We start from the raw sequence: 57,671 nt of genomic DNA on the forward strand, positions 1-57,671 counted from the left end.
ATTGAAGAATATGCGCTCAAACACTTGAATATTGATGAAACTTTTCTTTTATTCTACATAAACCGTCCGTCCATCATTATCGGGAGGAACCAAAATACGATAGAGGAAATCAATTCGGATTATGTTGAAGAAAACGGGATTACCGTTGTCCGCCGACTTTCAGGGGGAGGGGCTGTTTATCATGATTTGGGGAATCTTAATTTCAGCTTCATCACGAAAGATGATGGGGACAGCTTTCATAATTTCAAAAAATTCACTGAGCCGGTCGTTCAGACGCTCGAAAAATTGGGAATACATGCTGAACTAAGCGGACGTAATGATATCCTCGCCGAAGGAAAGAAAATTTCCGGTAATGCGATGTTTTCAACGAAAGGCAGGATGTTCAGTCACGGTACCTTGCTGTTTAATTCGGAAATGGACCACATCGTTTCGGCCTTGAAGGTGAAGAAAGATAAAATTGAGTCAAAGGGCATTAAATCGATTAGGAGCCGGGTTGGAAATATTGCCGACTTTCTTAAAGAACCGATGTCAGTGGAAGAATTCCGTTCTTTCCTTTTGAAGAATATTTTTGAAGATAGTGAAGTCATTCCGGAGTACGTTCTAACAGAGGACGACTGGAAAAGAATCCACGAGATCTCAAAAGAAAGATATCAAAACTGGGAATGGAACTACGGGAAGTCCCCTAAATTCAATGTGCAGAATTCTCATAGATTCCCCGTTGGATCGGTGGATATCCGTCTAGAAGTGAGCAAGGGAATCATTAGGAACTGCAAAATTTATGGTGACTTTTTCGGAGTGGGGGAAGTTACGGATATCGAGCAAAAACTGATCGGCGTCCGGTATGAAAAGGAATCAATTAATCGTATTTTAGATGAAATTGATGTCCACCATTATTTTGGCAATGTAACAAAAGAAGAAATTTTAGCACTCATCTTTTAAGATTGAAAAAGCTGTCCTCGTAAATGGGGACGGCTTTTGTGTCTATTTATGACAATAATTGCTTGAAAATGGATAAAATTGTTGATGTTGGTTCTTTCTTTTACTATAATAAAAATGTATTTAGTTTGCGTTAAAAATGAATGACTGCTCATTCATGCTATGTACACAGGGGGAGGGAGAACGATGAATTTATCTGAACAGCTTCATCAAACAGCTTTAATAAAGGCTGATAAGCCAGCTTATTACTTTATGGATCAATCCACTTCATATAGAGAACTGGATGCGGCCGTATCAAAGTTTGCAGACGAACTACATAAGCTTGGTGTCTCAAAAGGTGATAATATTGCCTTGCTTCTCGGCAATTCTCCACATTTCATTATTTCGATGTATGGCGCACTACGAACAGGGGCCACTGTCATACCTGTTAATCCAATCTATTCGCCAGATGAAATCGGGTATATATTGAATAACGGTGATGTCAAGGTAGTGGTGGCTTTAGACAAGCTTTCACCATTATTGGAGAAGTTGAATCCGATTCTTTCAAGTGTTGAGAATTACGTCATTTGTGAAACGCAACCAGATAATGGGGAGATGAGTAAACTTAGCATTTACCCTAAAATGAAATCGTTTACACAGATGATAGCATCAGGGGATGTCCAGTTCAAAGGACCCGATTTAGATCCGGAAGACACAGCCATTATTCTATACACGTCGGGGACTACTGGAAAACCAAAAGGCGCCATGCTATCCCATAAGAACATCTACTCGAATGCACACGATACGGGTGAGTACTTAAACATTACGGAAGATGACCGTGTGGTGACAACGTTGCCCATGTTTCATGTATTCAGCCTGACTGTCGTCGTGAATGCCCCATTATTAAGCGGGGGCACACTGTTAATCGTTCCACAATTCAGTCCGAAGGAAATTTTCAGGCTAATCAAAAAATATGAGGCGACGGTCTTTGCTGGTGTTCCTACCATGTATAATTTCCTGCTTCAATATCCTGATGGTACGGCTGAAGAACTTGAATCATTACGTTTTTGCATTTCGGGAGGCTCGGCTTTGCCTGTATCCCTTCTTGAATCCTTCGAGAAAAAATTCAATGTGAATATCTCAGAAGGGTATGGTTTATCCGAAGCTTCTCCCGTAACCTGCTTCAACCCCTTGGATCGCCCAAGGAAAGCAGGCTCGATTGGAACCAATATAGTCAATGTCGAAAATAAAGTCGTGAATGAATTAGGAGAAGAAGTAGGGGTCAATGAAGTTGGCGAGTTAATTGTCAGAGGGCCGAACGTAATGAAGGGGTATTATAAAATGCCTGAAGAATCGGCTGCCGTTTTAAAAGATGGCTGGCTTTATACCGGAGACTTAGCCCGTATGGATGAAGAAGGCTACTTTTTCATTGTGGACCGTAAAAAGGAACTCATTATTGTGGGCGGGTACAATGTTTACCCGCGCGAGGTAGAGGAGGTTCTGTATGCCCATCCCGAAGTCGTGGAAGCGGCAGCGATAGGCGTTCCAGATCCGAATCAGGGCGAAGTCGTCCAATGCTTTGTAGTGAAGAAAAATGACGCGTTGAGTGAGGAAGAATTACTTGCTTATTGTTTAGAGCATTTAGCCAAGTATAAAGTTCCGGCCAAAATCGAGTTTATAGACGAGCTCCCAAAAAATACGACAGGCAAGATCTTGCGTCGTAGCTTAAAAACCCATGTAACCCAAGTGTGAATGATACCTAATTAGATAGGAGACAATGGCCTTATGTGCTATTGTCTTCTTTTTTGTACAGCCGATTTGACTAGTAAATGCATAAATTATATGAACTGAGCCTTTATCTTGCTTATTTTTTTCAAAAGAGATATTATGGTTATTAAAAATTTCCCTAGATGAAAGGAGAAGAGGAAGAATGAGAGATGTAAAACTTTTAGATATATTCACCCACCCCATTGCTCAAAAATACCTGAACCGTTCAGGGATGGCCCATGCAATAGCCGTATCCTATCATGCATTTCATATGGCAAAGGAATACAATGTAGATCCTGATATCGCTGCAAAGGCCGGACTTCTGCATGATATGGGCCACTTCACATGGTACAGCAATGGAAAATGGGACTATGACCTGTATAAACAGAACGACATCCATCCAATCAAAGGGGCTGAGAGAGCCCATAAGTTGTTAATCCGGCTTGGAGAAAACCCGATTAAAGCCAAAACCATTTCCCTCGCGATCCTATTTCACACCGATTCGTTTTTACCTTCAAATGATATAACTCGAACGCCACTTCAGCAGGTCGTCAAATGGGCCGATGAGAAAGATGAAGAAGAAGGCGGAAAACACCATTACCGAAAAATTGATTTCCTGCGTGCAAAAGAAAGCATCATTAAATTAGACACACTCATTGATGAAGAGGAAAGGAAAAAGCTATCATCCTAAGTATCGACGGATGATAGCTTTTTCTATTACAGAATGTAAGTTTATGATGAATTCAAGTGTTCGAAGTCATGGGCATTTTCATCTTCGGTTCTTATTCGACTTCCTTCATAATGGCTTGATATACCTCATCTTTACCAAAATCATATTCCCCCATGCCGAAAACTTCAACAACACGATTATCAGTATCTAGTAAATAAGTGGCCGTACTATGAACGAATTCCCCGGTCCCCGAATCCCGAAATAGAAAATCGAATTGATCCGTGAGTTTTTTCGTATCCTCGGGTGTACCCCGTAAGAACTCCCACCCTTCCGTTTTGTTCATTTCAAACGCTTGGGCATATGATTTCATTTTATCTATGGTATCCATTTCCGGATTAAACGTAACGGTCAAAAACTCCACTTCCTTCCCAAAAATATCCTGCTTCACAAGTTCATCCCGAATTTTTTGCATTTGATAGGTGGTGTTTGGACATAAATCTGGACAATCAAGGTATATGAATTCTAATAGGCGAACTTTGGGCTTTAAATTGGAGAAGCTGTATGTACCCCCGTCATGGGTATTCATCGTAATTTCTTCGGGAAACGCCATTTTTGCCTGGCGGTACTCTGTAAAATAGTAGATGCCCGATCCAATTCCAATGACCAATAATGTAGTGAAAATAATATAAATCTTTTTCATCGTATCTTCCACCTCAAGTCTGATATTCTATCTTCACTATACAGGATGAAATTCCTATAGAAGGAATGAAATTGGGTGTAATCATGAACATTTATGGACAATTATTTATCAAAGGGATTGGAAATACGGTTCTAACCTGTCCATTTTGGATTAAACTATAAAAAAGGCACGATTGTTTTAAAGGAGGGGCTTCATGGTAAGGAAATGGGCTGGAAGAGCAATTCTTATATATATCCTTTTTGTGGCCGTTATGTTTTGGTATATATTCTATGGTGCAGATACGGCAATCCCTCAGGCATTGCGCGGTACGGCGGCCGATCCTGCAGAATTTCTAAGCGCCAGGGAGCTTCAACTTAGTGAGGAGTATTCCGGGCTGCGAAACTTCATCTTTTTTGTTGCGACTCCCTATGAATGGCTAATGTATTTTTTCATACTTTTATTTGGACTTTCAAGGGGTTTTGAAAAATCGGCTACCACGATTTCTAAACGAAAAGGAATTCAAACGACCATATATCTATTTTGGCTCTCATTGGTTTCCTATGTAGCGTTGTTTCCAATCAGCTTCATGGGCTATCAGATGAGTAGACGGTATCATATAAGCACTCAGAGTTTTTCTTCATGGATGAAAGACGATATCATCGATTTTTGGGTAAATTTCGGTACGATGTTCATCATCGTTTCCGTGCTATATTGGCTGATGAAAAAAAGTGCAAAGAAATGGTGGCTTTATGCCTGGTTACTATCCATTCCCTTTACCTTATTTCTCATGTTTGTCCAACCGGTATTAATCGACCCTTTGTATAATGATTTTTATCCACTGAAAAATAAAGAGTTGGAAACTGAAATCTTAGCACTTGCAAAGAGAGCAGATATTCCCGCAGAACATGTATACGAAGTGAATATGGCAGAAAAAACAAATGCTCTCAACGCCTATGTAACGGGAATAGGTTCGAACTCCAGGATCGTTCTTTGGGATACCACATTAAACAGGCTGGACGAAGATGAAATCTTGTTCATTATGGCACATGAAATGGCTCATTATGTGGAGAAGCATATTTATATCGGGATAGCAGGATATATCGGCATGACATTGGTGGGGCTATGGCTGACAGCAAAAATCATGAACTACGTCATAAGGCGATGGGGCCATTTACTTAAGGTACGATCCGTTGATCGAATCGCTTCATTGCCTCTTTTTCTCTTGATTATCTCTGTACTGCTGTTTGTTTCCAGCCCGCTATCGAACTATGTATCCCGTTACCAGGAAACGAGAGCGGACCGGTATGCGATTGAAATGACAGAAGACCATGAGGCTGCCATCACTTCATTCCAGGAACTTACGAGGTCAGGGCTTAGCCAGGTGAACCCTCCGCTCCTGGTAAAATGGCTTCGTTATTCACATCCCACGATGCTTGAAAGAATATCTACGATAGAAAATGAGGAAACAACGGGTGATTGAAAGCTAGCTTAACAGGCTGGCTTTTTTTCTTGCCTAACTTCAGGAAAAAGGAAAATTCTGAGTTTATTTTCAGAAAAAACTATCATTTTATAAATTTACCGTTCTCTACTATAATAAATGAAAATTCCCAGTGCGTTTTTAAGGAGACCAGCTATGTATAATATAATTTTAATCACGTTAGGATCAGTGCTTGTTGCCTTAGCCTATAATTTATTCTTGATTCCCCATTTAATTTTGAGCAGCGGACTCAGTGGAATTGCGATCATGTTAGGAATCATCACCCCAATCAATACAGGGGTATTGAATTTTATATTGAACCTTCCGCTACTCATTGTGGGCTATTTAAAGTTGGGGAGACGTTTTATCACTTATACGATATTATCAGTTGTCGTGATATCGGTGAGTTTGTATGTTATACCGATTCATGGCGTTTCGACGGAGCCGATATTATCTTCTTTGTTCGGGGGAGTCATTTCGGGCGTTGGCATCGGCATTATCTTTCGTGCTTCAGGGTCATCGGGAGGATTTGATATCATTGCCATGCTCCTGGCTAAGAAGAGGGACTTCCCGCTTGGGACATTGCTATCAGGGATGAATGCGGTTGTGGTGATTGCTTCTGGATTCAAGTTTGGATGGGATGCGGCATTATACACATTGATTTCGATTTACGCGGCAGGCAAAGTGATCGATACGATCCATTCCAATCATATTAAATTGACGTTAATGATCGTCACAAAAAAAGGTGATGAGATGAAGGATCGGCTACTTACTAATTTATACCGTGGCATTACGGTCATGGACGGGCAAGGTGCCTATTCGGGTGAGCAGAGCAAAGTGATGATGACGGTCATTACACGCTATCAGTTAACCGATGTGAAGGCGATGATCAAAGAAGTGGATCCGGATGCCTTCGTTAATATCACGGAAACGACTGAAGTCATGGGAATGTTTCATAAAGAATGATAAACGGATAAAAGCCCCCCATATAAGGGAGGCTTTTTTGACTTTATATTTCACATGGCTGCTTAATTTCCAAATTGTTTCAATAGAGTATTCATTTCATTACTCAGTTTTAGGAATAGAGGTTTGTCTTTAGTATCTAGAGCATGATCGATTTCTTTTGCCAGGATATTTTTTTTAGTAGTGAGAATGGATTCCATTATAATCATATCGATTAACATTTCCTGAACGGCAGCATCATTTTTAACTTCACTCATGGATAAAGACTTCACTGACTCTGAATATGATTTATCATTTTTCAAAGTAACCACCCCTGACCCTTTTTATTAGTATATGGATTTGAGGATGTAAAATCAACAGAAAATTTAAAATAATTAGAAAAAAATATAAATGTGTCGTTAAAATGACGAGGTCACATGGCTGGTTAAATAATTCTTAATTTTTTGTGAACTTAAATGTAACCTGTATTATTTATGCTATTATAGTGGAGAATTTAACGCGTTTTCGGATAAATCTTTCATGTGGAAGTCATCATCCTTTTTTGCAAAGTTGATATTCCATAAAAATAAATGAGGTAGAGGTGGATGTAATTTGAATGAAAGCACTCAGGGATTAATCGAGGAATATGAAATCACCCCGTATACACTTATGGTCATGCCCATTAATTATGGAAGTAAAATTTACTCCCGGATCATTGAATTGGAAGATGAGTTCATTTCCCCATTCAAGCCTTTGGATATAATCAAGAAAAGCTGTGAGTACTTTGGCTCCAGCTATGGGGGAAGGAAAGATGGTACAAAACAACTCATAAATATCACCCATAAGGCACCAATAGCAATCGATCCAACCAGTTCCATTTTCTTCTTTCCGACTACATCTCCCTTGCGCCCCCAATGCACCTGGTTAGCACATGAACATGTAGTCTCCTTTGTCCGACTCAATTCCAAGCAGACCACCGTCACATTCAGGAACAGAAAAACATTCGACATAGATGTATCAAGCAGTTCATTTGAAAATCAGCTGCACCGGACCTCCTTTTTGAAATCCAAATTGATTCAAAGGATCGAGGAAACGAAAAGGAAATCCTTTTACTTATTTACCGAAACGGATGGTCTTAAAACTTCGGAAATGACATCGAAATATCCATTGCTAAAATAATCAGTGTGTTCAGGAAAAGGCGTTGTTTCTCTAGTGGAGGCAATGTCTTTATTTAGGTTATTTTCAAAGGGGAGGAGGACCTCCTTCGATTCATGATAAAGAATAGGGGGTGAAAAAATATTTACTAAAGGGGGAATCTTTGGTAATATTTAGCCTTAGAATAAGGATGGAGTGTTACAGCAATGTATAACAGAATGTACGGAAAAGTCGAATCGCTAGAAAGTTTAGTAAATATGGTACCTATAATTAAAGCTGCTGTGCCTTCTGATTTGTCGATTGCCATATGTGATTTAGAGAAATTCATTGCTTATTTTCCAGGTGAAAGTATAAATATGCATATCCAAAAAGGGCAGTCGTTAAATCCAGAAGAACCCCTCGCCGTGGCATTGAGTGAGGATAAACCATTAAGGGCTGATGTACCAGCTGATTTTTATGGGTTCGAGTTTACTGGAACGGCCGTGCCCCTACATGATAAAAATAATCAAGTCATCGGTGGCATAGCTATCCAGTTACGCAGGCAAAGTGAATTAAGAACGATTGCGGATCAAATTTCTGTATCGCTGAGCCAGGCCAATGAGCGGATTACGGATATTGCAAAGGGATCCTATACCTTAGCGGATGTTTCCAACCAACTTCTTACATCTTCCGAAAAAGCCGAAGAGGACGTTAAAAATACGGATGAGATCTTGTCAATGATTAAAAGGGTGGCGACCCAAACCAATTTATTGGGATTAAATGCCGCCATAGAGGCCGCGCGAGCTGGTGAAAAAGGCAAAGGGTTTGAAGTGGTGGCTAAGGAAATCAGGAAGTTTTCTAAAGAAACTGTCGCATCCACGGAATTGATTCGTGAAAAACTTGTGCAAATCGAAGAAGTGACCAAACTGATGGGGACCTCGATTAATCGAATAGCTTCCGTGGGTCAAGAGCAGGCTGCTTCCATTCAGGAAATTTCAACTTTTGTAGAAGAAATCAAAAAGATGTCTGATGAGCTCAATCAATTTACCGATAAGTTATAAGAGGAAGTCAACAGCTTTTGTTGGCTTTTTATTTGTTCACCGAAAAAAGCAGGGGTGTTAAATTTTTTCAGGTTTATGCACCCTTTCAAAAAAGTAATAACACAGAATCTCTTCCGTTTTATTACGAAGGCGGGGATTGAAATAGTTATGATGCTCTTCATACCCTTTATATAAAAAGCAATACATCGTGAATGATTCGTCGCCGTTTAATTTGCTTACCTTGATATTCCCCTTGCGCAAATAGCGACGAACCTCGACGAGATCCTCCTGGACTGACTTTAGAGCACGCTCAATAAGTTTTGAATAGGGCCTTTTTAATTTAAACGGACTTGATTCGATGACCTTGAGATCCCGGTTTAAGATTGTAATCACCATGGGAAGGTAGATGGCTTTTTCAATCATATTTCGGTCAGCCTCTGGAATACGGGTCATCATGACCGCCCCTTTCTAATTAACGTTCTCTTATTTTATGTATGTCGGATAATTTATAGAACGTATGTTCTGTTTAATATCCTAACTTAAGTGGATTTGATATGCAAGCGCTTTTGTCAATCACGTGAAATTTTCGTTAATAAGATTATGATTTCCTGAGTTAGGGAAAGTATGATGATAGATGGGTAATTATTCTTGCAATTTAAGAAGAAAGTGTTATATCTAAATTAGAACGGTTTTATTATGTGATGCTGCTTGAATAGAAAGCAAGCCAAGGGAGATAGTCATGAATTTGGATACTATATTTGAGTGGATTACTCTTGAACATATATCAGGGCTTATTCAGCAATATCGTTCATTCGGCCCGATTCCAGGAATTTTGTTGCCGATGTTAGAAGCGTTTTTGCCTTTTTTACCTTTATTTGTGTTTGTCGTGGCCAATGCTACAGCTTTTGGCCTATGGTGGGGTTTTTTATTTTCTTGGATTGGGGCGGTAGGTGGAGCGTTTCTGGTCTTTTTTGTTTTTAGACGATATGGACAGATGAGATTCTTCCGTTTTCTTCAGAAACATAAACAGGTGCAAAGATTGATGAACTGGGTGGAAAGCCATGGTTTCAGTCCATTGTTTCTCTTGCTTTGTTTCCCCTTTACGCCATCTGCCCTCGTTAATATCGTTGCAGGGCTCTCGAAGGTTAGCACGTTACAATATGCGCTGGCGGTAATCGGCGGAAAGGCAGTGATGATCTTTACGATCAGTTTCGTCGGATACGATATTGTATCATTGATTCAAAAACCATTACGTACCGTGATTGTCGGAATCATCATTTTCATCCTTTGGGTTGTCGGAAAAAGATTGGAAGTAAGGCTAAATAAAAGCATGAAAAAAGAAGAAGGGAAATAGCTTAGAATATACAACTAGTAGGGGTTGGGGAATCTGAGAAAATCAAAAAAGCATTCAGTATCCGACTGGATAAAATCAGGCGTGCTAGCCTTTATCATTTACATCTTGATCCGTACCTTTTTCTTTTCAAGCTATGCCGTAGAAGGGGAGTCCATGCAACCTACACTGGGTGAAGGCGATAAACTCATTGTAAATAAAGTGAAATACCAAATCAGCGATATCAATCGATTTGATATTATAGTTTTCCATGCGCATGTCGGGGAGAATTATGTAAAACGGGTAATAGGTGTTCAAGGAGACGATATTCGTTATGAGGATGATTGGCTATACATAAATGGTAAGAAAGTGACTGAGCCTTACCTTGATCATTTAAAGGTAGGATACCCGGGCCAGGATTTTACGGGTGATTTTACATTGAAAGAATTGACGGGCAAATCCATAGTTCCTGATGGCAAGCTTTTCGTTATGGGTGATAATCGACTCGAAAGTGAGGATAGCCGGCACCTAGGTTATATTTCAATGGATAAGGTAGTAGGCAAAGTCGATGTAAGATATTGGCCATTACAAGATTTCAATGTGGATTTTATAGGTGAATGACTGTGGGAGCCCTCTATAGGAAGGGCTTTTTTTTGAACGGAATACGAACGTATGGTTGGTTTTCGTCGTTAGAAAGCGGTAAACTATAGGGAAAAGAGACATAATTGGAAGAAGAATCGTGTCAAAAAATAGACAGTATTTCTGGTATGATAGGTCTAGAGATATTGAAATAAAAAGGGGGGAAACAGATGTCACTCCGGTTTTTAATTGGAAGGTCGGGCACAGGTAAAACATCGAAGGTATTGGATGAAATCCGCAACGGGCTAATGGAGAATCCTGAAGGGAATCCGATCATCTATCTGGTTCCTGATCAGATGACATTTTTATCAGAATATAAATTAATTAAGACGCCGGGACTCGAAGGAATGATTCGGACGCAAGTATTCAGTTTTAGCCGGCTTGCATGGCGAGTTCTCCAGGAGACAGGTGGCATGAGCCGAATCCATTTGGACAGTGTCGGCGTTAATATGTTGATACGGAAAATCATGGAGGATAAAAAAGATGAATTGAAAATGTTCCGCCGATCAGCGGACAAGCAAGGATTCGTCTCCCAGATGGAGCAGATGCTTGCCGAATTCAAGCAGTACTGCATCCAGCCGGGTGATATTCGGAGGTATTTGGACGAAAAGTCACCGGGTGGTGGTGGAGTACAAGATAAATTATCTGATCTTGAGCTCATTTATCAGTCATTTGAGGATGAAATGATCGGAAAATATTTAGATTCAGAGGATTATTTCACTTTACTGATAGAAAAAATGGCAGAGTCTTCGTATATAAAAAATGCAGATATCTATATAGATGGTTTTTACAGTCTGACGCCACAGGAATTAATGATCGTGGAAGAAATGATGAAGCTATGTAAGAGTGTGACCATCGCATTGACGCTCGACCAGCCTTATAGGCAATTTGCGCCGGATGATCTGCATTTGTTCAGGCAAACGGGAAATCTCTATAACCAGCTTTATCAAGCGGGACAAAGAACGGGGGTCTTTATCGAACAGGACCACATTCTGAACAGCACGGCGAAGTTCAATCGAAATCCTGGGCTGAAACACCTTGAAACATATTTTGCGCTTCGTCCCGCACAAAAGTACGATCAGCCATCTGGTGTAACGATTGCTCAGGCCGTTAACCGAAGAGCGGAGATTGAAGGGGTGGCTCGGAACATCCTGACGCTTGTCAGACAAGGTCAGTGCCGTTTTCGCGATATTGCGATTCTAATGCGAAATGGGGATGCGTACGAAGATATCCTCCAGACGGTCTTCCGTGACTATCAAATTCCGCTTTTCGTCGATTCCAAACGGACGATGCTCAATCACCCATTGATTGAGCTGATCCGGTCAACACTTGAGATCATCAATGGGTTCTGGCGTTATGAACCGGTCTTTCGTGCCATTAAGACCGAACTTCTATTTCCCCTGCAACAAAGTCATGACAGAATGCGCGAACAAGTAGACAAACTTGAGAACTACGTGCTTGCCAGGGGAATCAAAGGGGCTGGATGGACCACAAAAGATCGTTGGACCTACCGTCGCTTCCGTGGATTGGAGCTTGAGGACCGTTCCCAGACGAGTAAGGAAATGCAACTGGAGCAAGAGCTCAATGATTTGAAACACCTATTTACAGAGCCCATCATTAAGCTATCAAAACGGGTGAAGAAGTCGGCGAATGGAAGAGAATTATGCGAGGCCCTTTATTTGTATTTGGAAGAATTGCATGTACCGGAAAAATTGGAAAAGATGAAGCTTGAAGCAGAAGAGGATGGCGATCTGGTGTCAGCCAGGGAACATGAACAATCGTGGAATGCGGTTGTTGATTTGCTTGATCAATTCGTGGAACTGTTAAGTGAAGAGGAAATCTCGATGAAACAGTTTGCAATCATTATAGAAGCAGGTCTGGAATCATTGGAATTTTCCTTAGTGCCACAGGCAATCGATCAAGTCCTTGTCGCTAATCTGGACCTGTCCCGATTGGATGACGTGAAGACGGCTTTCGTCATTGGCCTGAATGAAGGGGTCTTACCAGGAAAAGCCGTTTCTGATGGAGTGTTTTCCGATAGTGACCGCGACATGCTTTTGGCGAGCGGGCTTGATGTTGCTCCAAGTTCAAAAGTTCGTCTTTTGGATGAGGAATTCACGGCCTATAAAGCCTTCACTACACCTTCGGAATCCCTTTATTTATCTTATCCACTCGCTGATGAAGAGGGAAAATCCCTTCTCCCGTCCTCTTATTTAAAACGAGTGAGGGATGTATTGCCGCATGTGAACGAGGCTTTTTATATGAACGATCCATCTGATCTGCCTGCCGGGGAACAGGTGAAATATGCAGCGAACTCAGAAGTGGCCCTGTCTTATCTGGCTGCGCAATTACAGTTGAAAAAACGGAACTACCCAATCCATCCGCTTTGGTGGGATGTCTATAATTCCATCATGGAGGACGAGACGGTTGGACCGACAGCCACTAAGGTGCTATCGAGTCTTTTTTACCAAAATAAAACCATGAAACTATCAGAGGAAACGAGTAAGCAATTATATGGCGAAACCATTCTGACTAGTGTATCGAGAATGGAAATGTTCAATAGCTGCCCGTTTTCCCATTATGCCGCACATGGCTTGAAACTAAGGGAACGACAGGTTTTCCGTTTGGACGCACCGGATATCGGTGAGATGTTCCATGGGGCGTTAAAAATGATTTCGGATTATTTAAATGAGCATGATATCCCGTGGTCTTCTTTGACCAAGGAGCAATGTTTGGAGTTGGCTAGGAAAGCGGTGGAACAGCTTGCACCAAAGCTCCAGAATCAAATCCTGCTAAGTACGAACCGCCATCATTACTTGCGCAGAAAGCTGGAGCATGTGATTGGCCGGGCTTCGATTGTCTTGAGTGAACATGCCAAGGTTAGTGGGTTTGCCCCAATCGGTTTGGAACTGGGCTTCGGAAAAAATGGAGAACTGCCCCCACTTTCGTTCACTTTGAAAAATGGGACGAAAATGGAATTGATTGGTCGGATTGACCGTGTTGATAAGGCCGATGAGGATGAGGGTGGCGTCTATTTGCGTATCCTTGATTATAAATCGAGTGAAAAGGAATTGAACATGAGTGAAGTCTACTATGGGCTTGCCCTGCAAATGCTGACCTATCTCGATATTGTCGTTTCACAATCCCAATCGCTTATCGGTAAAGAGGCGATTCCAGCCGGTGTCCTTTATTTCCATGTTCATAATCCGGTCGTGAAATCAAAAGGCATGCTTAGCTTGGATAAAATCGATGAAGAAATTTATAAGAGTTTTAAAATGAACGGCCTAGTATTAGATCAAACCAACGTAATCAAGATGATGGACACGTCCCTTGATATAGATACTTCCAGTAAATCGGATGTCATACCTGCCGGATTTAAAAAAGACGGTTCTCTTTTAGCGGCCTCTAAAGTGGCCAGCCGTGAAGACTTCTCCTTGCTTAACCAGCATGTTCGAAAGGTCTATCAAGAGTCAGGTGACCGAATGGTCGACGGGGATGTTGGCATAACCCCATATAAAATGAAAGAAAAAACGCCATGTACTTTCTGTTCATTCAAATCCGTCTGCCAATTCGATCAGTCGCTCGAAGAGAATCAATTTAGGAATTTGCCACAGAAAAAGCAAAATGATGTTCTCGATTTATTAAGGGGGGAGGGTGAAAGATGAGTAAAACGATGATTCCCGCCATTCCTGAAGGCGTGACATGGACAGAAGAACAATGGAAAGCAATTTGGGCGAAAGACCAGGATATTTTGGTGGCCGCCGCTGCAGGATCCGGGAAAACAGCGGTGCTTGTCAACCGGATTATCCAAAAGGTCATATTGGAAGATAATCCAATCGATGTGGATGAGCTATTGGTGGTGACCTTCACGAATGCATCGGCCGCCGAAATGCGCCATCGAGTTAGTGAAGCATTAGAAAAGGAAATCAGTAAAAATCCCCATTCACAGCATTTGCGTAAGCAGTTAAGCCTGATTAACCGTGCGTCCATTTCCACGCTTCATTCTTTCTGTTTAGAAGTGATCAGGAAATATTACTATTTGACGGATATTGATCCTGGATTCAGGATTGCCGATTCCACGGAAGCGCAGCTTCTGCGCGATGAAGTGATGGAAGAACTTTTCGAGGAGCAATATGGCCAAGGTGACAATGAAGCATTCTTTAAATTGGTCGATGCCTTTACAAGCGATCGAAACGATGATGCACTGCAAAATATTGTCCGGTCATTGTATGATTTCTCCCGTTCGAATCCAGATCCCGACCAATGGCTAAATCATGCAGCCCAGATGTATGATCTGGCGGAAGGGGCAGGGATAGATGATCTTCCATTTATCGAGTCCCTACAATTCGATATTGGTTTGCAGTTGGATACGGCAAAGGATTTGTTGGAGCGATCTCTAGAATTGACAAAGGTTCCGGGTGGTCCTGCTCCAAGGGCAGAAAACTATTTAGCCGATCTTGATTTGGTCGCGAAACTGGCCCGCGTGAAAGATTCTTCCTGGAATGCTCTTTATGAAGAAATTCAAAACGTGAAGTTTGGAACGGCAAAGCGTTGTACGGGAGAAGATTTTAATAAGGAAATTGTGGATGAAGCCACGAAGCAACGTGATAAAGCGAAGAAAATTATTAAATCTCTGCAAGAAGAGCTTTTTTCACGTAAGCCTGAAAGCTATCTACGTGATATCCGGGAATTGAAGGGGTATGTCGATACACTCATCATGCTCGTAAAACAGTTTGAACAAAGGTTCTTTGCTGCAAAGTCCGAAAAGAACTTGGTTGATTTTGCCGATTTGGAGCATTATTGCCTTGATATTTTGACGGGTGAAACCATAGATGGGGAACGCACGCCGTCAGAGGCCGCCATTGAATATCGGAATCAATTCAAAGAGGTGCTTGTCGATGAGTATCAAGATACGAATCTAGTTCAGGAATCCATTTTAAGATTGGTGACGGCAGATGGTGAATATAGTGGAAATCTGTTCATGGTGGGCGATGTTAAACAATCGATTTACCGTTTCAGGCTTGCTGAACCGAATTTGTTCCTTGGAAAGTATTCGCGCTTTACCCATGATGGCGCTGATTCGGGATTGCTAATTGATCTAAACCGTAATTTCCGGAGCCGGAGAGAAGTGCTTGATGGGACGAATTTCTTGTTTCAGCAACTAATGGGGCTGACTGTCGGTGAGATTGATTATGATGAGGATGCGCAATTGAAAAAAGGTGCGCCATATCCCGAAGATAAGGAATATCCCATTGAACTTCATTTAATTGATGGAGCAGCAGATACAAGTGAAGCCGGACAGGATAACGAGGATTCAGAGGTAGGTTTTGAAGCCGAGGAATTGGAAAAAGCGCAACTGGAAGCTAGGATGATGGCGAGGCTCATAAAACAGGCCATAAACGAGAAACAGCAAATCTATGATACGAAAACCAAGCAATACCGTTCTGCAACATACCGTGATATGGTCATTCTTCTTCGTTCTATGCCATGGGCTCCGCAAATTATGGAGGAATTCAAGAAGCAAGGGATTCCTGTCTATGCCAACTTGTCCTCTGGATACTTTGAAGCTACCGAAGTTGCTATCATGATTTCTTTATTGAAAGTAATAGATAATCCGCAGCAGGATATCCCATTGGCATCCGTTCTCCGCTCTCCGATTGTAGGAATGGATGAGGAGGAAATGTCTCAAATTCGTTTATACCACACAGGTACGTATTATGAGGCGCTAGCCGATTTCTATAGGAAGGGTGATCCGGATGAGCATCCGGACCTATATCGTAAAGCTTCTACCTTTTATAAAAAGCTGGTGAAGTGGCGGAAACTGGCTAGACAGGAAGCGTTGTCGGATTTAATTTGGCTTTTGTACCGCGAAACCCAATTTTACGATTTTGCTGGTGGAATGCCAGGCGGCAAACAGCGTCAGGCCAATTTAAGGGCATTATATGATCGGGCCAGACAATATGAAGCGAGTTCATTCCGTGGGCTCTTCCGTTTCTTGCGTTTCATCGAAAGAATGCAGGAGCGTGGAGATGATTTAGGTGCGGCACGGGCTTTAGGTGAACAGGAAGATGTCGTACGCCTGATGACGATCCATTCCTCAAAGGGGTTGGAGTTTCCGATTGTATTCATTGCAGGCCTTGCGAGACAATTCAATATGATGGATTTGCGGAAGCCGTATTTATTGGATAAGGATTATGGATTTGCGGCGAAGTATGTCAATTCCGAGTTACGGATAACGTACCCATCACTCCCACAGCTTGCTTTCAAGAAAAAGAAACAGTTGGAGTTAATTGCCGAGGAAATGCGTGTTCTCTATGTAGCGTTGACGAGGGCGAAGGAAAAGCTCCATCTGATAGCCAGCATAAGTGATGCCGAAAAAACACAGCAAAAATGGATAAGTCAAGCAATGCATGGGGAATGGCTCCTGAAAGACCACGCGCGGGCAGGAGCTAAAAGTTACCTCGACTGGATTGGTCCTTCCCTTGTGCGTCATCGAGATTTTCAGGGCATTACTGGGTTTGGTTTTGAAATGGAATCCCATCCATCAAATTGGTCAATCTCTGTCATTCCAATGGAGGAATTGACCGTTCTGGATGAGGAAGAAGCTATTTTACAGGAGCAATTGCTGGAACATGTTCGGAAATCCGAAAAGGTGGACTTGGAATCTGAGTTTGTCGATGCTGTTAAGGAGCAATTGAATTGGGAGTATGGGGAACATGAGGCGACTGTGCATCGATCCAAGCAGTCCGTTTCAGAGTTGAAGCGTCAATATGAGCTGAGAGACGAGCAGAGTTCTACTGAGTTATTACGTAAATTCAAGAGCCCGATAACGAAACGCCCTGTCTTCATGCAAGAAAAATCTCTGACACCCGCTGAAAGGGGAACGATTACGCATCTAGTCATGCAGCATATCGATTTGACATCGGACATCACCATTCCCTCCATTGAGCGATTACTCGTTGACTTGATTCAGCGCGAGCTGTTGACTGAAGAACAGAGAGAAGCCGTGAATCCGGAAACGATTATCGATTTCTTTGAAAGTGATATTGGAAAGAGGCTGCGTAAGGCGCCGACAATTCGACGTGAAGTACCGTTCACGATGTCACTTCCAGCTAAAGAGGCTTATAGTGATTGGGAAAAGGGTGAAGAGGAAGTCTTGATCCAAGGTGTCATTGATTGTATTTTTGAAGATGAACAAGGCCTTGTTCTGCTGGATTATAAAACGGATGCGATAACTGGACGTTTTGCTAGTGGATATGAAGGTGCGAAAGACATTCTTGCCGACCGTTACCGTATGCAATTGGAACTTTACACAAGAGCGGTTGAAGGGATTTTGAATAAAAAAGTGACAAGCCGTTATTTATTTTTCTTTGATGGCTCGCACTTATTGGAAATGTAAAAGAGAAGGGGGGGTCTGCAGCTGAGGGACACCCCTTTTTTGAATGGCTGTTTTCGTAGGTAGATATTTAAATTTCATAAAAAATGAAGGAGGAAGGGAACCATTGATTCCCTTCCTTCTTTATTTCTTTACACCAATTACACGTAATCTTTTATAATCAGCTACCCAATTTCCGTCTTTATACAAAGTATCTTTTAAATTATTCTCAATGTTTGTAATGATATCTTTTATCCTATGTTCAGGAACATCATCAAATAAATGATTACCAAACATAGCAATCCAATTTTTCAGCCCTTTATCTCCGTCCAATTGTGTCGGCCTATCGTAGTGTTGAGCAAAGGTTACTCTAAATCCTGCTTCTTCCATTAAAGTTGCGTATTCAGCAATACTAGGATAAAACCACGGGAATTTTTCTTTCTTAAACGTTATCCCTTCTCTTTCGATTTGTTGAATGATTTCATCTGTTATGATTTGAACGTTTCCTTTTCCTCCGAACTCAGCTACAAATCTTCCCCCTGCTTTTAAGCTGTGGTAAATACATTGTAGGGCTTGGATTGGTGGTTTTACCCAATGAAGAGTTGCATTAGAGAATACAGCATCAAATTCGCTATGGAAGTCTAATTCTACTGCATTTTGAACCATGAACTTTATTTTTGGGTATTTAATTCTTGCTTGAGTAATCATATTTTCAGAGTTATCTATACCAACGATATCAATACCGAAAGTGGATAATTCATTTGCTAAATCACCCGTCCCGCAGCCTAAGTCAAGAATTTTTTCACCTTGCTTTGGTGCTAATAAATCTACTAAGTCTTGACCATACTCAGAAACAAATGAATGCTTTTTATCGTATAAATCTGCATTCCAGCTATCATTCTTATTTTGAAGTGTTTTCAAGTTAATTCCCCCTTTGTTAATATGGATATATTTAGTAAATTAATTATACATGAAAGAATAAATGAAAGTTAATGATGAAATTTAATTGCCACAATGGACATAGGCTAACCCTTCGTTGAAGCGTGTTTCTCCACTTGCAGTAAATGCATCTTTCATTTCTTCCTCTTCATCTGAGAAGAATTCGTGTTTTGGCAAAACAGTAAAGTTAGCCTTTACGTCTTTCGGAAACGACCATTTTTAGGTATATAAACAAAAGAATTTGAGAAAAAGTGATTCGTTCACGTATACTTGAATTGTAAAATAAAATGGTGCATGTAAAGGAGAAGAGTTGAGTATGACGAGAGAACAGACGAGCAGAGGATACTTTGGAGATTTCGGTGGTAGTTTTGTACCTAAAGAACTTCAAGAAGTAATGGATAATTTAGAAGCGGCTTTCATGAAATATAAAGATGATCCTGAATTTAAAGAGGAGTTTCAATACTATTTAAAAGAATATGTGGGAAGGGAAAATCCGTTGACCTTTGCACAAAATCTAACAAAAAAAATAGGCGGTGCAAAAATTTATTTGAAGCGGGAGGACCTGAATCATACGGGCGCTCACAAAATCAATAATGCCATTGGGCAAATACTGCTCGCTAAACGGATGGGGGCAAAGCGTATCATTGCAGAAACCGGAGCCGGACAGCATGGTGTAGCGACTGCGACGGCTTGTGCGATGTTCGGCTTGGAATGCGTCATCTATATGGGCAAGCTGGATACGGAACGGCAGGCATTGAATGTATTTCGAATGGAATTGTTAGGGGCTAAGGTCATACCGGTGGAAAAGGGCCAGGGCAGGTTAAAGGATGCGGTCGATGAGGCGCTGAGTGACTTGGTTCAAAACTATGAAAATACGTTTTACCTCCTGGGTTCTGCTGTCGGGCCTCATCCTTATCCTTCAATCGTCAAGTATTTTCAGTCCATCATCAGTGAAGAATCGAAAAAACAAATCCTTGAAAAGGAAGGGAAACTGCCAACGGCAATCATTGCGTGTACGGGTGGTGGAAGTAATGCCATTGGTGCTTTTGCTCACTATATCGATGACGCAGAGGTTCGTTTGATTGGTGTAGAACCCGCCGAAGCCCCGAGTATATCTCAGGGAGTTCCAGCAGTGCTGCATGGATTTAAAAGTTTGACGTTATTGGATGAGGAAGGGGAACCACAGCCGACTTTTTCCATTGCGGCAGGCTTGGATTATCCTAGCGTAGGTCCGGAACACAGTTTCTTGAAGGAAAGTGGCAGGGCCGAGTATCTAACCATAAAAGGGGAGGAAGCGCTCGAAGCCTTTCAAGTACTATCCAAAACGGAGGGAATCATCCCGGCGCTTGAAAGTTCGCATGCCGTTGCGTGTGCCCTGGTCTTGGCAAAAGAACTATCAAAGGATGACGTGTTGATTGTGAACTTATCAGGACGCGGCGATAAAGACGTTGAGCAAGTATTCAAGATGCTGAGTGAATGATGTATAGAGACAAAAGGGTTTCGGGATGAATTCGTCCTGATACCCTTTTTAATTTGCTTAAAGATTAAGAGTCCAAGAGTTTTACCTACATATGAATCGTTTGAAGAAGCATCGCCGCCACCCGAATTTGTTGTTGAAACAAGGTCTAGAAGCTATTTAGTGTTGATGAATGAGATGAATCTTTTGCCCTGTCTTTTCTCTATCAAAATAATTCGGCTAAGATCTACATAGGTATTTATTCTATTTTCATTCTTGACGATAAGATTTCTGAATATTTTGTCGTATTTAGTCTTATCACATGTCTTTCAAAGTGAGGAGTCTAGACTAGTAGTCCGATTATTTGTGCGGAAAGCAGGTGGCTTTACCTATATTTGTCCTGTAGTGTAATTGAGTGTTTCGACCGATAGTTAATTAATGGCAAATTAAAATAAAATAGTTTTACAGCTTGAGAGCTTCATACATAGCAAATACAAAGCGAAAGCGAGAGAGGGGAAACGGGATGAAGACTGGAAAAAGGATTGGAATGGCTATGCTGTGTTTCGGGATGAGCTTCTCCATTTTTGCCAATGGAGCGGATGCCAAACAAAGCGAGAAGGTACAAAAGGAAGATATTCGCGTTTACCTAAAAGGGTCTGAGAATGAGATAACGCAAGCCAAGAAGAAGTTTGGGCATGAGCGGAGTTTTGGAAAGGAAGGCTTTACGGCAAACGTAAGCAGCGAAGAATATGATGCGTTGACTAAGAATGGCAATCTAGAAGTTGAAAAGGTAAACAAGTATACAACTGCGCAAACGGTTCAACCGACTAGCCAGGCCACGACTGCTGCGGTTCCTTCCGCGAGAACGCCATGGGGCATCAAGGCTATCTACAATGATTCGTCCATCACTAAAACATCGGGGGGAGACGGTATTAAAATCGCAGTGTTGGATACTGGAACAACGGTTTCGCATACGGATTTGTCAGCAAATGTGGAGCAATGCAAAGATTTCACTACCTCATCCACATACACCAATAACTCTTGTACAGACAGGGACGGACATGGAACACATGTATCCGGAACTGTCTTGGCAAACGGTGGCTCTGACGGACTTGGGGTATATGGAGTGGCTCCTGAAGCCGAACTTTGGGCATATAAAGTACTGGGTGATGATGGTTCGGGATATTCCGATGATATTGCGGCAGCTATCCGTCATGCAGCCGATCAAAGTGTGAGCACAGGGTCTAAGACCATCATCTCGATGTCCTTGGGTTCAAGCAGGAAAGATTCCTTGATTTCAAGTGCAGTGGACTATGCTTATGGCAAAGGTGTCCTGGTCATTGCGGCTGCCGGAAACAGCGGATATTCAGCGAATACAATCGGTTATCCAGGAGCTCTTCCCAATGCAGTGGCTGTAGCGGCTCTTGAAAATGTTCAGGCTAACGGGACATATAGAGTGGCTAATTATTCTTCCAGAGGGAATCCGAATACGGACGGAGATTATGTGATTCAGGAAAAAGATGTCGAAGTATCAGCTCCGGGTTCAGCCATTGAATCAACTTGGCTAAACGACGGCTATAACACGATTAGCGGAACTTCGATGGCAACACCACATGTTTCAGGGTTGGCGGCTAAAATCTGGTCCTCTAATAAGAACCTGACTAATGCGCAGGTGCGAGCTCAATTACAAACAAAAGCAAAAGCTTATGACATCAAGGGTGGATACGGTGCAGCGACTGGTGATGATTATGCATCCGGTTTTGGATTTGTCCGTGTAAAATAACGGAACCCTTATACAGATGATATCACTGAGGGATAAATGCCTTTGAACGTGTATCATTTCATAATTCATTCATCATCTATATTTTTTTAATATAACAGAAACATCACTATTAAACTTTATTAATAAAATCATCAATTCAACAAATTGAAGCCTCCTAGAAATAGGAGGCTTCCATGCATTAATTATTTCCGGCGATAGGCTGATCTACCCCATTAACATCAAGGACGTTGCTTCCGTTCAGACCATTGGCGGTAAAAACGAATGCACCTGTGTTCGATGAGCCGGAGCCGGTGACGGACTTGCTGGCGGATTTCGGTGAAATGACGGCCGCATCCCCGAATAAGAGGTTTCCTGAGCCGACATTAAATATTTGTACTGGACCTACAATGGCTGGCATATGATTTCTCCTTTATACAGTTTCTGTTCCATCTGATGTATTATCGCCTGTTCCTGCCTCATCGTTTTTCCTCGGAATCTGACGGATGTGTTTAATCCTTGATTCCATGCGGATATGACCTACGTTTCCTACGCCTACGATAGAAGATGAAGATATCCCGATGATATCGACATTCCCAACGCGAATGAAGGGGTTGGGATTCGAGAATGTTGTCGCGATTGGTTCAGAAATCCTCGGGATATAGAAAGGACGTGTAAAGACTTCATAATCACTGAAATCGGGTTCCAGTTCGGAAAAGCTATCACTTTTTTTCTGGACTGCCAATGCTTTGGCGGCCCCGTCGATATAAGCAGTGTCTCCAATTTGCAGGTTGGATGAAAATGTGACGGTCTTGGCTGACAAAGACTTTACTTTCGATATTCTTGTGAACATCTGATTTATCCTTTTGGAGTGAGTGGAACGAATGGTCCGATGATGAGTGATTCGGGGGGAGTATCGAATGCTGATGATAGCTGGATGGTTTGTACGTCCCCAATGAGGAATAAGGCGGAACTCGCTACCCCCGTCACGTTAATATCACCGACACATAGCTGGTGGTTTGTTACATTAAACTCCATTTGGATTTCCTCCTGTCTCGGAATGTGAGTTGGTAATGAATTGTATCAACGCTGTTTGAATATCCGATCTTACTTTTTCCGTGATCTTTTCTTTCACATTATCACGCTGCTGAGGTGCACGTTCAGCATGTGAAAGGTTGTCAAAGTACATATTGATACGCTGATGAAGCTGGCGTTTCACATCCTGTCTCATGAAGTCGTGATATGAGGGTTCCAATGTGATCTGGAGCTGGCCTTCCGTATCACGGATCATATCCTCCAATCCTGAAAGAATGTCATTATAAATCTCCTGAGCGACAATTTCACGTCCTGGAAATAGAAAAGGGGCAGGTTGGATGGGTTGATTGTTGACAGCGAATTCATCAATATTATTTAAATCATTAGGATTCAAACCGATATTCAACGTTCCGTCTAATGACTCGACTTTTAACTGATCAAATTTATATTCAATTTTATCCACGTGGATTGGGGGTTTATTCTTCATTTCGGCAAGTTCATCTGTCAGGCGTTTGAGTTCGTGTTCAAGCTTCATAATTCGTTTATCCTGGGCTTCAAGAAATCGCTGCATTTGTATGGAGTACGAATATAAATCATGATTCACGATTAAACACCTCACCTTCACCTAATGATAACTTCATATATGGCAGTATATGAAATTGCCTCATGTAGGTGAATGCCTATGGATTAGGATTAGGGAGGGCTAAATGGGACGAAGCTAGTCTCAGGGACCATATCATCTTCAAGAAGTGGAGCGGGTTCAGTGAATCCACCTGTATTGGCTAAGGTGGAGTAAGGCTTAATCACTCCGGCACTCCCTATTTGAAAAACAGATGAATTGGTTATGCTTTCGATTTTTATCATATTGATTTGGATCGTTTGGTGGATATTGAAGATCATGATGTCCTCCTTTCAAAAAAATGCTAGAGGTTTAATGCTACTGGCTGATCGACACCATCTGAATCGTTTGTGTTAGTGGTACTGTAAGCGTTGTAAAGTGAAATGGATTCGCCTGTATTAAAAGAGCCAGCACCTGCAAACGTTTTTGAAGCGGAATATGGGCTGATCTTAAAAACGTCGCCAATATGGACAACGCCACTGCTCCCGACATTGATCACTTGAATAACTCCTACGATGGCCGGCATGAAAATCACCCTTTTTTATTCTGGTTTATCCCTTATTTACAAGCAGCAAGTCTATTTTGAATGGATGCTTCACTGTATTCTATGATTTTCCTTTATTGATGTGATTCAATTGCCTATCCCTTAGCAGCTTAGAAACCTGTGATGTTTGGTGTTGGTAAACGATATACAAATATGGTAATATAATGATAAATTCATAATTTTCAAACAAATTGAATGAGGGGTGATTGGATGAATGTGCCTTTAGTGCTATCACATTTTCTGGACAGGGCAGCTTCACTTTATGCTGACAAGAAAGCGATTATCGGGGACGATAAGGTCCTGACATATCAGGAGCTGAATGGAAGGGTCAACCAGCTTTCCCATGGATTGAGTGACCTTGGGATTAAAAAGGGGGATAAAGTGGCTTATCTTGCACCGAACTCGATTGAAATGCTTGAAGGTTTTTATGGGGCGTTCCAGCTTGGGGCTGTAATGGTGCCTTTGAACATTCGGTTGACGCCGGCGGATTATGTATTCATTTTGAATCATAGTGAATCAAGGGTCCTTTTTGTGGATCAGGATTTGTATCACCTTATCTCATCGGTTAAGGACCAGCTGAAATCAGTGGAGCATATCATCGTGCACTATAAAGCAGGCGATACAAATGAAATCGATTACAATGTCTGGCTGGAGAGGTTTGACAAAGAAGGCTTCCATCGGGAACAAGTGGATGAGAATGACGTATCGAGTCTCTTATATACAAGTGGCACAACCGGTAACCCTAAAGGGGTCATGCTCACCCATCGCAATAACTATTTACATGCCCTTAGTGCCATGCACCATTTCAGGGTCAATGATCGCGATACATATATGCATGTCCTGCCGATGTTCCATGTGAATGGGTGGGGTGCCCCTTTTTATTATACGGCCAATGGTGCGACGCAAGTTTGCTTGAGAAAAACAACACCTGATTCCATATTCAAGGCGCTTGAGAAACATAAGGTGACCATCATGCATATGGCGCCAACCGTCCTTAATTCATTGTTCCAATATTATGAAAAGAATGTACCGAAGCTAGAACAGGAAATTCGAATCGTCGTGGCTGGTTCCGCACCTCCGCCGGCCTTTGTCACAAGGGTGGAAAAAGAATTGGGGTGGGAGTTCATCCAAATCTATGGCATGACGGAATCCACTCCAATGAGTTTGCTTTCGGTACCCCGCTCTGAATTCGATGGACTTCCAGAAAGGGAAAAATACAAAATGAAGGCGAAAGCCGGTTACCCCTCCATAGGCAGTGAGGTAAGGGTGGTACATGACAATGGTGAAGAAGTAGCGCGTGACGGGGTTGATGTCGGTGAAGTCATTGTTCGCAGTCATGGAGTCATGTTGGGATATTGGAAAAATGAAGAGGCCACGATGCAGGCGTTGAAAAATGGGTGGTTGCATACAGGGGATATGGCGACCATGGATAGTGATGGGAATATAGATATCGTAGACCGCAAGAAAGACATTATCATAAGCGGTGGGGAGAATATCTCATCCATTGAAGTGGAAGGGACTTTATATGAGCACGAGGGCATCCTAGAAGCGGCAGTCATCGCGGTCCCTCATGAAAAATGGGGGGAAACGCCACATGCTTTCATCGTGCCAAAACCAGGGGTTCAATTAACGGAAGCCGATATTCTAGCTTTCACAAGAGAAAAACTAGCCCATTTCAAGGCTGTGACCAGCGTCTCATTCGTAAGGGAGTTGCCAAAAACGGCATCGGGGAAAATCCAGAAAATCCATCTTCGCAATGATTATTGGGAAGCTAAAGGGAAAACGGGAAGATTCGTCAATTAAAAGATGGTCCGCGCTGCTCTATAATGAGCAGCGTTTTTTCTAGTCGTTTGTCAGCCTTTATGATTGGGAAAGGAATAAATATACAACTAAATTTCCCAGGCTCATTTATAATGGAGTAATTAGTGAATGAGGATGTGAAATGATGAAAACTGCAATGGCCCCTTTACAGGAAAGCAAAAGGATTGCCAGCATTGATTTATTAAGAGGTTTGGCCATTTTAGGGATTTTTTTAGTGAATATGCCTTCGTTTCATACGCCCATCTTGTATAGTAGTGGTGTTGAATATTGGGGTGAAGGCTGGGACCGTATCTTGTACATAGGTAGCGATATTATCGCCCAGGCGAGTTTTTACCCCTTGTTTGCATGTTTGTTTGGATTTGGCGCCGTTATCTTGGCTGCACGGAGTGAAGATAAAGGCATCTCGTTTCCTTTGCTGTTTACGAAGCGGCTTTGCTTTTTATTAGTGGTAGGGTGCATCCATGCCTTTTTCATTTGGCATGGAGACATCCTTGTTAATTACGCAGTGTTCGGGTTTGCGTTTTTATTATTCTATAAATGGAAAGGGAAGTATCTGATTTGGCTTGGATCGTTCTTATATATTGTTCCATTCGGCGTGTTCGGGCTTTTTTTCCTTATTATGAGCTTTGTGGATAGTGGATTGATGGACATTCAAAATGAGGTCGAGTTAATCAAACAATCCCAAGAGATATATTCTGCGGGTTCTTTTATGGAAGTGACGGGACAAAGAATGGCAGACTGGTATATGGTTAATGGTCCAACGAATGTCATCTTCCTCTTCCTCTCCATTTTTCCTTTCTTTTTAATTGGAGCTGGTGTAGCCAAGCAGGGATGGCTTCAAAATCCTGCCCGTTATAAACGTCCAATAAGGGTGATAGCGATTATAAGCCTGTTAACAGGGGTGGCGATCAAGGTCCTACCGTATGTGACGGATTACGGTTATGGGACGACATTCATCCAGGATTACTTTGGCGGACCGCTGCTGACGATGTTTTATATTACTGCAATCACACTGTTGGTTGAAAAGGCGTGGGCTTACAAGTTGCTATATCCCTTAGCTTTGGTAGGAAGGATGTCGATGAGCAATTACCTATTTCAATCGATTGTCTGTACATTCATTTTTTATTCATATGGTTTTGGGTTGTATGGGAAAGTGACTTATACGGAAGGGTTTCTCCTGATGATCGTAGTCTTTTCTATACAAGTCTTGTTAAGCTTCTGGTGGATGAAGCGATTCCGGTTCGGTCCGGTGGAATTTGTCTGGCGATATGTCTCGTATGGCAAAAAGCCCGTTATGATACGGAATGATAAGTGAGGGGAGGAATGTTCGCAAAACTGCCTTATTTGAGCGAGATACGGGCACCTTACTTTTGTTTTTATGTAAAAGCCTATGTTATGATGAGATTGATATTGAACGAGGGGGCAAGTAAATGGGAACTCACTTACACATAACGACTTGGGTTATCGGAATCATTCTTTTCTTTGTAACATATTCCATGCTTAAAAATGGAAGCCCGAAAGCCAAAATGATGCACATGATCACACGTGTATTCTTCCTTTTGATTTTCCTTACAGGTGGAATGCTAATTACTGACTTTGGTGCATATGCAGTGAAAATGATTGTAGGAATCATCGTGATTGCCGCGATGGAAATGGTATTGGTCCGTAGGAAAAAAGGAAAAGCTGTAAGCGCGATGTGGGCATTATTCGTCGTTGCTTTTATATTCGTCCTTTATCTAGGATTATCCCTACCACAAGGTTTTGACTTGTTTTAATCATGATTGAAAAAGGACAAATGGGTTTCATCTCATTTGTCCTTTTTTGTATGCAAACTTTACAAGGAATTAGTGGGAATTCACTTTTTCGATGATGATCCGTTTCCCTGTATTAAGGGTGAATTCAAAACGGTCATGATCCTTTTTACCATAGGAAAAATGGTGCTGGACGAGACAGATTTGGGTCTCGTTATCAAAAGTGAAGAAATTCACGCCGGATTGATTGGTGAGCTCCCTTAAAAAAGTGAGCTGATTGTAGCTATATATACAATCATAAATAGAGAAGTCCAGCGAATTCAGGGTCGTGACAAACTGGAAAAAAGAATCATCGTTCAATTCCTCCAATAAACGTTCAAACGAATATAATAGTTTTTTTCGAATCCTTATGGGTTCATTGTCCCTCAGGAAAGTGAAATCCCTGTGAAGGTGGATTTTCCCCTCCGCTTCCAATATGCCCTGCTGCCATCTTCCCCCTCTATAAACTTCAATGATGCTCTGAACGTGATCTTCAATCGATGATGCCTCATCGGTTTCATCGTCAAAAAAGATCCATTGCTGATTGATATTTTCCACAGTTCCTTCGGTAAACGCTCGTGTTTGTCTGTTCATTAACTTCGTTCGATGTTGCTGACTCATGCTTATACCTCCAATAGGGGAATCCTCACCTACTTTTTAGTCAAAATCCAATGAAAATATAACGGTATATTTTTAAATATTATGGACAAATAACCAACTTTCCATCTTTGCATAGGCTATGTTAAACAGGGATGCCTTCCTTTCCCACTCTATTTTGTCACAACAAGGGTGGGGGCAAAGGGCTTCCACGGAATGGTGCTGTAACGATGCTGGGATTCGAAGCCGGAACATAAATATGGATACCTAATTGCTTAAAAGGCAGAAGGCTATATGATTTGATCGTCCAGATGGAAAGGGTGAAGTGTGATGTGTGGAATTACAGGTTGGGTGCATTTTCAAAAGAATTTACGGACGGAAACTGAAACACTCGAACAGATGACGAAAACTTTGGCTAAGAGGGGTCCAGACGAGGAGAATGTATGGAGTGATACCCACGTCGCCTTTGGTCATAAAAGATTAACAGTTGTCGATGCAGAGGGTGGAAAACAGCCGATGACAAAGGAACATGGAAACGGAAGATATACCCTTTGTTACAACGGCGAATTGTATAACACCGAAGACATTCGAAAACAGCTATTATTAAAAGGATATTCCTTTAAGGGGCATTCTGATACAGAAGTTTTACTAACTTCTTATATAGAATGGAAAGAAAAATGCGTCGAATTGTTCAATGGGATTTTCGCCTTTGCCATTTGGGATGAAAATGAACAGAAATTATTCATTGGAAGGGACCGAATGGGAGTTAAGCCTTTCTTCTATGCTGAAAGGAAAGGCGGGTTCATTTTTGGTTCTGAGATAAAAGCCATTCTAGCCCATCCTGATGTCAAAACAGAAATTGATAGGGAAGGTTTAGCCCAAGTATTAGGGGTGGGCCCATCCAGGACGCCGGGTTCTGGTGTCTTTCATGATGTTAAAGAATTAAGGCCGGCCCATGCCCTTACTTTATCAAGAAAAGGGATGAGAATATGGAGATACTGGAATGTTCAGAGTGAGGAACATCGTGATTCACTAGATGAGACATCTGAAAAAGTACGCTTTCTAGTAAAAGATGCCGTGACCAGGCAACTCGTCTCCGATGTTCCGCTCTGTAGCTTTTTGTCAGGTGGGGTGGATTCAAGTGCGATTACGGCCATAGCAGCGAATGCCTATATGGATGAAGGCAAAGGAAGGCTTCATACGTATTCCATTGATTATGAAGATAATGAAAAATACTTCAAGGCAAATGAATTCCAGCCTAACTCTGACGGACCATGGATCAAAAAGATGTCGGATACATTCAACACCGTGCATCATTCTGCCGTCATTACTCAAGAGCAGCTGACCGACTATTTAATCGAAGCTGTCCAAGTCCGGGACCTACCGGGAATGGCGGATGTCGATTCCTCTTTGCTTTGGTTCTGCAAAGAAATAAAACAAGATTTCGTGGTGGGGTTATCAGGGGAATGTGCGGATGAAATTTTCGGCGGCTATCCATGGTTTCATCGTGCCGATGATTTAAATCGCACTGGTTTTCCTTGGATGAGGTCGACTGGTGAAAGGCAATCGCTATTGAAAGAGGGCTGGCATGAAAAATTAAAACTGGAGGAATATGCAAATGATGCGTATTTGACTACGGTTCTGGAAACTCCTAGATTAGAAGGGGAAAGTGGGGAAGAGGCTAAGCGCAGGGAGCTATTCTATGTAAATTTATTATGGTTCATGACAACATTGCTCGATCGGAAAGATCGGATGAGTATGGGTGCAAGCCTTGAAGTGCGCGTTCCGTTTGCGGATCACCGACTTGTTGAATATGCTTGGAACATCCCTTGGGAAATGAAGATGACCGGTAACCGGGAGAAGGGGATATTACGTAAAGCATTAGAAGGGATGTTGCCAGATGAAGTGTTATACCGCAAGAAAAGCCCGTATCCCAAGACACATAACCCTGTCTACACTGATCGAGTTCAGACGTGGTTGAAAGATATCCTGACTGACAAAAGTTCGGTTCTTCACGAGTTATTCGATCAACAGAAAATGACCGATATAGTTGATTCGAAAGGCGCCGCCTTTAAGGTCCCTTGGTTCGGTCAATTAATGTCAGGTCCTCAGTTACTCGCCCACTTGGCTCAAATAGATGTGTGGTTCAAACAATATGATATCCAAATCATTGATTGAAAAAAAGGGGCTCAGCGTATTGTACGCTTTGCCCCTTTTCGTTTGCTTCAGTGATCAAATGCAAGAATTCTATATTGATAGCCACCCAATTCAGAATGGTCTTCCTTCACGATTTCCTTCGTTCTTATATCAATCATTGAGTCCTCCTTTACGTCAAATGGGAGTGTATAAGACTGTGACCGGTCTGTCGGGTTGAGAAGGATGACAACAGAGCGTGCCTCATTGAACTTTCGATAAGCGACGATGTTTGTGTTATCAATCTTTTCAAGGAATTCGAAATGGCCTTCATTTGCAAGCAAGCCTTCCTCTTTCCGTAAAGCAATCAATTCTTTGATTTCGTTATAGAGTTCGCGATTCTGTTTGTCCTCCTCCCAGACCATACATTTTCGACAACCGGGATCCTGGTCGCCAGTTAAGCCAATTTCATCTCCATAATAGATGCAGGGACTGCCCTTGAACGTCAGTAGAACGGCATGAATGAGCTTTGCCCTATTCACATCTTCCCCGCAGTCTGTGAAAATCCGTGGTGTATCGTGGCTTCCAAGAAGGTTGAAGGTGACATCGAATACATTGGTCGGATAGCTGTGATAGACAGCCGTCATTTCTTCAATAAACTGCCGGGAATTGATCTTTTGCGAAGCAATGAGGCGGAACACGTTATTGGTAAATGGATAATTCATGACTGCATCGAATTGGTCGCCTCTTAGCCATGGCATGGAATCATGCCAAATTTCCCCGAGAATATATAGATCAGGTTTAATGTTTTTCACCGTATTCCGGAACTCCCGCCAAAACGGTGAATCGACCTCATTGGCAACATCAAGTCGCCAGCCATCGATATCGAACTCCTTAATCCAATAAGCGGCGGTTTCCAAAAGGTATTTTTTGACGTCAGGATTGGCTGTATTCAATTTGGGCATCGATTCAAAAAAACCGAATGTTTCATAATTGGGACGTTCTCCTCCTTTTAAAGGGAAGCCGTGGGGGTGGAACCAATCTTTGTATTCTGAGTCCTCACCTTTTTCAAGGAGGTCTTGAAAGGGAGGGAAATAATAGCCGCTATGGTTAAAGACGGCATCGAGCATCACACGGATATTCCGTTTGTGGCATTCTTCCACAAGGGTTTTCAAGTCCTCTTTCGTCCCGAATTGGGGATCGATTTCCATGTAATCGATCGTGTCATATTTATGGTTGGAATGGGCGTGGAAAATGGGAGTGAAATAGATGCCATTGATGCCGAGGTCCTCTAAGTAATCAAGATGCTGTAGGATCCCCTCGAAATCCCCTCCAAAAAAGTTGTCCACTTTCGGTTCTTCACTGCCCCAAGGCTTTGCACCTTCAGGATCATTATCGGGATTTCCATTCGCGAATCTTTCCGGGAAGATCTGGTACCAGATTGTTTCTTTTACCCATTCAGGCGCGCTAAACACTTCATTTCGATGAAGATAAGGTATGGCAAAATAACAGCCTGTATCATCAGGAGCCTCATCAAAAAAACCTTTTTCCGTATAAATGAGTTCTTCCTCACCCGATTGTAGCTTAAATCCATACCTTATTCTCCGGTAAGGTGGCTTCACATAAATATGCCAGTAATCATAATGGCCATCACTGCCAGAAAGGTACATGGGCGCTTGTTCATACTGCCAATGACCTTCATCGAGTATATTGGGGTCTCCAAAGAGGAGTCCAACGTAAGAAATATCTTGTTTTTTTGTACGAAGGCGGATATGAAGAGTTACTGCATCGATGCTATAAGCAAAATTGTCTGTAGGCCGGTGCTGGATGGACGAACGTTCCATAGAAAACCACTCCAATTCTAGTCAGGTTAATTTTGAAAGCTGGATGAACTTTAAGACTGGAGATTGAGAGGACATTACTTATGTACTGATGAAAAGTTAAAAAATTTAAATATTTCAAAAACTATCCAGTCATTTTGATTATATACCCATTTTATATAAAAAAAGCACCTGGTTCTTAAAAAATATGAAATAGAACGCTTCCATTTAAGAAATAAAATTGATAAAGGAAAATGTTGTAAAAATTGAGTCCTCTCATATAATGATAACAATAGAGATTGATATCGTTTTCATCGTGAATCCACGTTCTTTCCTTTCGATTTTCTAACGGTGGTGTAAACAATTCGAAGCTTTGGGACATGATAGAATCAAACATTTTTAAAAGGAGAATAAAAGTGAAGAAGTTGATGATCTATTTACTCATGTCCCTCATCTTTATCGCTATCGGAAGTGCTTGTGATGCCAATACAGATAAGGAAAATGAAGTGGTGAAGGAAAGGATGCCGCGAGAAAAAGAAACCACGAATGAAAAAAAGCCGGATAAACTGATTGTTTGGGAAGAGGAGAATAAAGGGGAAGCCCTAAAACCGATCCTGAAGGAATTCGAAAAAGAATATGGAATCAAAGTGGAATATAAAGAGCAAAAAGTGAACGATGGGATGTACACACAATTACGCCGAAATGGGCCTATCGGGACATCCCCGGATATCGTGACACTTACCCATGAAAAAATAGGTCAGCTAGTGGAGGAGGGACTGATACAGGAAATCAAGGTGAATGATGAAGTTACGGATGCCTTTTTAGAAGCTTCCATATTCGCCGAAATGTATCAGGGAAAACTATTTGGGCTGCCCAAGTCTGCTGTCACTTCCGTTTTGGTGTATAACGAGAAGATGATGCCGAAGGTCCCGGACACGATGAATGAATTGTATAAAAAAGCAAAAAAGGCTAGGGCAGGTAAGGAGTATGGATTTGCGGCTGAATGGAACGATTTCTATGATGCATATGGAATTATGACGGGAATGGGAGGGTATGTATTCGATCGGGATAAGAAGAAAATAAATCCTTTGGATATAGGATTGAACAATGAAGGTGCAGTGAAAGGTGCGCATTTCATTCAAAAATGGTATAAAGCGAGTGCCATCCCAGAGGGTGACAAAGAAGATATGGAAAAAATGTTTAGGGAGGGGAAGGTAGCCTCCATCATGAGTTCAAAAACTGCATGGATGGATGGGAAGAATGTCGGCGTCGCTCCGATGCCCCAATTGCCAAATGGAAAGCCAATGAAAACAATCATGGAAATACAGGGCTGGCATATTACCGCATTCACCAAATATCCCTATTGGTCTACAAAATTTGTGGAATATGTATCAAATGAAAAAAATGCAGTGCTCCGTTTTGAACGAACGGGAGAAATCTCCCCTATAAAAACAATCAAAGGGCATGAGGCAATAAAAGATAGTGAAAGGGCACAAGCCATCGCCATACAATTACAATACGCAGAACCGATACCGAATATTCCAGAAATGAATAAAGTCTGGGGACCGATGAATTCCGCGATGCAGGACATAACGGCGATTAAAGCCAAACCGAAAGCCGCTTTGGATGAAGCCGTAAAGAAGATCGAGAAAAGTTACCAGGAGGAATGAAACGGCAAATATGCCCCACTTTCAACCGCTCTCCATTTTATCTCTTTTGTGTAAAAAATTTTATAATATGGATTTGACGTCAAGAGGGCAAAACGCTAATCTTAAAGGCGTAAAGAGATAGCTAGGAGGAGAGCGGATATGAAAAAAAGGGTGTTATCACTCGCTTTAATTCCGTTGCTTCTTTTTTACGCCATTCCTGTAGGAGCAGCTGAAAAAGAACAACGAACATGGAAGGATGAAATCGCATACTCATTGATGATAGACAGATTTTTTGATGGAAATCCTAAAAACAATGGGGATGCAGATGTATTGAATCCTTCAGCTTTTAATGGAGGAGATTTCGAAGGAGTCACGAACAAGTTAAATTACCTTAAAGATATGGGGTATACCGCTATCATCCTATCACCTATTTTTGCTAATGAAGATAATGGCTACCACGGGGAATGGGTGAAGGATTTTTATAAAACGGATGAACATTATGGTACGAAACAAGAATTCAAGAAGCTCGTGGATGAGGCCCATAGCCGCGAGATGAAAGTTATTGTTGATTTTCAGGTTAATCAGGTGGGGAAGAATCATTCTTGGCTAAACGAACCTGATAAAAAAGACTGGTTTCACGAAAAAAAGGACATTTCCAAGGATAGCAATCAGCAGAACATGGAAAACGGCTGGGTGAATGGCCTGCCGGACTTAAATCAAGATAACCAGGAAACTCGGGAATATTTGTTGGATGTTGCCAAGTCGTGGATTGCAGAAACGGATATTGATGGGTATCGACTAAATCAAGTTCAACACGTTCCAAAGGACTTTTGGAAGGAGTTTGTTGAAACAGTCAAGTCTGAAAAATCAAACTTCTATACAATTGGTGATGTCCAAGGCAATGAGGATTTGATAAAAGGATATGAGGAAACGGGAATCGATGCTTTCATGGATTACCCACAAAATGCTGAACTGAGAAAAGCATTCGCTGCACCGGATCAGGATCTGGCACCTGTTTTCAATGCTATCGGAACGAGCGGTACACAGGCTTTATTCATGGATACCCAGAATATGCCCCGTTTCACCAAGGATGCTGCCGATCATAATGAAAACCCTGGGGCAAGATGGAAAATGGCCTTATCCTATATGTATACCACTCCAGGTGTACCCATCGTGATGTATGGATCGGAAATCGCCCTTAATGGTGATGAAGCACCGACCAATCATCAATTGATGAATTTTAAGACAGAGCAAGAGCTAGTGGAGTATATCACCAAGCTTTCCGATCTTCGGGAGATGTACCCTGCATTATCAAAAGGGGATATGGAGCCTTTGTACCAAAAGGGCGGTACGGCGGTTTTTAAACGTGTGTATGGCGACGAAACAATGGTGGTGGCCATGAATAATACAACCAAAACGCAAACGATTAATCTCAGTGAAAAGGATCTTGATGAGAACAAAGAGTTGAGAGGTATGCTGAATGGAGATTTGGTTCGTAGTAAGGATAATGGCTACTCGATCGTAATCGACAGGGAGTCAACGGAAGTCTACACTCTTGCATCTAAATCGACCATCAATACTCCCTATTTGATCATTATCGGGTTGGTCCTTGTCATTTTTGCCATTTTCATTGCTTTGGTCATTAAACGTTCAAAAAGGAATCAAGTAAACTAACCATGTACCTCTCGATTTTTGGCTGCAAAACAATGTCCCTTGGCTTTGTGGAATACAGAAACGGGAGGCTACAGCATGAGCAAAACCTGGTGGAAAGAGGCTGTTTGTTATCAAGTTTACCCCCGCAGTTTCATGGATAGCAATGGAGATGGAGTGGGGGACTTAAGGGGATTGATCTCCAAACTGGATTACTTGCAGGAACTTGGGATCGATGTCATTTGGATTAGCCCGTTTTATAAGTCCCCCAACGCAGATAATGGATATGATATCAGTGATTACCAATCGGTTTCAGAAGAATTCGGCACGATGGAGGACCTGGAACAATTGCTGGACGATGTACACCGACGTGGCATGAGGGTGATTCTTGACTTGGTGCTTAACCACACTAGTGATGAGCATCCCTGGTTCGTGGAGTCGCGTTCTTCAAAGGATAACCCGAAACGAGACTGGTATATTTGGAGAGACGGCAAGGATGGTAGGGAACCTAACAATTGGGAAAGTATATTCTCAGGAAGTGCCTGGAAATTCGATGAAAGGTCGAAACAATTCTACTTACATTTATTCGCAGAGAAACAACCGGACTTAAACTGGGAATGTAAAGAAGTCCGGCAGGCTCTATACAGCATGGTGACATGGTGGTTGGATAAGGGCATCGATGGTTTCCGGATTGATGCCATCACCCATATTCACAAGCGTGAGGGGTTGCCGGATATGCCCAATCCGTATTGGCATCAATATGTCCCTGCGTTTGAGATGCATACCAATCAGGAAGGGATATTGGATTACCTTCAAGAGCTTAAGGAAGAAACTTTTGCGAAGTATGATATCATGACGGTTGGTGAAGCCAATGGCGTAAGGATTGAACAAGCGGATGATTGGGTCGGGGAAGAAAACGGTAAGTTCAATATGATTTTTCAATTCGAACATCTGGGCCTATGGAATCGGGGACATGATCATCATGTCGACGTCTATGAACTGAAAAGGACCATGACAAAATGGCAAAAGGGACTTCAGAATAAAGGCTGGAATGCTTTGTTTTTTGAAAACCATGACCAGCCGAGAAGTGTGTCCACTTGGGGAAATGATCATCAATATTGGTTGGAGAGTGCGAAAATGATTGGTGCATTGTACTTTTTTATGCAAGGGACACCATTCATTTATCAAGGGCAGGAAATTGGGATGACAAACGTACAATTCGACTCTATCGATGATTATGATGACATTGGCATGAAAAACTTTTATCATATTGAAACCTCCAAGGGACGTTCACATGATGAAATCATGCAGATCATTTGGCATAACGGTCGGGACAATTCACGTACACCCATGCAATGGAATGATACGGAGCATGGAGGGTTTACAGAAGGAACACCCTGGATGAAAGCAAATTCCAATTACCGTGCAATCAATGTGGAAGAGCAAAGGAATAATCCTTCATCCATCTACCATTTTTACAAAAAGATGATTAATCTCCGTAAGAAGTACCAGGTTTTAGTTTATGGAGAATATGATTTATTATGGGAAAATCATTGTGAACTTTATATTTATACAAGAAAAATGAATAGTGAATCAGTGAAAGTCATATGCAATTTCAGTACGAATCACCATTCCATCGATATATCTGATTGGGGGAATATGGAACTGTTACTGGGCAATTATGACAATGTGGAAGACGAATGTGAGATTCATTTGCGTCCTTACGAGGTGAGGGTCTACCATCATTAGTTGAAGCTATGTAGCCGTTGGTGCTACTGTAGTTAGTCGTCTGACTTCTGTCCTCTTCTCTAAACAAATCATACGTTTCAATGAAGGAGTTGATTTAAAATCAACTCTCTTTTTTATGATAAAAGTGAAGGCTGACTCTAAAAACTGATATTTTCTGAAAAAAATAGAAAATTTAAAAAAAGTAATGGATATAAGCATTGAGTTGAGTGTATGATAGATACATATAATTGTATATTTATTTAATATATTGGAAAAGTATTTATTGACTTTACACGAAGTTGTCCAAAAAGTCTGTAATACGATGAGGGGAGACGGGAAATGCATGGCTATTACGATTAAAGATGTAGCTCAACTGGCGAATGTAGCACCTTCAACAGTTTCTCGAGTGATTGCAAATAATCCTCGAATTAGCGAGAAAACGAAAGTGCGCGTGCGTAAAGCGATGGAGAAATTGGGATATCACCCAAATTTCATTGCCCGCAGCCTAGCAAACCAATCAACGAAAATTATAGGGTTGGTCTTACCAAGTTCATCGAATGTCATATATCAAAATCCATTTTTCTCAACAATCTTGCAAGGACTTAGCGAAGGGGCTCAGGAAAAACAATATTCGCTATTGCTAAGCACGGGAAAAACGGAGAATGAGATTTATGAAGGAATCGTGAATATGGTCCAGGGGGGGATGGTAGATGGTATCGTCCTGATGTATTCAAGGATGAATGATCATATCCTTACTTATTTGCGATCAAGGGATTTTCCATTTGTCATGATTGGAAAGCCGTACGATTTTATCGAGGAAATATCATATGTGGATAATGATAACGTCTTGGCGGCTGAACAGGCCTCAGATTATCTAATCCAATTGGGGCATGAAAGAATCGGTTTCATCGGTGGGGATATAAAGTCTGTGATGACACTCGATCGCCTATCTGGATACGAACGGGCATTAAAAAGGGCTGGGATCGTTCCAAGAAGTGAATATACGATACTTGAGAACTTTGTACATAATGGGGAACTGGAAGTAGCAAATAGGTTGCTATCCATTAAGGAACCTCCGACCGCTTTAATCGTCAGTGATGACTTAATGGCACTTGGACTTGTCCATTCACTAAGGGAGATGGGCATACGCACTCCTGAAGAGATATCAATTGTCAGCTTTAATAACGTTCTTTTCACTGAAATGTCACTACCTGCCCTAACTTCTGTCGATATTAACATTTTTGATCTGGGTTATCAGGCAGCCAAATCGATCATCCAAAAGTTACAAAAGGGAGCAGAGCCGGGGGGAATCATCATACCCCATCAGTTTGTGGAAAGAAGTTCCTGCCGACCTTTAAAGCAAGAATCGTTGGTCATGAATTATTAAAGGGAAGAGCATTGTGTGTCACAATGCTCCTTTATGAATTTCCTGGTATTGAGGACGCTTTTGATTGAACGGAAACCGGTTCCAGTCTGTCCAAGTTATGTTTCTACAAGCACTTTATCAGGAAATGGATACTCTCTAAATCCTTCCTTAGAACGAAAAAAGCAACGGATCTCCTAAATGGAATCCGCTGCCCTGGATCTTACTTTATTAACCGTTTACCACTGAACCGCCATTGACATGGATGACTTGTCCACTGACGTAAGAGGAATCATCACTTGCTAGATATACATAGGCAGGTGCCAATTCCTCCGGCTGTCCTGCTCGGCCCATAGGTGTATTTTGTCCGAATTTGGCCACATCTTCTTCACCGAATGAAGCAGGAATAAGCGGTGTCCAGATAGGACCTGGCGCTACACCATTCACTCGAATGCCATCTTTTGAAATGGAATTCGAAAGAGCGCGTGTAAAGGCTAAAATGGCGCCTTTAGTTGATGAGTAATCGATTAGCTTTGGGTTACCCTGGTAGGCTGTGATTGAGGTTGTATTGATGATGCTGCTCCCTTTTTTCAAGTGCTTCAAGGCGGCTTTCGTTAAGTGGAACATGGAAAAGATATTAGTTCGGAATGTTTTTTCCAACTGCTCGGCTGATATGTCGAGAAGGCTTTCTTGCACATGCTGTTCGCCGGCATTGTTGACAAGGATATCCAACCCGCCGAATTCTTCAATTGTTTGCTTGACGATATCCTGACAAAACGTTTCATCACCGATATCCCCTGCAAGTAGCAAGCATTTTTGTCCTTCTTGTTCGATTAATTCCTTAGTTTTCTTTGCATCTTCGTGTTCATCCAAGTAGGCTACAACTACATTGGCTCCTTCTTTCGCATAATAGATGGCGACCGATTTACCAATGCCGCTATCTCCGCCGGTTACAATCGCTGTTTTTCCTTTTAATTTCCCACTACCTTTATATTCCGATTTTACAGACTCAGGATTCGGATCCATCTTCGTTTCTACTCCGGGTTGATGTTGTTGATGTTGTGGTGGAAACCCTTGTTTATTTTGGTTTGTCATGATTACCCCTCCTATATTTTATTGTATTTTTTATATTCCTTATTTTTGAATTGCTTAAACATAAGAGCAAGAATAGCATCTCACAACTCCTTGGAATCGATACATTGGTTTGAATAACAGGAAATGTGAAGGCGTTATGTGTGAGATATCCAGATAGGGTGTATGGGGAGGAATGGAGGGGGAAATAGGCATGGGGAAACGGGCACCTTGTGCCTTCAACTAAATGAAAAAAGCCCACCTATCAGGGTGGGCTTACTAGTTTAGCGGTAATTTAGGAATTGTACATCAATTGATAATTCAGCACCACGGATGGCAGAGATGATGCCTTGCAGGTCATCCCTGTTTTTTCCGGTAACGCGAATTTGGTCGTCCTGAATTTGACTTTTGACTTTTAACCCACTGTTTTTAATGACGGTGTTGATTTTCTTTGCTTGTTCTTTATCAATACCTTGAATGAGTTTAGCGCGTTGACGGACAGTACCGCCGGAAGCCCCTTCTATTTTCCCGTAATCGAGGTTTTTGACGGGAACCCCACGCTTTATAAGTTTACTGATTAAAACATCTTTTAATTGATCAAGTTTATACTCGTCATCAGAAACCAAAACGAGGTCTTCCTTATCGATGGAAATCGTACTTAAGCTGCCCTTGAAATCATAGCGCGTTTGTATTTCTTTCATTGCCATGGTTACAGCATTTGTCACTTCCGAAAAATCTACTTTGGATACTATATCGAATGAATTTTCCTTTGCCATTACTTACCTCCAGCAGGTTTTATTTCTTTTATTATAGAGAAGATAGGTAAGGAAGACAACCATTCATTCTGTTAAGCAAGTGGACTTTGTCAAGGGGATACAGGAAAAAACGGGGGATGTCCCCCGTTATTTATGATCTGTTTTTTTGGAGTAGGAATGTTTTCCCGCTTTAAGATTTTCCTGATAGGCCATGTTTTTTTCGGCGTTTCTCGCTTGGTTATCTTCGGGTCTTTTATTGTTATCTTTAGTGTGTGACATAATAAAAACTCCCTTCATAATCATGATCAATATGTATTGTTCGCAATTATAAGAGGGAGTATGCATATTTATGATTTCGCAGGGGTATCGTTTAAGAAGAAGATACCTACAGTACCAGGACCGGTATGTGCCCCGATTACTGAACCGATTGAATGGATCATGAAATTTGTCGTACCAAATTCATGTTGAATCACTTCTTTCCATTCCAATGCGGATTCTTCGTCATCGCCGTGAACAATACCAATTGTTTGAGTAGATAGATTTATGCCACGCTCATGCATTAATTCCATCGCTCTTTTCACTAATTTCTTTTTGCCGCGAATCTTCTCAAGAGGAACGAGTTTTCCATCCTCCACATTTAGTAGCGGTTTAATGTTTAATAACCCGCCAACAAGGGCAGATGTTTTGGATATACGTCCACCACGCGCCAAGTATTCAAGGTCACCTACCGTGAATAGGTGTTCCATGTGCTTGAGGAGGAAATTTATATGTGTTAAAATTTCTTCTTTAGAAGCTCCACTCTGAGCTAACTTGGCAGCTTGTTCAACGACCATGCCAATGCCTAATGATGCGCATTTCGAGTTAATGATCTCTATGTCCAAATCAGGGTATTCTTCCTTCACCTGGTTATGAATCATAACGGCTGTTTGGTACGTTCCGGATAGTTCAGAGGAAAAGGCAATATAAATGCCCTGTTTTTTTTCTTTGGCAAACTCCGTGAATATTTCCAAGAAATGTTCCGGAGAAACTTGTGAAGTTTTTGGAGCCTTACCATCAAGCATGGCTTGAAAAATCTCCTTAGAATTAATGGTAACGATGTCTTCATAATTTTGCCCATCCAAATGAACTTGTAGGGGGATCAATGTTACATTGTTTTCTTGATAGAAAGACAATGGCAAGTCACATGCACTATCCGCAAGAATCGTGATAGCCATAATACACCCGCTTTCTTTTTACATATTTTAGTAAATGTGAGTTTTACTCTATTTAGTTTAGCATGTAACGGTGAAATTTCAATCACTACGACTATAGAAAGAGAAAATAAGGGGAATTGGCCACTAAAAATAGAATATATTGGAGGTTTTTTGGTTGTATGGTAATGAAATAAAGAAAATTCTAATTGTCATAATTGGTGCATTACTGAATGCTGTTGCAATGAACTTTTTTCTGATTCCAGCAAATGTTTATGCAAGTGGATTCACAGGGGTAGCGCAGTTATTATCAAGTATTATTGGATCCTTTGCACCATTTAATGTATCGACTGGTATCTTACTCTTTCTATTGAATATTCCAGTCACTATTCTTGCATGGAGGAAGGTTGGGAAGTCCTTCACTTTTTATAGCTTCCTCAGTGTTATATTAATGAGTTTATTTATGGAAATCATCCCGCTAACACGATGGTCCCCAGACATTTTGTTGAATGCTGTGTTTGGTGGTGTGATCGCTGCGGTCGGAGTAGGGATTACATTGAAATTCGGGGCATCGACAGGTGGTATGGATATTATCGCCATGCTTTTATCACGCAAGAAGGACAAGCCTGTAGGAACTTACTTATTTCTTTTGAATGGAATCATCATCGTCACAGCCGGAGCGGTATATGGACCTGAAAAGGCCTTGTATACCCTCGTTACGCTTTATACTTCAACACGAGTGGTGGATGCTATACATACTCGCCATGAAAAGTTGACAGCCATGATCATAACGAAGCAAAGCGAGGAACTGAAGCAAGCCATCCATGCTAAATTGGTTCGCGGCATTACAAGGCTCCCTGCTAAAGGAGCTTTCACCAATGAAAGTAAGGAAATGTTAATGATCGTCATTACTCGGTATGAATTGTATGATTTGGAGAGGATTATTCAAGAAGTCGATCCCCATGCCTTCACCAACATTATTGAAACGTCGGGAATCGTTGGTACGTTCCGAAGGGAATGAACAGTAGGATTTTTACCATATTTTTCAATACTGTTACACTTCATTGACAAATGGATAAATATTGGTGTTTTACGTTTGAGGCTTATCCCAAACGGCTAATGTACTAGCGTATCGCCAATAAATCTTGTTGAAGGAGTGATGAACAATGGCTAAGAATGAAAAGATGAGTAGGGAAGAAGCTGGACGCAAAGGCGGGGAAGCCACTTCGAACAATCACGATAAGGACTTCTACCAAGAGATTGGACGCAAAGGCGGAGAAGCCACCTCAGATAATCACAACAAAGAGTTTTATCAGGAAATTGGTCAAAAGGGCGGAGAAGCCACATCCGATTCTCATGATAAAAGTTTTTATAAAGAAATCGGTAAAAAAGGCGGAACAACAGGAAATAACGGTTAAATAGAGAAAAGCCTCCAGGATCCTGGAGGCTTTTCCTTTTTACTTTAGATGGTTTTCCAACTTTTCCTGAAGTTCACGCAACTGTTCTTTTTCGGCATTATTCGTATTGGCATTAGCCGAAGAAAGAGCATTTTTGGCGATTTCTACAGTTTTTTGCTGGTCGCCACCAGGCTCAGAGTGGAGAGCTTCTTCAACAAAGTCCCGAGCGATCTGGAATAATTTGTTTCCCATTAGAAGCCACCATAGCTTTGTTCTGACATAATGCGTAATCTGTCTTTTTCAGCCTCTGCATACGTAGTGTGATAAGGGATTTTTTCAGCGTGTTTGGCAACACTTTCTTTGCCTTGCTGTACAAAACGTTTTGATTTTGTTCCCATTATTATCTCCTCCGAATCTGAGCTTTTTGACAACGATGTTTGATGTTGTCCCTAGTAGTGTGGCTCAATGAATGGAATTTATGAAGGAAATAAATGTGTTATTTCAGATTGAATTTTTCCTCAAGGAAAATGGCAATGCCGTCCTCCTCATTGGTCAAGGTGGTCGTGTTGGCTACGTTTTTCACTAATTCTATAGCATTACCCATGGCGACACCTGTTCCTGCATAGTCAAGCATTTCCAAGTCATTGTCCTCATCTCCGAATGCGATGATCCGGTCTTTTGGAATGTCCAGGTAATTGGATACACGCTGAAGCCCGACAGCCTTGCTTAATCCACTTTTTATGATTTCGATGATGTGAAAGGGCTCTGACCAACGTCGGTGATCAACCAATTCAGCATGGACATCCGATAGATGCTGCCGAATTTGCCCGACATATTCGCTATCTGTATGGATGAGCATCGAAGTAGGCGAATCGTTTAGGTAGTTCCGCAGGTCCCCGCTAGTCATTTTTGGATTCCCTACATTGAACATATTCATCAATTTTTCGTCATGATAATGGACATATAAATCATCCCTAACCTCTGCAATGATGTTATGATAGCTAAATTGGTCACAGGCCTCGACTATCTCTTTTGCAATCTTGATGTCGAGAGGTGAATGATACGTCCCCCAGCTTGTCTGCAAGGGATGGTGGACAAAGGCACCATTGAAATTGACGATAGGCGTTGTCAATCCCAACTCACGATAATAGAGTTCGCTTGAGCGGTAGGGACGGCCTGTCGCAATCATGACTTCATGTCCATCCTCTTTCAGTTTTAAAAGGGTCTGTTTAGTGCGGGGGGAAATGGATTTTTTATCAGTAAGTAATGTTCCATCAAGATCCAATACAATTAAATGCTTGTCATTCATCTATGGCACCTTCTGTTCTTTTTTGATTTTATTATAGGCGAATATTGTTAAGTTTAGTGTACTGAAATTGTAAATGTTTTTCATTCTTTATGCATTCTTGTATGATATTACTAAATGAAAGGGTTATAATAATCCCGAGATTATACGACTTACTTAAATAGGTTTTTTAATAAAATTTTGGTTGTTCCATTTAGGGGCAATCAGCATTATAACATGAATGATTCGGAGGGGTCGAATTGGTTATCATCGAAAAAGAAGTAATAGGGCACATTCCCGTTTTACATGTTAGCGAACGGTCCATTTTCAATAAGGAACTGCCGCTAGTCATTTTTATACACGGATTTCAGAGTGCAAAGGAACACAATCTCCATTATGCGTATTTAATGGCTGAAAAGGGCTTTCGCGTGATTCTTCCCGATGTTGTCTACCATGGAGAGAGGGAAACAGGGGAAAGCGAATCCGAGTTGATGCCTCGTTTTTGGGAAATGGTATTACAGAGCATCAAAGAGTTGCCCCTACTTAAAGATGATTTACTTTCCCGTAAATTAATCGATCCTAAAAGGATTGGCATAGCCGGCAGCTCAATGGGTGGGATTGTGACCAATGGGGCGTTAGCGACTTATGATTGGTTATCGGCGGGCGTGAGCTTGATGGGGAACCCTTCATATGTTTCGTTTGCCGAGCTTCAAATAGGGGAAATGAAAAAAAGGGAGATTAGCTTTCCCCTATCGGAAGAGGAAATCACACAAGCGATTGCACAACTTAAACCATTTGACCTAAGCTTGAATCCCGACAGGCTCGCTAATCGGCCACTATTGTTTTGGCATGGAGCAAAAGATCATGTGGTTCCTTATCAATATGCATATCGCTTTTATGAAGAGGTTAAATCAAGTTATAATGAAGGGGATAATAGAATTAATTTCATTCTCGACAAGAAAGCATCTCATAAGGTAAGCAGAGAAGGTGTGCTTCAAACGGCGAACTGGTTTGAGAAACATTTATTGCCAACTATACAAAAAGCTTAATGGAACGCGAAAAATCTGTTATGATTCTAATATGTAGATAGTGTAAACCGTTTTAACTATCAGCACCCGGTATGAATGACGGGGATAATTGATTATAAAAGGAGTGATTAGGATGGATCAAGATACAAAAGACATTATTATGGGAGCTTTGGAACAGGTTATTGACCCGGAGCTTGGAATAGATATCGTCAATCTGGGCTTGGTATATGATGTGGATATGGACGAGGCAGGACTAACGACTGTGAAGATGACCTTGACGGCTATGGGCTGCCCATTAGCTGGTACAATCGTCGATCAAGTGAAATTGGTGCTTGAAGATATTCCGGAAGTGAAAGAAACGGACGTGCAAATTGTGTGGAGTCCACCATGGTCCAAGGACCGCATGTCCAGATATGCAAAAATCGCATTAGGCATAAAATAAATTCCATGTAAAAGAATGAATAGAGAGCCAGTCAAAAAACGGTGAATCCGCATTTTGTGGACCAGCTTTTTATTGGCTTGGCTTTTTCTAATACATGAGGGCTAGGAGTGGTTAATTGACCAGTCAAATAAAAGATTCTTTAGATAGGCCATTAAGAGATTTGAGAATTTCCGTCATCGATCGTTGCAACTTCCGTTGTCAATATTGTATGCCGGCTGAAATTTTTCATGAGAATTTCCAGTTCCTCCCGAAGAGCGAGCTTTTATCATATGAAGAAATTATAAGGATCTCTAAAATATTCGCAAACTTAGGTGTGAAGAAGTTAAGGTTGACGGGCGGGGAACCGCTGTTACGCAGAAATCTTACCACGCTTATTTCCGAACTTGTCTTGATTGAAGGAATAGAAGATATAGGGTTGACCACCAATGGCGTGTTCCTGAAGAAGCATGCGGCCGATTTAAAGGCAGCAGGTTTACAACGAGTGAACATCAGCCTAGACAGTCTGGATGACGAGTTGTTTAAAAAGATGAATGGCAGAAATATCGGGATAAAACCGGTTCTGGAAGGCATCGCCGCTGCTAAAAAGGCAGGACTTGGCGTCAAGGTCAATATGGTGGTGAAAAAAGAAACGAATGAATCTCAAATCCTGCCAATGGCTCGTTTTTGCAAACAGGAAGGCATTCAACTGCGATATATAGAATATATGGATGTTGGCCATACAAATGGTTGGCAACTAAAAAATGTGGTAACGAAAAAGGAACTGCTCGAGATGCTACAGCAAGAATTCGAATTGGAACCTGTGGAAGAAGATTACTTTGGGGAAGTTGCTAAGCGTTTCCGTTATAAAGGAACAACAACTGAAGTAGGATTCATCACGTCGGTTTCGGAATCATTCTGTTCAAGTTGCACGCGTGCACGTCTCTCTGCAAACGGTAGCATATATACTTGCTTATTTAATGGGAAAGGCCATGACTTGAAGTCATTGGTTCGTTCAGAGATGTCGGATGAAGAATTAACAGACCACATCATATCGATTTGGAATCATCGAGATGACCGTTATTCGGACGAGAGGGTAGCGGGCACTTTGAAAAAACAAGAAAAAATAGAAATGTCCTTTATTGGTGGTTGATTTTTAAAGGACAAGTTAAAAATACGGGATGGCAGATGCCATCCCGTATTTTTTTGTATGTGCATCGTTTGGTTAATGAATAAATTATACGGGTTTTATGCATGTATATGATGGAACAAGATATTAAATGGTCCCTGGATCAATACAATTGGATGGATACGGTCGATATCCCCGCAACCTTTTCATGTTGTAGGCATATAATTGCTGGTTGTCGGGGGACGGATATGGAGGTTGTGAAATGAATAAACAAGGCAATGAATGAACTACTGGTGATTTTAGCAACAAGAAAGGGTTAAATCAAAGACGTTGTTCATAAATGGGCAGTGAATGGAAAAAAATATATCAAAGAATAGTAGCAAAAGATAGAATTTTGTATATAATTTAATAATTTTATAAAAATACATTTGATTTTATTTTTATTCAATCATATAATAATAGAATCAAAGAATGACAGGGACTAGAATATAGGAGTGGTTTTATGAACGTTTCAATTGTCGGAGCTACAGGATATGGTGGATTGGAGCTAATAAGGTTCCTGACTAATCATCCTCATTTACAAATAGAATCATTGCATACTTCATCCCAATTTGGTCGGAGTATCCATGAAGAAAATCCGCATTTAATGCATATGAAAGATAAATTGGAAGCCATTGATCCGGAAAAAATCGCAAAAAAATCTGATATTGTTTTTCTCGCTACGCCTTCAGGTGTTTCCTCACAACTGATTTCGCAATTTTCTGATCTTGACTTGAAAGTAATCGATTTGTCAGGGGACCTCAGGCTTCAAACTCCAGGAGAATATGAACGTTGGTATAAAAAAGAGGCTGCCCCTCAATCCATCCTTGAAAAAGCTATATACGGTCTAGCAGAATGGAATGCCGAGGAAATCAGGCAATCCACTATTATTGCAAACCCAGGTTGTTACCCCACCGCTACATTGCTTGGCCTTGCCCCTTTATTTACGGAAGGATGGGCTACAGGTTCAGATGTAATTATCGATGCAAAATCAGGGGTGTCCGGGGCAGGGAAGTCTCCTTCGGTCGTAACGCATTATAGTGAAATGAATGAAAATTTCAAAATATACAAGGTGAACCAGCATCAACATATACCGGAAATTGAGCAACAGCTTGGACGCTGGTCGAAAGATTTACAGCCGATATCTTTTAATACCCATCTTGTCCCGATGACGAGAGGGATCATGGCCACAATGTACGTTAAATTAAACCGGCAAACTTCAACGGCCGAATTAAGGGATTTGTATGAAACCATTTATGATAAACATCCATTTGTTCGAATACAGCCACTAGATCACTTTCCTTCTACAAAACAAGTATATGGTTCGAATTTTTGCGATATAGGTGTTGCTTATGATGAAAGAACAGGAAGGGCAACGATTGTTTCGGTCATTGATAATTTAGTGAAAGGCGCTGCTGGGCAGGCCATTCAAAACGCAAATCTTTTAATGGGGATTGAAGAAACAACAGGATTATGGAACACCCCGCTTTATCCATAAAATTTCTTGGAGGGAAATAATGAATACATTACAGCAAGTTGAAACAATCAAACAAATTGAAAAAGGAAACATCTTAATTCCACAAGGATTTAAAGCGTCAGGCGTTCATGCAGGTTTACGTTACTCCAAAAAAGATATTGGCGTCATTTTTTCGGACGTCACGGCCTCAGCTGCTGCCGTTTATACACAGAATGTCGTTCAGGCGGCCCCAATCGATGTGACGAAAGACAGTATTTCCGTCACCGGCAAAATTCATGGCATCATCGTGAATAGTGCCTGCGCGAATGCATGCACTGGAAAGCAAGGGCTAAAGGATGCGCTTGAAATGCGAAAGCTTACGGCACAAAAGTTTGACTTGGAAGATCATGCTTTTGCTGTTGCTTCAACGGGAGTCATTGGTGAGTACTTGGATATGGAAAAAATCAAAAAGGGAATAGATTTACTCGAGATAGCTGATACACCAGAAGCCGCAGAAGACTTTGGTACCGCTATTTTGACGACGGATATCGTAACGAAGAGCTGTGGGTATGAAGCGGTCATTGACGGCAAGGTCGTAAAAATGGGCGGTGCAGCGAAAGGGTCGGGGATGATTCATCCTAACATGGCTACGATGCTTGGATTCATTACGACGGATGCAGCCATTGAACCAGCCGATTTACAGCAGGCGTTATCTAGCATAACCAACGATACCTTCAATCAAATCACGGTAGATGGTGATAGTTCCACGAACGATATGGTTCTGGTTTTGGCAAATGGAGAAGCAGGCAATGAACCATTATCCAAAGCACACCCGGAATGGTCCGTCTTCTTGAATTTATTGAAACAGACATCTGAAAACCTTGCTAAGCAAATTGCAAAAGATGGAGAAGGGGCTACGAAGCTAATTGAAGTCAATGTCCATGGAATGAATGAGAAAACCGATGCACAGATGATGGCAAAAACGATTGTGGGTTCAAATTTAGTGAAAACCGCAGCGTTTGGTTCTGACGCTAACTGGGGTCGCATTATCGCGGCCATGGGAAGAAGCGGAGTGGCCTTTCAACCTACACAAACAACGATCGCCTTTGGTGATATCGTAGTCCTGAAGGGTGGCGAACCGGTACAGTTTTCCGAAGAAGAGGCGAAAGCCTATTTAGAAAATAAGAGTATAACGATTAATGTCTATTTACAAGATGGGAACGAATCAGGTACGGCATGGGGCTGCGACTTAACCTATGATTATGTGAAAATTAATGGGAGCTATCGATCATAAGGGGGATGAATGGGTGGACACTTTAGTCATCAAATGCGGCGGCAGCATTATTAATGAGTTATCCGAATCATTTTTTACGAGTATAAAAGAACTACAAAGCCGTGGGTATCAAATCGTCTTCGTTCATGGAGGCGGTCCGGATATCAATTCGATGCTTGAGAAATTTGAAATTGAACCAGTATTCGAAGATGGGTTAAGAAAAACGACATCAGACGTGCTGGAAGTGGTTGAACTGATGCTGGCAGGTAAATCTAATCGTTGCCTTGTACACAAGTTGGAAGAACACGGAATCAAAGCAGTTGGCCTCAATGGATCGGATGGCGGCATCCTGACCGGTGAGTTCATTGATAAAGAAAAACTAGGGGCTGTCGGTGAAATTCATCAGGTCGATACAGAACTATTGGAATTGTTTTTCGACAAAGGCTTCTGCCCAGTGTTGACGCCTATCTCCTCTACAGAAGATGGAAATAAACTGAATGTGAATGCCGATATGGCTGCAGGTTCAGTGGCGAAAGCCCTTTCGGCGGCCATGTGTTTATTTGTAACAGATGTTAAAGGGGTAATGAAGAATCATCAAGTCATCGAAAAGCTGACCGAATCGGAGACGCAAGATTTAATTACAGATGGCAGTATATATGGAGGAATGATTCCAAAGGTAAAGACTGCATTATCCGTGTTGAATAAGGGCGTCGAAGAAGTGATGATTGTAAGTGGAAAAGAGATCTTCTACGAGGATGGACAGTTCATCGGTACGAAATTTTTACAGAAAGAAGGGGTATTCAAATGAGTTCTTTATTTCCAACGTATGCAAGATGGGACATAGAACCAGAAACAGCGAACGGTACGAAGTTAATGAGTAAGAATGGGAAAGAGTATCTGGACTTTACATCAGGAATTGGAGTGCTGAATCTTGGTCATTGTCACGAAAAAGTGAAGAATGCCGTTACTCAGCAGTTGAATAAGTATTGGCATGTATCGAATATGTTCCAGAGCTCTGCACAGGAAAGGGTTGCGGGCATGCTGGCAGAAGCATCGGGATTGGACCACGTTTTCTTTGCCAACAGCGGTGCGGAAGCAAATGAGGCAGCAATTAAACTTGCCCGTAAAGCGACAGGGAGAAGTAAGATCGTCACTTGTTTACAATCATTTCATGGGCGTACTTTCGCAACAATGGCAGCAACCGGGCAAGATAAGATCAAGAAAGGTTTCGGCCCGATGTTAAACTCTTTTGAATATGTTCCTTTTAATGATAACGACGCTTTAGCCGCCGCAGTAGACGGAGACACGGCAGCGGTCATGATTGAAATCGTTCAAGGGGAAGGTGGCATTCATGTTGTTCAGCAAGCTTATTTGGATGCAATTGCTGCCGCATGTAAAAAACATGGAGCCCTTCTTATCGTTGATGAAATTCAAACGGGAATTGGCCGGACAGCTAAGCCATTCGCTTTCCTTCATTTCGATATCCAGCCAGATATCCTTACTTCGGCCAAAGGGCTTGGAAACGGACTCCCTATCGGGGCAATGATAGGTAAAAGGGAATTGGCGGAATTCTTTGGTCCTGGAAGCCATGGGTCCACTTTTGGAGGAAACCCAGTGAGTGTCGCAGCTGCCGAAGCGGTTCTAACTGAAATATTCCAACCGGATTTCTTAAAAGAAGCAGAGGAAAAAGCTGAGTATCTGAAAAGTGAATTGACCAAGGCGTTAGAGGATCTTGACGATGTAATAGAAGTCCGGGGTCTTGGGATGATGATTGGCATTGAATGCAAACAGGAAGTCCAGGGCTTTATATTGGAGATGCAAGAGGCAGGTCTACTTCTATTGAGTGCCGGGCCGAACGTACTTCGCTTGCTTCCACCGCTTACGGTGAATCAATCAGAAATAGATCAGGCAATCGTGAAAATTAAAAGTGCAGTGGCAACAAAACAAATAATCTAAATTATTTGAATTTTTATAGAATGAAATGAATAATTATGCTACTATGTATATAAATATACATCATCTACCTAAGAGGTGAAAAACATGAAAAATTATTTATGCTTAGAAAATGGTTCTGTATTCGAAGGGAATCTGTTAACTAAATCGACTCAGAAAACAATTACTGGAGAGATTGTCTTTTTTACCGGAATGACCGGATATCAGGAAGTATTGACTGATCCGTCCTATAAAGATCAAATCGTCATCTTTACGTATCCCTTAATTGGGAATTACGGAATCAATCCATTCGATTTCGAAAGTAAGAAGCCTCATGTGGCTGGCGTTATTGTGTATGAAGGCACTAGGAATCATTCACATTATCAAGCCGAATATTCACTTGCTGAGTATTTGGATAAATGGAATATTCCTCTATTGAGTCATGTGGATACAAGGGCTGTCGTCAAGAATATCCGTCAAGAAGGTTCCATGCAAGCGGCGATCTCCATGAATGAAAACTATACCTTCGAATCCAAGCTCGATGGTATAGCCGCACATGTCGCTGTAGTTTCCACGAAACAATATGAGGAATATGGAGAAGGCGGCAAGCATATTGTATTGATGGACTTTGGCTATAAAAAATCCATTTTAACTTCATTGATCGAGCAGGGGTGCCATGTTACAGTCGTTCCCTTCGATACGAAATTCGAACAGATCGTGAAATTGAAACCGGATGGCATTTTGCTTTCAAATGGGCCTGGGGATCCAAAACAGCTTGAATATCTGTTGGATAATATAAAGAAAATCATTTCGAATTTTCCTACCATGGGCATTTGCCTAGGTCATCAATTGACCGCACTTGCTTTTGGGGGCAATACGAAAAAGATGCTGTTTGGGCACCGAGGTGCGAACCAGCCCGTGGTCGATTTGAAAACGAAAAGGGTTTATATGAGTTCACAAAACCATAGTTATGAAGTGGATGAACCAAGTTTAGAAGGAACATCGCTTCAAGTCCGGTTCCGTAATGTAAATGATCATACCGTTGAGGGCCTTATGCATAAAGACCTTCCAATTTTCACAACTCAATACCATCCTGAAGCAAATCCAGGACCGGTTGAAAGTTCACTGTTGTTCCACGACTTTTTACAAATGATAAATGATTATAGCGGGAGAGAAAAAGCATATGCCTAAAGACAACACGATACAGACCATATTAGTAATTGGTTCAGGGCCAATCGTCATCGGGCAGGCCGCTGAATTTGACTATGCAGGAACACAAGCCTGCCTCGCCTTAAAAGAGGAAGGCTATAAAGTCATTCTTGTCAATAACAATCCGGCAACCATAATGACGGACGAAATGAACGCGGACGCCGTCTATTTCGAACCGTTGACGGTGGATGTACTGGAAAAAATCATTGCCAAAGAAAAACCAGATGGCTTGCTTGCCACTTTAGGCGGTCAAACGGGATTGAATCTTGCCTATCAGTTAGATGATGCTGGGATTCTTGAAAAATATAATGTCAAATTACTAGGAACACCGATTGACTCCATCAAAAAGGGAGAAGATCGTGAGCTGTTCCGTCAACTAATGTTTGAAATAGATGAGCCAGTGCCGGACAGTAAGATTGTCCATACTTTGGAAGAGGCGGTAGCTTTTGCTGAGGAAATTGGCTTTCCCATCATCATCAGACCAGCCTACACACTAGGCGGAACCGGTGGTGGAATCGCAGAATCCATGGAGGTTTTCAAAGAACTTGTTCGGGGTGGTCTTCAGGAAAGCCCGATTACTCAATGCTTGATTGAACGAAGCATCGCGGGCTTTAAGGAAGTCGAATACGAGGTCATGCGTGATGGAAACAATACATGCATCACCATCTGTAATATGGAAAATATTGATCCAGTCGGTATTCACACAGGTGATTCGATCGTGGTTGCACCATCACAGACATTGTCTGATGATGAGTTTCAAATGCTACGTTCTGCCTCTATTAAAATCATTTCCGCTTTAGGGATTATCGGGGGCTGCAATATTCAATTTGCACTTGATCCTAACAGTAAACAATATTATTTGATTGAAGTGAATCCGCGTGTCAGTCGTTCTTCTGCATTGGCTTCCAAAGCGACCGGGTATCCAATTGCCCGTATCGCTGCAAAACTGGCTGTGGGCTATCATTTATCGGAAATCATCAACCCAGTAACGAAGAGCACGTATTCAAGCTTTGAACCGGCGTTGGATTATGTAGCAGTTAAGTTCCCGCGTTGGCCATTCGATAAATTCAAGACGGCACACCGTAAATTGGGCACACAGATGAAAGCGACAGGAGAAGTAATGGCCCTGCATCGCAATTTCGAAGGCGGAGTACAAAAGGCTATTGATTCATTGGAATTAAAGACAAACGGGCTTCAGCTCCTGTCATTAAAGGATAAGTCAGTACCCAAGCTATGGGAAAAGCTTGCCGAGAAATCGGATGAAAGAATCTTTGTCATTTTTGAAATGCTTCGTAAAGGTGTGACGATGGAGGAAATCCATGAAGCAACCGCTATAGATTACTATTTCCTTCACTCTTTCGCTTTGCTAATCGAGAAAGAAAAGGATATCTCTTCCAAGACTGCTGAATTGGTCAACAAGGAAGAGATGCAGCTTTACAAGGAGAAGGGCTTTTCAGATCGCTACCTTGCCTCCGTATGGAATATAAGTGAATTCGACGTGAGGGCACTTCGTAAAACACTGGGCATATCAGCCGTTTACAAGACGGTGGATACATGTGCAGCCGAATTCGACTCACATACGAACTATCATTATTCGACTTATTTTGGAGAAAATGAACAGCAAAAAACAGATAAGAAAAAAGTCCTGATGATTGGCAGCGGGCCAATCCGAATCGGTCAAGGCATCGAATTCGATTATTGTTCCGTTCATGGCGTTTATGCCCTTCAAGGTGAAAATGTGGAAACGGTCATGATCAATAATAACCCCGAAACGGTCAGTACGGATTTTGCGACAGCAGACCGTTTGTATTTCGAGCCTTTAACTTTGGAATATGTCTTGAACGTCATTGAAGCGGAAAATATTGAGGATGTCATTGTCCAGTTTGGCGGTCAGACGGCTATCAATCTGGCTAAAGGATTGGAAGACTACGGAATCAATTTGCTTGGTACTTCATTTGACATGCTTGATCAGTTAGAAGATCGCGATCGTTTTTATCAACTGTTACAAAAGCTGGACATTCCGCATGTCCCAGGAACAATGGCTGACAGTGTGGAACAGCTCGTTGAAAGTGCTGAAACAATCGGCTTCCCTGTGCTGTTGCGTCCGTCTTATGTCATCGGTGGACAAGGAATGGAAATAATCCGTTCAAAGGAAAGTTTGTTGAACCGAATCGAAAATGGTGCAGAACTTGTGTATCCCGTATTGATCGATTCTTATATTCCTGGTAAGGAAGCAGAAATCGATTTGATTGCGGATGGTAAGGAAGTTTATATCCCAATCGTAGCCGAACATGTTGAAAAAGCAGGGGTTCATTCAGGAGATAGCCTGGCTTTACTGCCTTCACAGTCCTTATCGGATGATATTAAGGGGAAAATGACCATTTATGCAGAAAAGCTTGTGAGAGAGCTTGGATATAAAGGACTCATGAATATCCAATTCGTCATTGATGGCAGTGATGTATATGTACTGGAAGTAAATCCGCGTGCTAGCCGTACGATTCCAATCATCAGTAAAGTCACGAACGTTCCATTAGTGCAAATGGCGACAAAAATATTGCTTGGGAAATATTCTTTAGCAAATTTGGTTGAAAAAACAGGATTAATGGAAGATATTCCGTATTCGGTCGTTAAATATCCAGTATTCTCAACCTTTGCTTTAAGTGGACTGGATTCAAAAGTCGGTCCGGAAATGAAGTCCACAGGGGAAGGCATCGCAATCGGGGAAACCATGATAGAAGCGTTAACGAAAGTATTTCACGCTCAAAAGGCTAAACATACGACAGGTGTGTATCAAGCCAAATCAGCGCAATTAAGCGAAGGACTACTTAAGCTAATCCATGATGCCGACTTGGAAATCACCCATTCGGACTTTGACGAATGGCTAAAGGCAGGCAATGCAGCCGTCGTCTTGGCTTATGGAGCAACGGATGAAGATAAGCAGTTACGGTTATTAGCAGCCAAATACAGACTATTGGCCTTTTCAGAAGAGGAAACATTTAAAGCGTATTTGCAATCACTGAAGCATGCGGATCCAAGCGTTACCTCATTGCAGGAATGGCTTCTAACTTATTCGAAAGGGGTGTCACACGTATGAATGCACTGATGGCACAGTCGCACTCGAAAATCTTGGGTGGAAAAGACTTCTTGACGATGAAGGAAACAACATCAAAGGAAATTGCAGCTTTATTGGAGTTGGCGCAAAATATAAAAGCCAAATTACAAGCGGGCGAGGAATATAAACCTTTAGCTGGTAAGACATTAGGGATGATTTTTGAAAAATCATCGACTCGTACCCGGGTCTCTTTTGAAGTGGGAATGCTACAGCTAGGTGGCCATGCATTATTTTTGAGCAGTAATGACTTGCAAATCGGACGTGGAGAACCCATTTCCGATACGGCAAAAGTCCTTTCCGAGTACATTGATGGTATCATGATTCGTACTTTCGGGCATGAAAAAATCATGGAATTGGCTGATCATGCAACCATTCCCGTTATTAATGGGTTGACTGACCTTGCACATCCTAGCCAAGTGATGGCGGACTTCCTGACCATCATAGAATTGAAAGGGAAATTGAAAGGATTAAAAATGAGTTACATTGGCGACGGGAATAATGTAGCCAACTCATTGATGGTCGGTTGCGCTAAAATGGGCATGAATTTCTCGATTGGATGTCCGGAGGGGTATAAGCCTGACGAAGAAATCGTTGCCTACGCGAAGGAAGTAGCAGCTGAAAACAATTGTGAAGTAACTGTTACGACCTCAGCGGTTGAAGCCATTAAGGACGCAGATATCGTATATTCGGATGTATGGACCTCCATGGGGCAAGAAATTGAGAATAGCATCCGTTTAGAAGCGTTTAAGGGCTATCAAATCAACGGTGAACTTGTTAAACATGCAAAGAATGATTATCTATTCATGCATTGCTTACCTGCTCATAGAGAAGAAGAGGTGACTGCAGAAGTCATCGATGGGCCGAATTCGGTCGTATTCCATCAAGCGGGGAACCGTCTACATGCCCAAAAGGCGGTTCTCGTAGATTTACTATCATAATAAATTTAAGCGTCTGCTCTATAGCAGGCGCTTTTTACTTTTGCCACCATCCTCTTTTCCCCTTTGAAATTTTCGGTCATGAAAGAAAAAAAGGTGGCAATAATAATAGGGAAAGCATGTAAAGGGGTGAAATACATGGGGCAAAATCGTCAATTTAAGCCAGGGCAAAAAGCACCTAATAATGGGGCATACGTAGAAATCGGTGAAACAGGAAGTATGGTAGTCAATCCGAAAATGGTCAAGCTCGAAGCAGGGGACACCTTTCCTGAGACTTCGAATCATAACCGGCTATGGACCTATCAAAGAAAGCCATAATGAAATGGAAAAGCAGGAAAAGGATGATCATTCCCTTTCCTGCTTTTTTTGTAGAAAAGAAAACCCTAGGCTAGGCCTACGGTTCTAAAAAGCTTTCAGCATGGTATTAAAAAAACTCTCCCATGGTGCTAAAATATTTTTGGTTCGCCAACCAAAATATCAGCATCACGGAGGAGTTTTATGTCAAAAGACACTAATAGTTTAGCACACACTACCTGGAATTGTAAGTATCATATCGTATTTGCACCGAAGT

General features: G+C 41.7%; 53 protein-coding genes and 1 pseudogene (2 of these 54 running past the window's edge). 35 read left to right on the forward strand and 19 right to left on the reverse strand.

Annotation, left to right across the window (positions count from 1 at the left end):
• The 3 genes from lplA to ACIQXQ_RS04475 all read left to right on the forward strand — a co-directional run.
• Positions 1–939: the 3' portion of a lipoate--protein ligase gene (gene lplA / locus ACIQXQ_RS04465; RefSeq protein WP_402955790.1), read on the forward strand. The gene continues 51 nt to the left of window position 1, outside the view; the window shows 939 of its 990 coding nt (coding positions 52–990); its start codon lies beyond the left edge, outside the window; the stop codon is at positions 937–939.
• Positions 940–1,122: 183 nt separating this feature from the next.
• Complete coding sequence (locus tag ACIQXQ_RS04470; protein WP_402867728.1) at positions 1,123–2,667, forward strand: fatty acid--CoA ligase family protein; 1,545 nt, start codon at positions 1,123–1,125, stop codon at positions 2,665–2,667.
• Between the two features lie 178 nt (positions 2,668–2,845).
• Complete coding sequence (locus ACIQXQ_RS04475) at positions 2,846–3,373, forward strand: HD domain-containing protein (protein WP_402867729.1); 528 nt, start codon at positions 2,846–2,848, stop codon at positions 3,371–3,373.
• A 91-nt stretch (positions 3,374–3,464) separates the two neighbouring features.
• On the opposite strand, the gene ACIQXQ_RS04480 is transcribed toward ACIQXQ_RS04475, so the two are convergent.
• Positions 3,465–4,052 carry an SCO family protein gene (locus ACIQXQ_RS04480; RefSeq protein WP_402955793.1) on the reverse strand — a complete coding sequence of 196 codons (588 nt, stop codon included), beginning with the start codon at positions 4,050–4,052 and terminating at the stop codon, positions 3,465–3,467.
• A gap of 193 nt (positions 4,053–4,245) precedes the next feature.
• Between ACIQXQ_RS04480 and ACIQXQ_RS04485 the strand changes: the two genes are divergently transcribed.
• Together ACIQXQ_RS04485 and ACIQXQ_RS04490 are read left to right on the forward strand one after the other, a co-directional pair.
• Positions 4,246–5,511 (forward strand): M48 family metallopeptidase, encoded by a 1,266-nt coding sequence (locus tag ACIQXQ_RS04485; protein ID WP_402955796.1) that lies wholly within the window; start codon positions 4,246–4,248, stop codon positions 5,509–5,511.
• 153 nt (positions 5,512–5,664) lie between these two features.
• Positions 5,665–6,474: a YitT family protein gene (locus ACIQXQ_RS04490; RefSeq protein WP_402867732.1), complete on the forward strand. Its 810-nt coding sequence runs from the start codon at positions 5,665–5,667 to the stop codon at positions 6,472–6,474.
• A 62-nt stretch (positions 6,475–6,536) separates the two neighbouring features.
• Here the strand turns inward: ACIQXQ_RS04490 and ACIQXQ_RS04495 are convergent, their stop codons facing one another.
• Positions 6,537–6,728 (reverse strand): IDEAL domain-containing protein, encoded by a 192-nt coding sequence (locus ACIQXQ_RS04495; RefSeq protein ID WP_402867733.1) that lies wholly within the window; start codon positions 6,726–6,728, stop codon positions 6,537–6,539.
• Positions 6,729–7,062: 334 nt separating this feature from the next.
• Between ACIQXQ_RS04495 and ACIQXQ_RS04500 the strand changes: the two genes are divergently transcribed.
• Both ACIQXQ_RS04500 and ACIQXQ_RS04505 read left to right on the forward strand, forming a co-directional pair.
• Positions 7,063–7,629 carry a competence protein ComK gene (locus ACIQXQ_RS04500; protein WP_402955799.1) on the forward strand — a complete coding sequence of 189 codons (567 nt, stop codon included), beginning with the start codon at positions 7,063–7,065 and terminating at the stop codon, positions 7,627–7,629.
• Between the two features lie 182 nt (positions 7,630–7,811).
• Positions 7,812–8,645 (forward strand): methyl-accepting chemotaxis protein, encoded by an 834-nt coding sequence (locus ACIQXQ_RS04505; protein WP_402955802.1) that lies wholly within the window; start codon positions 7,812–7,814, stop codon positions 8,643–8,645.
• A 57-nt stretch (positions 8,646–8,702) separates the two neighbouring features.
• Here the strand turns inward: ACIQXQ_RS04505 and ACIQXQ_RS04510 are convergent, their stop codons facing one another.
• The gene (locus tag ACIQXQ_RS04510; protein WP_402955807.1) at positions 8,703–9,077 is read right to left on the reverse strand and encodes a YhjD family protein; all 375 of its coding nucleotides are present in this window, start codon (positions 9,075–9,077) and stop codon (positions 8,703–8,705) included.
• A 286-nt stretch (positions 9,078–9,363) separates the two neighbouring features.
• Between ACIQXQ_RS04510 and ACIQXQ_RS04515 the strand changes: the two genes are divergently transcribed.
• From ACIQXQ_RS04515 to addA, 4 genes are all read left to right on the forward strand, one after another.
• Positions 9,364–9,978 (forward strand): TVP38/TMEM64 family protein, encoded by a 615-nt coding sequence (locus tag ACIQXQ_RS04515; RefSeq protein ID WP_402867737.1) that lies wholly within the window; start codon positions 9,364–9,366, stop codon positions 9,976–9,978.
• A gap of 33 nt (positions 9,979–10,011) precedes the next feature.
• Positions 10,012–10,575 carry a signal peptidase I gene (lepB, locus tag ACIQXQ_RS04520; RefSeq protein WP_402956038.1) on the forward strand — a complete coding sequence of 188 codons (564 nt, stop codon included), beginning with the start codon at positions 10,012–10,014 and terminating at the stop codon, positions 10,573–10,575.
• A gap of 188 nt (positions 10,576–10,763) precedes the next feature.
• Entirely contained in the window at positions 10,764–14,258 is a 3,495-nt protein-coding gene (addB, locus tag ACIQXQ_RS04525) for a helicase-exonuclease AddAB subunit AddB (RefSeq protein ID WP_402955811.1), read from the forward strand.
• Positions 14,255–17,992, forward strand: coding sequence for a helicase-exonuclease AddAB subunit AddA (addA, locus tag ACIQXQ_RS04530; protein ID WP_402955814.1), 3,738 nt, complete (start codon positions 14,255–14,257; stop codon positions 17,990–17,992). The genes addB and addA overlap by 4 nt, the downstream gene beginning before the upstream one ends.
• Before the next feature lie 120 nt (positions 17,993–18,112).
• Here addA and ACIQXQ_RS04535 read toward each other — a convergent pair whose 3' ends face one another.
• Positions 18,113–18,889 (reverse strand): class I SAM-dependent methyltransferase, encoded by a 777-nt coding sequence (locus tag ACIQXQ_RS04535; RefSeq protein ID WP_402955817.1) that lies wholly within the window; start codon positions 18,887–18,889, stop codon positions 18,113–18,115.
• 334 nt (positions 18,890–19,223) lie between these two features.
• Between ACIQXQ_RS04535 and trpB the strand changes: the two genes are divergently transcribed.
• Together trpB and ACIQXQ_RS04545 are read left to right on the forward strand one after the other, a co-directional pair.
• Positions 19,224–20,387 (forward strand): tryptophan synthase subunit beta, encoded by a 1,164-nt coding sequence (trpB, locus tag ACIQXQ_RS04540; protein ID WP_402867741.1) that lies wholly within the window; start codon positions 19,224–19,226, stop codon positions 20,385–20,387.
• Positions 20,388–20,886: 499 nt separating this feature from the next.
• Entirely contained in the window at positions 20,887–22,146 is a 1,260-nt protein-coding gene (locus tag ACIQXQ_RS04545) for a S8 family peptidase (RefSeq protein WP_402955820.1), read from the forward strand.
• A gap of 178 nt (positions 22,147–22,324) precedes the next feature.
• Here the strand turns inward: ACIQXQ_RS04545 and ACIQXQ_RS04550 are convergent, their stop codons facing one another.
• The 6 genes from ACIQXQ_RS04550 to ACIQXQ_RS04575 all read right to left on the reverse strand — a co-directional run bounded on the left by ACIQXQ_RS04550 (position 22,325) and on the right by ACIQXQ_RS04575 (position 24,302).
• Positions 22,325–22,543, reverse strand: a complete 219-nt coding sequence (locus ACIQXQ_RS04550) for a spore germination protein (RefSeq protein ID WP_402867743.1) — start codon at positions 22,541–22,543, stop codon at positions 22,325–22,327.
• A 12-nt stretch (positions 22,544–22,555) separates the two neighbouring features.
• The gene (locus ACIQXQ_RS04555; RefSeq protein ID WP_402867744.1) at positions 22,556–22,975 is read right to left on the reverse strand and encodes a spore germination protein GerPE; all 420 of its coding nucleotides are present in this window, start codon (positions 22,973–22,975) and stop codon (positions 22,556–22,558) included.
• Positions 22,976–22,980: 5 nt separating this feature from the next.
• Entirely contained in the window at positions 22,981–23,160 is a 180-nt protein-coding gene (locus ACIQXQ_RS04560) for a spore gernimation protein GerPD (RefSeq protein WP_402867745.1), read from the reverse strand.
• Positions 23,150–23,761 (reverse strand): spore germination protein GerPC, encoded by a 612-nt coding sequence (gerPC, locus tag ACIQXQ_RS04565; protein ID WP_402955823.1) that lies wholly within the window; start codon positions 23,759–23,761, stop codon positions 23,150–23,152. The genes ACIQXQ_RS04560 and gerPC overlap by 11 nt, the downstream gene beginning before the upstream one ends.
• Before the next feature lie 89 nt (positions 23,762–23,850).
• Positions 23,851–24,057, reverse strand: coding sequence for a spore germination protein GerPB (locus tag ACIQXQ_RS04570; protein WP_402955826.1), 207 nt, complete (start codon positions 24,055–24,057; stop codon positions 23,851–23,853).
• 23 nt (positions 24,058–24,080) lie between these two features.
• Positions 24,081–24,302, reverse strand: a complete 222-nt coding sequence (locus tag ACIQXQ_RS04575) for a spore germination protein (RefSeq protein WP_402867748.1) — start codon at positions 24,300–24,302, stop codon at positions 24,081–24,083.
• A 228-nt stretch (positions 24,303–24,530) separates the two neighbouring features.
• On the opposite strand from ACIQXQ_RS04575, the gene ACIQXQ_RS04580 reads away from it, so the two are divergent.
• The 3 genes from ACIQXQ_RS04580 to ACIQXQ_RS04590 all read left to right on the forward strand — a co-directional run bounded on the left by ACIQXQ_RS04580 (position 24,531) and on the right by ACIQXQ_RS04590 (position 27,916).
• A complete protein-coding gene (locus ACIQXQ_RS04580; RefSeq protein WP_402955829.1) occupies positions 24,531–26,123 on the forward strand; it encodes a long-chain-fatty-acid--CoA ligase in 1,593 nt (530 codons plus the stop codon).
• Positions 26,124–26,265: 142 nt separating this feature from the next.
• Positions 26,266–27,456 (forward strand): DUF418 domain-containing protein, encoded by a 1,191-nt coding sequence (locus tag ACIQXQ_RS04585; protein WP_402955832.1) that lies wholly within the window; start codon positions 26,266–26,268, stop codon positions 27,454–27,456.
• Positions 27,457–27,571: 115 nt separating this feature from the next.
• Positions 27,572–27,916: a YisL family protein gene (locus tag ACIQXQ_RS04590; RefSeq protein ID WP_402867751.1), complete on the forward strand. Its 345-nt coding sequence runs from the start codon at positions 27,572–27,574 to the stop codon at positions 27,914–27,916.
• A gap of 69 nt (positions 27,917–27,985) precedes the next feature.
• On the opposite strand, the gene ACIQXQ_RS04595 is transcribed toward ACIQXQ_RS04590, so the two are convergent.
• On the reverse strand, positions 27,986–28,552 hold the full coding sequence (locus tag ACIQXQ_RS04595; protein WP_402867752.1) for a DUF2777 domain-containing protein: 567 nt from the start codon (positions 28,550–28,552) through the stop codon (positions 27,986–27,988).
• Between the two features lie 306 nt (positions 28,553–28,858).
• Here ACIQXQ_RS04595 and asnB point away from each other — a divergent pair, with 306 nt between their 5' ends.
• Entirely contained in the window at positions 28,859–30,706 is a 1,848-nt protein-coding gene (asnB, locus tag ACIQXQ_RS04600) for an asparagine synthase (glutamine-hydrolyzing) (RefSeq protein ID WP_402867753.1), read from the forward strand.
• A 47-nt stretch (positions 30,707–30,753) separates the two neighbouring features.
• On the opposite strand, the gene ACIQXQ_RS04605 is transcribed toward asnB, so the two are convergent.
• A complete protein-coding gene (locus ACIQXQ_RS04605; protein ID WP_402955835.1) occupies positions 30,754–32,505 on the reverse strand; it encodes a glycoside hydrolase family 13 protein in 1,752 nt (583 codons plus the stop codon).
• 392 nt (positions 32,506–32,897) lie between these two features.
• On the opposite strand from ACIQXQ_RS04605, the gene ACIQXQ_RS04610 reads away from it, so the two are divergent.
• The 4 genes from ACIQXQ_RS04610 to ACIQXQ_RS04625 all read left to right on the forward strand — a co-directional run bounded on the left by ACIQXQ_RS04610 (position 32,898) and on the right by ACIQXQ_RS04625 (position 38,895).
• The gene (locus ACIQXQ_RS04610) at positions 32,898–34,151 is read left to right on the forward strand and encodes an extracellular solute-binding protein (protein WP_402867755.1); all 1,254 of its coding nucleotides are present in this window, start codon (positions 32,898–32,900) and stop codon (positions 34,149–34,151) included.
• A gap of 138 nt (positions 34,152–34,289) precedes the next feature.
• Entirely contained in the window at positions 34,290–35,804 is a 1,515-nt protein-coding gene (locus ACIQXQ_RS04615) for an alpha-amylase family glycosyl hydrolase (protein WP_402867756.1), read from the forward strand.
• Between the two features lie 75 nt (positions 35,805–35,879).
• Positions 35,880–37,529: a glycoside hydrolase family 13 protein gene (locus ACIQXQ_RS04620; RefSeq protein ID WP_402867757.1), complete on the forward strand. Its 1,650-nt coding sequence runs from the start codon at positions 35,880–35,882 to the stop codon at positions 37,527–37,529.
• Between the two features lie 322 nt (positions 37,530–37,851).
• Positions 37,852–38,895, forward strand: a complete 1,044-nt coding sequence (locus ACIQXQ_RS04625; RefSeq protein ID WP_402867758.1) for a LacI family DNA-binding transcriptional regulator — start codon at positions 37,852–37,854, stop codon at positions 38,893–38,895.
• Positions 38,896–39,102: 207 nt separating this feature from the next.
• On the opposite strand, the gene ACIQXQ_RS04630 is transcribed toward ACIQXQ_RS04625, so the two are convergent.
• The 4 genes from ACIQXQ_RS04630 to ACIQXQ_RS04645 all read right to left on the reverse strand — a co-directional run bounded on the left by ACIQXQ_RS04630 (position 39,103) and on the right by ACIQXQ_RS04645 (position 41,911).
• A complete protein-coding gene (locus ACIQXQ_RS04630) occupies positions 39,103–39,966 on the reverse strand; it encodes an SDR family oxidoreductase (protein WP_402867759.1) in 864 nt (287 codons plus the stop codon).
• 260 nt (positions 39,967–40,226) lie between these two features.
• Positions 40,227–40,718: a YajQ family cyclic di-GMP-binding protein gene (locus ACIQXQ_RS04635; protein WP_402955838.1), complete on the reverse strand. Its 492-nt coding sequence runs from the start codon at positions 40,716–40,718 to the stop codon at positions 40,227–40,229.
• A gap of 126 nt (positions 40,719–40,844) precedes the next feature.
• Positions 40,845–40,976 carry a DUF3941 domain-containing protein gene (locus tag ACIQXQ_RS04640; protein WP_402955841.1) on the reverse strand — a complete coding sequence of 44 codons (132 nt, stop codon included), beginning with the start codon at positions 40,974–40,976 and terminating at the stop codon, positions 40,845–40,847.
• A gap of 68 nt (positions 40,977–41,044) precedes the next feature.
• Positions 41,045–41,911: a DegV family protein gene (locus tag ACIQXQ_RS04645; protein ID WP_402867762.1), complete on the reverse strand. Its 867-nt coding sequence runs from the start codon at positions 41,909–41,911 to the stop codon at positions 41,045–41,047.
• Between the two features lie 154 nt (positions 41,912–42,065).
• Between ACIQXQ_RS04645 and ACIQXQ_RS04650 the strand changes: the two genes are divergently transcribed.
• Positions 42,066–42,908, forward strand: a complete 843-nt coding sequence (locus ACIQXQ_RS04650; protein ID WP_402867763.1) for a YitT family protein — start codon at positions 42,066–42,068, stop codon at positions 42,906–42,908.
• A 145-nt stretch (positions 42,909–43,053) separates the two neighbouring features.
• A complete protein-coding gene (locus ACIQXQ_RS04655; RefSeq protein WP_402867764.1) occupies positions 43,054–43,305 on the forward strand; it encodes a KGG domain-containing protein in 252 nt (83 codons plus the stop codon).
• Positions 43,306–43,344: 39 nt separating this feature from the next.
• Here the strand turns inward: ACIQXQ_RS04655 and ACIQXQ_RS04660 are convergent, their stop codons facing one another.
• The 3 genes from ACIQXQ_RS04660 to ACIQXQ_RS04670 all read right to left on the reverse strand — a co-directional run bounded on the left by ACIQXQ_RS04660 (position 43,345) and on the right by ACIQXQ_RS04670 (position 44,593).
• The gene (locus tag ACIQXQ_RS04660; protein WP_402867765.1) at positions 43,345–43,536 is read right to left on the reverse strand and encodes a DUF3813 domain-containing protein; all 192 of its coding nucleotides are present in this window, start codon (positions 43,534–43,536) and stop codon (positions 43,345–43,347) included.
• Positions 43,536–43,682, reverse strand: coding sequence for a hypothetical protein (locus tag ACIQXQ_RS04665; RefSeq protein ID WP_402867766.1), 147 nt, complete (start codon positions 43,680–43,682; stop codon positions 43,536–43,538). The genes ACIQXQ_RS04660 and ACIQXQ_RS04665 overlap by 1 nt, the downstream gene beginning before the upstream one ends.
• A gap of 98 nt (positions 43,683–43,780) precedes the next feature.
• The gene (locus ACIQXQ_RS04670; RefSeq protein ID WP_402867767.1) at positions 43,781–44,593 is read right to left on the reverse strand and encodes a Cof-type HAD-IIB family hydrolase; all 813 of its coding nucleotides are present in this window, start codon (positions 44,591–44,593) and stop codon (positions 43,781–43,783) included.
• 236 nt (positions 44,594–44,829) lie between these two features.
• Between ACIQXQ_RS04670 and ACIQXQ_RS04675 the strand changes: the two genes are divergently transcribed.
• The 12 genes and pseudogenes from ACIQXQ_RS04675 to tnpA form a co-directional block, all read left to right on the forward strand.
• Positions 44,830–45,618, forward strand: coding sequence for a prolyl oligopeptidase family serine peptidase (locus ACIQXQ_RS04675; RefSeq protein ID WP_402867768.1), 789 nt, complete (start codon positions 44,830–44,832; stop codon positions 45,616–45,618).
• A 112-nt stretch (positions 45,619–45,730) separates the two neighbouring features.
• The gene (locus ACIQXQ_RS04680; protein ID WP_402867769.1) at positions 45,731–46,039 is read left to right on the forward strand and encodes a metal-sulfur cluster assembly factor; all 309 of its coding nucleotides are present in this window, start codon (positions 45,731–45,733) and stop codon (positions 46,037–46,039) included.
• A 115-nt stretch (positions 46,040–46,154) separates the two neighbouring features.
• Entirely contained in the window at positions 46,155–47,168 is a 1,014-nt protein-coding gene (gene moaA, locus ACIQXQ_RS04685) for a GTP 3',8-cyclase MoaA (RefSeq protein WP_402867770.1), read from the forward strand.
• Positions 47,169–47,646: 478 nt separating this feature from the next.
• On the forward strand, positions 47,647–48,681 hold the full coding sequence (argC, locus tag ACIQXQ_RS04690) for an N-acetyl-gamma-glutamyl-phosphate reductase (RefSeq protein ID WP_402867771.1): 1,035 nt from the start codon (positions 47,647–47,649) through the stop codon (positions 48,679–48,681).
• 19 nt (positions 48,682–48,700) lie between these two features.
• Positions 48,701–49,933: a bifunctional ornithine acetyltransferase/N-acetylglutamate synthase gene (gene argJ, locus ACIQXQ_RS04695; RefSeq protein WP_402867772.1), complete on the forward strand. Its 1,233-nt coding sequence runs from the start codon at positions 48,701–48,703 to the stop codon at positions 49,931–49,933.
• Positions 49,914–50,720 carry an acetylglutamate kinase gene (gene argB, locus ACIQXQ_RS04700; protein WP_402955844.1) on the forward strand — a complete coding sequence of 269 codons (807 nt, stop codon included), beginning with the start codon at positions 49,914–49,916 and terminating at the stop codon, positions 50,718–50,720. Before argJ ends, argB begins: the two co-directional genes overlap by 20 nt.
• Positions 50,717–51,868, forward strand: a complete 1,152-nt coding sequence (locus ACIQXQ_RS04705) for an acetylornithine transaminase (protein ID WP_402955847.1) — start codon at positions 50,717–50,719, stop codon at positions 51,866–51,868. The genes argB and ACIQXQ_RS04705 overlap by 4 nt, the downstream gene beginning before the upstream one ends.
• Before the next feature lie 84 nt (positions 51,869–51,952).
• Entirely contained in the window at positions 51,953–53,035 is a 1,083-nt protein-coding gene (locus ACIQXQ_RS04710) for a carbamoyl phosphate synthase small subunit (protein WP_402955850.1), read from the forward strand.
• Positions 53,028–56,147, forward strand: a complete 3,120-nt coding sequence (locus ACIQXQ_RS04715; RefSeq protein ID WP_402955853.1) for a carbamoyl-phosphate synthase (glutamine-hydrolyzing) large subunit — start codon at positions 53,028–53,030, stop codon at positions 56,145–56,147. Before ACIQXQ_RS04710 ends, ACIQXQ_RS04715 begins: the two co-directional genes overlap by 8 nt.
• Complete coding sequence (gene argF, locus ACIQXQ_RS04720; RefSeq protein ID WP_402867777.1) at positions 56,144–57,103, forward strand: ornithine carbamoyltransferase; 960 nt, start codon at positions 56,144–56,146, stop codon at positions 57,101–57,103. Before ACIQXQ_RS04715 ends, argF begins: the two co-directional genes overlap by 4 nt.
• Positions 57,104–57,238: 135 nt before the next feature.
• Positions 57,239–57,418: a YjzC family protein gene (locus ACIQXQ_RS04725; protein ID WP_402867778.1), complete on the forward strand. Its 180-nt coding sequence runs from the start codon at positions 57,239–57,241 to the stop codon at positions 57,416–57,418.
• Positions 57,419–57,598: 180 nt separating this feature from the next.
• A pseudogene (gene tnpA / locus ACIQXQ_RS04730) lies at positions 57,599–57,671 on the forward strand (IS200/IS605 family transposase) (it continues 372 nt past the right edge of the window).

It is taken from the genome of Peribacillus sp. NPDC097198 (genome assembly GCF_044762055.1).
Taxonomy (GTDB): domain Bacteria; phylum Bacillota; class Bacilli; order Bacillales; family DSM-1321; genus Peribacillus.

Excerpts from the sequence above, each read along its gene's own strand:
- ACIQXQ_RS04470 (WP_402867728.1), top strand. The coding sequence starts at position 1,123 with ATGAATTTATCTGAACAGCTTCATCAAACAGCTTTAATAAAGGCTGAT.
- ACIQXQ_RS04475 (WP_402867729.1), top strand. The coding sequence starts at position 2,846 with ATGAGAGATGTAAAACTTTTAGATATATTCACCCACCCCATTGCTCAA.
- ACIQXQ_RS04480 (WP_402955793.1), bottom strand. The coding sequence starts at position 4,052 with ATGAAAAAGATTTATATTATTTTCACTACATTATTGGTCATTGGAATT.
- ACIQXQ_RS04485 (WP_402955796.1), top strand. The coding sequence starts at position 4,246 with ATGGTAAGGAAATGGGCTGGAAGAGCAATTCTTATATATATCCTTTTT.
- ACIQXQ_RS04490 (WP_402867732.1), top strand. The coding sequence starts at position 5,665 with ATGTATAATATAATTTTAATCACGTTAGGATCAGTGCTTGTTGCCTTA.
- ACIQXQ_RS04495 (WP_402867733.1), bottom strand. The coding sequence starts at position 6,728 with ATGAGTGAAGTTAAAAATGATGCTGCCGTTCAGGAAATGTTAATCGAT.
- ACIQXQ_RS04505 (WP_402955802.1), top strand. The coding sequence starts at position 7,812 with ATGTATAACAGAATGTACGGAAAAGTCGAATCGCTAGAAAGTTTAGTA.
- ACIQXQ_RS04510 (WP_402955807.1), bottom strand. The coding sequence starts at position 9,077 with ATGACCCGTATTCCAGAGGCTGACCGAAATATGATTGAAAAAGCCATC.
- ACIQXQ_RS04515 (WP_402867737.1), top strand. The coding sequence starts at position 9,364 with ATGAATTTGGATACTATATTTGAGTGGATTACTCTTGAACATATATCA.
- addB (WP_402955811.1), top strand. The coding sequence starts at position 10,764 with ATGTCACTCCGGTTTTTAATTGGAAGGTCGGGCACAGGTAAAACATCG.
- addA (WP_402955814.1), top strand. The coding sequence starts at position 14,255 with ATGAGTAAAACGATGATTCCCGCCATTCCTGAAGGCGTGACATGGACA.
- trpB (WP_402867741.1), top strand. The coding sequence starts at position 19,224 with ATGACGAGAGAACAGACGAGCAGAGGATACTTTGGAGATTTCGGTGGT.
- ACIQXQ_RS04545 (WP_402955820.1), top strand. The coding sequence starts at position 20,887 with ATGAAGACTGGAAAAAGGATTGGAATGGCTATGCTGTGTTTCGGGATG.
- ACIQXQ_RS04550 (WP_402867743.1), bottom strand. The coding sequence starts at position 22,543 with ATGCCAGCCATTGTAGGTCCAGTACAAATATTTAATGTCGGCTCAGGA.
- ACIQXQ_RS04555 (WP_402867744.1), bottom strand. The coding sequence starts at position 22,975 with ATGTTCACAAGAATATCGAAAGTAAAGTCTTTGTCAGCCAAGACCGTC.
- ACIQXQ_RS04560 (WP_402867745.1), bottom strand. The coding sequence starts at position 23,160 with ATGGAGTTTAATGTAACAAACCACCAGCTATGTGTCGGTGATATTAAC.
- ACIQXQ_RS04570 (WP_402955826.1), bottom strand. The coding sequence starts at position 24,057 with ATGATCTTCAATATCCACCAAACGATCCAAATCAATATGATAAAAATC.
- ACIQXQ_RS04575 (WP_402867748.1), bottom strand. The coding sequence starts at position 24,302 with ATGCCGGCCATCGTAGGAGTTATTCAAGTGATCAATGTCGGGAGCAGT.
- ACIQXQ_RS04580 (WP_402955829.1), top strand. The coding sequence starts at position 24,531 with ATGAATGTGCCTTTAGTGCTATCACATTTTCTGGACAGGGCAGCTTCA.
- ACIQXQ_RS04585 (WP_402955832.1), top strand. The coding sequence starts at position 26,266 with ATGAAAACTGCAATGGCCCCTTTACAGGAAAGCAAAAGGATTGCCAGC.
- ACIQXQ_RS04590 (WP_402867751.1), top strand. The coding sequence starts at position 27,572 with ATGGGAACTCACTTACACATAACGACTTGGGTTATCGGAATCATTCTT.
- ACIQXQ_RS04595 (WP_402867752.1), bottom strand. The coding sequence starts at position 28,552 with ATGAGTCAGCAACATCGAACGAAGTTAATGAACAGACAAACACGAGCG.
- asnB (WP_402867753.1), top strand. The coding sequence starts at position 28,859 with ATGTGTGGAATTACAGGTTGGGTGCATTTTCAAAAGAATTTACGGACG.
- ACIQXQ_RS04605 (WP_402955835.1), bottom strand. The coding sequence starts at position 32,505 with ATGGAACGTTCGTCCATCCAGCACCGGCCTACAGACAATTTTGCTTAT.
- ACIQXQ_RS04615 (WP_402867756.1), top strand. The coding sequence starts at position 34,290 with ATGAAAAAAAGGGTGTTATCACTCGCTTTAATTCCGTTGCTTCTTTTT.
- ACIQXQ_RS04620 (WP_402867757.1), top strand. The coding sequence starts at position 35,880 with ATGAGCAAAACCTGGTGGAAAGAGGCTGTTTGTTATCAAGTTTACCCC.
- ACIQXQ_RS04625 (WP_402867758.1), top strand. The coding sequence starts at position 37,852 with ATGGCTATTACGATTAAAGATGTAGCTCAACTGGCGAATGTAGCACCT.
- ACIQXQ_RS04630 (WP_402867759.1), bottom strand. The coding sequence starts at position 39,966 with ATGACAAACCAAAATAAACAAGGGTTTCCACCACAACATCAACAACAT.
- ACIQXQ_RS04635 (WP_402955838.1), bottom strand. The coding sequence starts at position 40,718 with ATGGCAAAGGAAAATTCATTCGATATAGTATCCAAAGTAGATTTTTCG.
- ACIQXQ_RS04640 (WP_402955841.1), bottom strand. The coding sequence starts at position 40,976 with ATGTCACACACTAAAGATAACAATAAAAGACCCGAAGATAACCAAGCG.
- ACIQXQ_RS04645 (WP_402867762.1), bottom strand. The coding sequence starts at position 41,911 with ATGGCTATCACGATTCTTGCGGATAGTGCATGTGACTTGCCATTGTCT.
- ACIQXQ_RS04655 (WP_402867764.1), top strand. The coding sequence starts at position 43,054 with ATGGCTAAGAATGAAAAGATGAGTAGGGAAGAAGCTGGACGCAAAGGC.
- ACIQXQ_RS04660 (WP_402867765.1), bottom strand. The coding sequence starts at position 43,536 with ATGGGAAACAAATTATTCCAGATCGCTCGGGACTTTGTTGAAGAAGCT.
- ACIQXQ_RS04665 (WP_402867766.1), bottom strand. The coding sequence starts at position 43,682 with ATGGGAACAAAATCAAAACGTTTTGTACAGCAAGGCAAAGAAAGTGTT.
- ACIQXQ_RS04670 (WP_402867767.1), bottom strand. The coding sequence starts at position 44,593 with ATGAATGACAAGCATTTAATTGTATTGGATCTTGATGGAACATTACTT.
- ACIQXQ_RS04680 (WP_402867769.1), top strand. The coding sequence starts at position 45,731 with ATGGATCAAGATACAAAAGACATTATTATGGGAGCTTTGGAACAGGTT.
- argC (WP_402867771.1), top strand. The coding sequence starts at position 47,647 with ATGAACGTTTCAATTGTCGGAGCTACAGGATATGGTGGATTGGAGCTA.
- argJ (WP_402867772.1), top strand. The coding sequence starts at position 48,701 with ATGAATACATTACAGCAAGTTGAAACAATCAAACAAATTGAAAAAGGA.
- argB (WP_402955844.1), top strand. The coding sequence starts at position 49,914 with ATGGGAGCTATCGATCATAAGGGGGATGAATGGGTGGACACTTTAGTC.
- ACIQXQ_RS04705 (WP_402955847.1), top strand. The coding sequence starts at position 50,717 with ATGAGTTCTTTATTTCCAACGTATGCAAGATGGGACATAGAACCAGAA.
- ACIQXQ_RS04710 (WP_402955850.1), top strand. The coding sequence starts at position 51,953 with ATGAAAAATTATTTATGCTTAGAAAATGGTTCTGTATTCGAAGGGAAT.
- ACIQXQ_RS04715 (WP_402955853.1), top strand. The coding sequence starts at position 53,028 with ATGCCTAAAGACAACACGATACAGACCATATTAGTAATTGGTTCAGGG.
- argF (WP_402867777.1), top strand. The coding sequence starts at position 56,144 with ATGAATGCACTGATGGCACAGTCGCACTCGAAAATCTTGGGTGGAAAA.
- ACIQXQ_RS04725 (WP_402867778.1), top strand. The coding sequence starts at position 57,239 with ATGGGGCAAAATCGTCAATTTAAGCCAGGGCAAAAAGCACCTAATAAT.